Annotated in this window: 50 protein-coding genes and 2 pseudogenes (1 of these 52 running past the window's edge); 40 read left to right on the plus strand and 12 right to left on the minus strand. The window is 70.6% G+C overall.

Going from position 1 to position 57,671, the window contains the following annotated elements; genetic code table 11:
* Window positions 1-196 precede the first annotated feature (196 nt).
* The gene (locus AB0367_RS34215) at window positions 197-961 is read left to right on the plus strand and encodes a hypothetical protein (RefSeq protein WP_366230692.1); all 765 of its coding nucleotides are present in this window, start codon (window positions 197-199) and stop codon (window positions 959-961) included.
* Window positions 962-1,051: 90 nt separating this feature from the next.
* On the opposite strand, the pseudogene AB0367_RS34220 reads toward AB0367_RS34215, so the two are convergent.
* Window positions 1,052-1,120, minus strand: a pseudogene (locus AB0367_RS34220) (hypothetical protein); the annotation flags it as partial.
* Between the two features lie 179 nt (window positions 1,121-1,299).
* Between AB0367_RS34220 and AB0367_RS34225 the strand changes: the two are divergent.
* Complete coding sequence (locus tag AB0367_RS34225) at window positions 1,300-2,643, plus strand: PQQ-binding-like beta-propeller repeat protein (protein WP_366230640.1); 1,344 nt, start codon at window positions 1,300-1,302, stop codon at window positions 2,641-2,643.
* A 265-nt stretch (window positions 2,644-2,908) separates the two neighbouring features.
* Here AB0367_RS34225 and AB0367_RS34230 read toward each other — a convergent pair whose 3' ends face one another.
* The 3 genes from AB0367_RS34230 to AB0367_RS34240 form a co-directional block, all read right to left on the minus strand.
* Window positions 2,909-3,925: a DUF916 domain-containing protein gene (locus AB0367_RS34230; RefSeq protein ID WP_366230641.1), complete on the minus strand. Its 1,017-nt coding sequence runs from the start codon at window positions 3,923-3,925 to the stop codon at window positions 2,909-2,911.
* Window positions 3,926-4,004: 79 nt separating this feature from the next.
* A complete protein-coding gene (locus AB0367_RS34235) occupies window positions 4,005-5,579 on the minus strand; it encodes a glycosyl hydrolase family 18 protein (RefSeq protein WP_366230642.1) in 1,575 nt (524 codons plus the stop codon).
* Window positions 5,580-5,823: 244 nt separating this feature from the next.
* Window positions 5,824-7,086, minus strand: coding sequence for an ROK family protein (locus tag AB0367_RS34240; RefSeq protein ID WP_366230643.1), 1,263 nt, complete (start codon window positions 7,084-7,086; stop codon window positions 5,824-5,826).
* A 220-nt stretch (window positions 7,087-7,306) separates the two neighbouring features.
* Here AB0367_RS34240 and AB0367_RS34245 point away from each other — a divergent pair, with 220 nt between their 5' ends.
* Window positions 7,307-9,349, plus strand: coding sequence for a glycosyl hydrolase family 18 protein (locus tag AB0367_RS34245; RefSeq protein WP_366230644.1), 2,043 nt, complete (start codon window positions 7,307-7,309; stop codon window positions 9,347-9,349).
* A gap of 530 nt (window positions 9,350-9,879) precedes the next feature.
* Here the strand turns inward: AB0367_RS34245 and AB0367_RS34250 are convergent.
* Window positions 9,880-10,641, minus strand: coding sequence for an SDR family oxidoreductase (locus AB0367_RS34250; protein ID WP_366230645.1), 762 nt, complete (start codon window positions 10,639-10,641; stop codon window positions 9,880-9,882).
* Between the two features lie 144 nt (window positions 10,642-10,785).
* Between AB0367_RS34250 and AB0367_RS34255 the strand changes: the two genes are divergently transcribed.
* The 14 genes from AB0367_RS34255 (at window position 10,786) to AB0367_RS34320 (ending at window position 28,124) form a co-directional block, all read left to right on the plus strand.
* Window positions 10,786-11,373 carry a hypothetical protein gene (locus AB0367_RS34255; protein WP_366230646.1) on the plus strand — a complete coding sequence of 196 codons (588 nt, stop codon included), beginning with the start codon at window positions 10,786-10,788 and terminating at the stop codon, window positions 11,371-11,373.
* 178 nt (window positions 11,374-11,551) lie between these two features.
* Complete coding sequence (locus AB0367_RS34260) at window positions 11,552-12,994, plus strand: MFS transporter (protein ID WP_366230647.1); 1,443 nt, start codon at window positions 11,552-11,554, stop codon at window positions 12,992-12,994.
* A 106-nt stretch (window positions 12,995-13,100) separates the two neighbouring features.
* Entirely contained in the window at window positions 13,101-13,307 is a 207-nt protein-coding gene (locus AB0367_RS34265; protein WP_366230648.1) for a cation transporter, read from the plus strand.
* Between the two features lie 2 nt (window positions 13,308-13,309).
* The gene (locus AB0367_RS34270; protein WP_366230649.1) at window positions 13,310-14,284 is read left to right on the plus strand and encodes a hypothetical protein; all 975 of its coding nucleotides are present in this window, start codon (window positions 13,310-13,312) and stop codon (window positions 14,282-14,284) included.
* Between the two features lie 11 nt (window positions 14,285-14,295).
* Window positions 14,296-16,584: a heavy metal translocating P-type ATPase gene (locus AB0367_RS34275; RefSeq protein WP_366230650.1), complete on the plus strand. Its 2,289-nt coding sequence runs from the start codon at window positions 14,296-14,298 to the stop codon at window positions 16,582-16,584.
* A gap of 217 nt (window positions 16,585-16,801) precedes the next feature.
* Window positions 16,802-18,763, plus strand: a complete 1,962-nt coding sequence (locus AB0367_RS34280) for a heavy metal translocating P-type ATPase (RefSeq protein ID WP_366230690.1) — start codon at window positions 16,802-16,804, stop codon at window positions 18,761-18,763.
* On the plus strand, window positions 18,760-19,032 hold the full coding sequence (locus tag AB0367_RS34285) for a hypothetical protein (protein ID WP_366230651.1): 273 nt from the start codon (window positions 18,760-18,762) through the stop codon (window positions 19,030-19,032). Before AB0367_RS34280 ends, AB0367_RS34285 begins: the two co-directional genes overlap by 4 nt.
* Window positions 19,033-19,397: 365 nt before the next feature.
* A complete protein-coding gene (locus tag AB0367_RS34290; RefSeq protein ID WP_366230652.1) occupies window positions 19,398-20,942 on the plus strand; it encodes an APC family permease in 1,545 nt (514 codons plus the stop codon).
* 106 nt (window positions 20,943-21,048) lie between these two features.
* A complete protein-coding gene (locus AB0367_RS34295) occupies window positions 21,049-21,852 on the plus strand; it encodes an alpha/beta fold hydrolase (RefSeq protein WP_366230653.1) in 804 nt (267 codons plus the stop codon).
* Between the two features lie 3 nt (window positions 21,853-21,855).
* The gene (locus AB0367_RS34300) at window positions 21,856-22,989 is read left to right on the plus strand and encodes an LLM class flavin-dependent oxidoreductase (RefSeq protein WP_366230654.1); all 1,134 of its coding nucleotides are present in this window, start codon (window positions 21,856-21,858) and stop codon (window positions 22,987-22,989) included.
* Window positions 22,986-24,188, plus strand: a complete 1,203-nt coding sequence (locus AB0367_RS34305; RefSeq protein ID WP_366230655.1) for an acyl-CoA dehydrogenase family protein — start codon at window positions 22,986-22,988, stop codon at window positions 24,186-24,188. Before AB0367_RS34300 ends, AB0367_RS34305 begins: the two co-directional genes overlap by 4 nt.
* A 26-nt stretch (window positions 24,189-24,214) precedes the next feature.
* Window positions 24,215-25,414, plus strand: a complete 1,200-nt coding sequence (locus tag AB0367_RS34310) for a GNAT family N-acetyltransferase (protein ID WP_366230656.1) — start codon at window positions 24,215-24,217, stop codon at window positions 25,412-25,414.
* 8 nt (window positions 25,415-25,422) lie between these two features.
* Complete coding sequence (locus AB0367_RS34315; RefSeq protein ID WP_366230657.1) at window positions 25,423-26,820, plus strand: LLM class flavin-dependent oxidoreductase; 1,398 nt, start codon at window positions 25,423-25,425, stop codon at window positions 26,818-26,820.
* The gene (locus AB0367_RS34320; RefSeq protein WP_366230658.1) at window positions 26,817-28,124 is read left to right on the plus strand and encodes an NtaA/DmoA family FMN-dependent monooxygenase; all 1,308 of its coding nucleotides are present in this window, start codon (window positions 26,817-26,819) and stop codon (window positions 28,122-28,124) included. Before AB0367_RS34315 ends, AB0367_RS34320 begins: the two co-directional genes overlap by 4 nt.
* On the opposite strand, the gene AB0367_RS34325 is transcribed toward AB0367_RS34320, so the two are convergent.
* A complete protein-coding gene (locus AB0367_RS34325) occupies window positions 28,102-28,647 on the minus strand; it encodes an OsmC family protein (protein WP_366230659.1) in 546 nt (181 codons plus the stop codon). The genes AB0367_RS34320 and AB0367_RS34325 overlap by 23 nt on opposite strands.
* Window positions 28,648-28,704: 57 nt before the next feature.
* On the opposite strand from AB0367_RS34325, the gene AB0367_RS34330 reads away from it, so the two are divergent.
* The 14 genes from AB0367_RS34330 to AB0367_RS34395 all read left to right on the plus strand — a co-directional run bounded on the left by AB0367_RS34330 (window position 28,705) and on the right by AB0367_RS34395 (window position 43,906).
* Window positions 28,705-29,811 carry a helix-turn-helix transcriptional regulator gene (locus AB0367_RS34330; protein WP_366230660.1) on the plus strand — a complete coding sequence of 369 codons (1,107 nt, stop codon included), beginning with the start codon at window positions 28,705-28,707 and terminating at the stop codon, window positions 29,809-29,811.
* A 243-nt stretch (window positions 29,812-30,054) separates the two neighbouring features.
* A complete protein-coding gene (locus AB0367_RS34335) occupies window positions 30,055-31,674 on the plus strand; it encodes an ABC transporter substrate-binding protein (protein WP_366230661.1) in 1,620 nt (539 codons plus the stop codon).
* 2 nt (window positions 31,675-31,676) lie between these two features.
* A complete protein-coding gene (locus AB0367_RS34340; RefSeq protein ID WP_366230662.1) occupies window positions 31,677-32,633 on the plus strand; it encodes an ABC transporter permease in 957 nt (318 codons plus the stop codon).
* Complete coding sequence (locus tag AB0367_RS34345; protein WP_366230663.1) at window positions 32,630-33,502, plus strand: ABC transporter permease; 873 nt, start codon at window positions 32,630-32,632, stop codon at window positions 33,500-33,502. The genes AB0367_RS34340 and AB0367_RS34345 overlap by 4 nt, the downstream gene beginning before the upstream one ends.
* Window positions 33,503-33,511: 9 nt before the next feature.
* Window positions 33,512-35,239, plus strand: coding sequence for an ABC transporter ATP-binding protein (locus tag AB0367_RS34350; protein ID WP_366230664.1), 1,728 nt, complete (start codon window positions 33,512-33,514; stop codon window positions 35,237-35,239).
* Window positions 35,240-35,241: 2 nt separating this feature from the next.
* Window positions 35,242-36,492, plus strand: coding sequence for an acyl-CoA dehydrogenase family protein (locus tag AB0367_RS34355; protein ID WP_366230665.1), 1,251 nt, complete (start codon window positions 35,242-35,244; stop codon window positions 36,490-36,492).
* Window positions 36,493-36,515: 23 nt separating this feature from the next.
* Window positions 36,516-37,559 (plus strand): LLM class flavin-dependent oxidoreductase, encoded by a 1,044-nt coding sequence (locus AB0367_RS34360; RefSeq protein WP_366230666.1) that lies wholly within the window; start codon window positions 36,516-36,518, stop codon window positions 37,557-37,559.
* A gap of 32 nt (window positions 37,560-37,591) precedes the next feature.
* Entirely contained in the window at window positions 37,592-38,506 is a 915-nt protein-coding gene (locus tag AB0367_RS34365; protein WP_366230667.1) for an LLM class flavin-dependent oxidoreductase, read from the plus strand.
* A gap of 16 nt (window positions 38,507-38,522) precedes the next feature.
* Window positions 38,523-39,815, plus strand: a complete 1,293-nt coding sequence (locus AB0367_RS34370) for an NtaA/DmoA family FMN-dependent monooxygenase (RefSeq protein WP_366230668.1) — start codon at window positions 38,523-38,525, stop codon at window positions 39,813-39,815.
* A gap of 20 nt (window positions 39,816-39,835) precedes the next feature.
* Window positions 39,836-40,348 carry a flavin reductase family protein gene (locus AB0367_RS34375; protein WP_366230669.1) on the plus strand — a complete coding sequence of 171 codons (513 nt, stop codon included), beginning with the start codon at window positions 39,836-39,838 and terminating at the stop codon, window positions 40,346-40,348.
* Between the two features lie 178 nt (window positions 40,349-40,526).
* The gene (locus AB0367_RS34380; protein ID WP_366230670.1) at window positions 40,527-41,042 is read left to right on the plus strand and encodes a SigE family RNA polymerase sigma factor; all 516 of its coding nucleotides are present in this window, start codon (window positions 40,527-40,529) and stop codon (window positions 41,040-41,042) included.
* A complete protein-coding gene (locus tag AB0367_RS34385; protein ID WP_366230671.1) occupies window positions 41,039-42,283 on the plus strand; it encodes a hypothetical protein in 1,245 nt (414 codons plus the stop codon). Before AB0367_RS34380 ends, AB0367_RS34385 begins: the two co-directional genes overlap by 4 nt.
* A gap of 130 nt (window positions 42,284-42,413) precedes the next feature.
* Window positions 42,414-42,938, plus strand: a complete 525-nt coding sequence (locus AB0367_RS34390) for a sigma-70 family RNA polymerase sigma factor (protein ID WP_366230672.1) — start codon at window positions 42,414-42,416, stop codon at window positions 42,936-42,938.
* Window positions 42,935-43,906, plus strand: coding sequence for a hypothetical protein (locus tag AB0367_RS34395; protein WP_366230673.1), 972 nt, complete (start codon window positions 42,935-42,937; stop codon window positions 43,904-43,906). The genes AB0367_RS34390 and AB0367_RS34395 overlap by 4 nt, the downstream gene beginning before the upstream one ends.
* Before the next feature lie 161 nt (window positions 43,907-44,067).
* Here AB0367_RS34395 and AB0367_RS34400 read toward each other — a convergent pair whose 3' ends face one another.
* Together AB0367_RS34400 and AB0367_RS34405 are read right to left on the minus strand one after the other, a co-directional pair.
* Entirely contained in the window at window positions 44,068-44,733 is a 666-nt protein-coding gene (locus tag AB0367_RS34400) for a hypothetical protein (protein ID WP_366230674.1), read from the minus strand.
* Between the two features lie 38 nt (window positions 44,734-44,771).
* Window positions 44,772-46,376, minus strand: coding sequence for an MFS transporter (locus tag AB0367_RS34405; protein ID WP_366230675.1), 1,605 nt, complete (start codon window positions 46,374-46,376; stop codon window positions 44,772-44,774).
* A 128-nt stretch (window positions 46,377-46,504) separates the two neighbouring features.
* Here AB0367_RS34405 and AB0367_RS34410 point away from each other — a divergent pair, with 128 nt between their 5' ends.
* Window positions 46,505-47,323 (plus strand): alpha/beta hydrolase, encoded by an 819-nt coding sequence (locus AB0367_RS34410; RefSeq protein WP_366230676.1) that lies wholly within the window; start codon window positions 46,505-46,507, stop codon window positions 47,321-47,323.
* 26 nt (window positions 47,324-47,349) lie between these two features.
* Here AB0367_RS34410 and AB0367_RS34415 read toward each other — a convergent pair whose 3' ends face one another.
* Window positions 47,350-47,994, minus strand: coding sequence for a LysE family translocator (locus AB0367_RS34415; RefSeq protein ID WP_366230677.1), 645 nt, complete (start codon window positions 47,992-47,994; stop codon window positions 47,350-47,352).
* A 311-nt stretch (window positions 47,995-48,305) separates the two neighbouring features.
* Between AB0367_RS34415 and AB0367_RS34420 the strand changes: the two genes are divergently transcribed.
* The gene (locus tag AB0367_RS34420) at window positions 48,306-48,746 is read left to right on the plus strand and encodes a transposase (protein ID WP_366230691.1); all 441 of its coding nucleotides are present in this window, start codon (window positions 48,306-48,308) and stop codon (window positions 48,744-48,746) included.
* A gap of 402 nt (window positions 48,747-49,148) precedes the next feature.
* On the opposite strand, the gene AB0367_RS34425 is transcribed toward AB0367_RS34420, so the two are convergent.
* Window positions 49,149-49,673: a pyridoxamine 5'-phosphate oxidase family protein gene (locus AB0367_RS34425; protein ID WP_366230678.1), complete on the minus strand. Its 525-nt coding sequence runs from the start codon at window positions 49,671-49,673 to the stop codon at window positions 49,149-49,151.
* A gap of 461 nt (window positions 49,674-50,134) precedes the next feature.
* Here AB0367_RS34425 and AB0367_RS34430 point away from each other — a divergent pair, with 461 nt between their 5' ends.
* Window positions 50,135-50,809 carry a hypothetical protein gene (locus tag AB0367_RS34430; RefSeq protein WP_366230679.1) on the plus strand — a complete coding sequence of 225 codons (675 nt, stop codon included), beginning with the start codon at window positions 50,135-50,137 and terminating at the stop codon, window positions 50,807-50,809.
* A 256-nt stretch (window positions 50,810-51,065) separates the two neighbouring features.
* Here AB0367_RS34430 and AB0367_RS34435 read toward each other — a convergent pair whose 3' ends face one another.
* Together AB0367_RS34435 and AB0367_RS34440 are read right to left on the minus strand one after the other, a co-directional pair.
* Window positions 51,066-51,479 (minus strand): GNAT family N-acetyltransferase, encoded by a 414-nt coding sequence (locus AB0367_RS34435; protein ID WP_366230680.1) that lies wholly within the window; start codon window positions 51,477-51,479, stop codon window positions 51,066-51,068.
* 179 nt (window positions 51,480-51,658) lie between these two features.
* Window positions 51,659-52,855, minus strand: a pseudogene (locus tag AB0367_RS34440) (bifunctional 3,4-dihydroxy-2-butanone-4-phosphate synthase/GTP cyclohydrolase II); the annotation flags it as partial.
* A gap of 151 nt (window positions 52,856-53,006) precedes the next feature.
* On the opposite strand from AB0367_RS34440, the gene AB0367_RS34445 reads away from it, so the two are divergent.
* The 6 genes from AB0367_RS34445 to AB0367_RS34470 form a co-directional block, all read left to right on the plus strand.
* Window positions 53,007-53,345 (plus strand): hypothetical protein, encoded by a 339-nt coding sequence (locus AB0367_RS34445; RefSeq protein WP_366230681.1) that lies wholly within the window; start codon window positions 53,007-53,009, stop codon window positions 53,343-53,345.
* 81 nt (window positions 53,346-53,426) lie between these two features.
* Window positions 53,427-53,882, plus strand: a complete 456-nt coding sequence (locus AB0367_RS34450) for a nuclear transport factor 2 family protein (protein ID WP_366230683.1) — start codon at window positions 53,427-53,429, stop codon at window positions 53,880-53,882.
* Between the two features lie 122 nt (window positions 53,883-54,004).
* Window positions 54,005-55,147: a 3-hydroxy-9,10-secoandrosta-1,3,5(10)-triene-9,17-dione monooxygenase oxygenase subunit gene (hsaA, locus tag AB0367_RS34455; RefSeq protein ID WP_366230684.1), complete on the plus strand. Its 1,143-nt coding sequence runs from the start codon at window positions 54,005-54,007 to the stop codon at window positions 55,145-55,147.
* A 140-nt stretch (window positions 55,148-55,287) separates the two neighbouring features.
* Window positions 55,288-55,476: a flavin reductase family protein gene (locus AB0367_RS34460; RefSeq protein WP_366230685.1), complete on the plus strand. Its 189-nt coding sequence runs from the start codon at window positions 55,288-55,290 to the stop codon at window positions 55,474-55,476.
* Window positions 55,477-55,516: 40 nt separating this feature from the next.
* Complete coding sequence (locus tag AB0367_RS34465) at window positions 55,517-57,163, plus strand: FAD-dependent oxidoreductase (RefSeq protein ID WP_366230686.1); 1,647 nt, start codon at window positions 55,517-55,519, stop codon at window positions 57,161-57,163.
* Between the two features lie 2 nt (window positions 57,164-57,165).
* On the plus strand, window positions 57,166-57,671 hold the 5' portion of the coding sequence (locus AB0367_RS34470) for an SDR family oxidoreductase (protein WP_366230687.1). 250 nt of this gene lie beyond the right edge of the window; only the first 506 of its 756 coding nucleotides appear in the window; its start codon is at window positions 57,166-57,168; its stop codon lies beyond the right edge, outside the window.

The following is a 57,671-nucleotide window of genomic DNA, read 5'->3' on the forward strand; positions in this document are numbered from 1 at the left end:
ATCCTCGCCAAGGTCCGCTGGGTCCAGACCAGCATCAAGCAACTCGTCGACAACAACTCGAAGTAACGACAGCAGGATCACGAGACACTAGGCGGGCGTTTGCGGTAGTGCTCCATTCGCGGTGGCGAGCGCCCCGGCCGTCGTGTCACTCGCCGAGCCCGTATGCTGCACCGGCTCGACGACACGGGGAGAGATCATGACGAGGTACATTGCCGGGCCGCTGCTGGCCGGATTCCTGACTGCAGGGCTGCTGGCCGGATGCGGCGGTGGGAACTCCGGGGAGGCGGCCGCCCCGCCTGCGGCCAGTGCCCCGGCGTCGGACACGGCCGCTGCGTCGCCGTCGGCGTCGCCGCTTCCAACGGCGTCCGACGAGTTGGCGACGGTGTTGGCAGCGCTCAAGCAGACGACGTCCGAGGGCTTCGCGTTCACCTTCGGTAACCCGACGTACAGCATTGCGGGCGTCTATGACCCGCGCAACGGCGGGATGCGGCTTGGTCAGGTGCCGGAGGAGATCACCGTCATCGGCACCGACGTCTGGGCGCGCGTCGAGCCCACCGTCTCCCTGCACTACAGCGTGCTGAAGTTCGCGCCTGGCCAGCACGAGATCGGCGTGGCGCTCCCGTCGGCGCTGCTGTCGTTCCTGGCGACGATGCCCCACTGTATGGGCCCGGCGGTGGGCGCGTCCTGCACCGGCGAGCTCGACCTCACCAAGGTCGGGCCGGCCGTGCCGCCGGCCGCGGCGAAGCTCGCCCAGGTGCTGGTCGCGATGGCGCCGGCGGCCGTGGCGCGGGTGCCTGTGACCGTCCGGCTCGACGCCGCCGGGCGCCTCGCCTCGGTCAAGGTCGTCATGGACGTTGACGCCGGGCCGGACGAAGTGGAGCTGACGATCACCGGGCCGAGCAGCGCGTCGGTGGCCAAGCCGGCCGGGCGGATCGTCGAGGCCCCGATGGACGCGTACTGACGGCGCAATCGTCGGTATTCGCGCGCCGCAGCTTCCGCAGAGGCAGTCGGCGAGGGCGTCGAGGTTCCAGCGGAAGTAGCCGCCTGGGCCGTTGATCGCCTCGCCGATCGCGCAGTAGAACCCCTCGATGTCGGTCACGAACCGGCCGTCGAGGGTCATACGTGATGCCGGCTGGCCGGTCCGTGGCGGGCGAGCGGTTGGCGAGCGCCACTCCGGCCCAGTGGTGGCGAAGGTCGCGGTCGTAGCCGGCCCACAGGTTCTTCGCACCCGCCAACCTCAACGGGCCGTCCAGCGCGGCCGCGACAGACAACGCGTGCGGTTCATGGGACGCTGAACGGATGGTGGACGATCATGACGTACCGCCGGTCGTGGTAATCGACCTCGATGCGTACCCCAGCCGGGAACCGCTCGGCGGGGCGGCCCGGCGCCTGCCGGGGGAGCGCTGGTGGCCGTTCGGGTTGCTGCTCGTGGGAGTGCTCGTGCTGGTCGTCGGCGCCCGGCCGGTCACGCCGTTGGCCCCGTCGGTGGTGCTGCGCGCTGACGGGCTCAGCGACATCCGCAGCGCCGACCACGCGATCTACCTGATGACGAGAACCTCCCTGGCGTCGTACCGGTTGCCGGACGGCGCCCGGCGGTGGGCCGTCCCGGTCCCGGCCGGTGCGCAGCTCGTGGCCGTGGACGGTGAGCGGGTGGTGTTCGCCCAGGAGCCGGAAATTGGGCCGGCGTCGACGCTGGTGGGGCTCGATGCCGCCACCGGTGCGCAGGTGTGGCGGCAGATCGGGTACGCGCCGTCGTTCTATGGCTCCGCCGGTGCGCCCGGTGTCGTGGTCGCCGATGCGTATCCGCCGGGCGCCGACCCGGTACAGGAACGGCAGCGGCCCAGCCGGCACCTGGCCGGTATCAACATCCGTACCGGCGGTGTGCGCTGGTCGCTCGACACGCCGCTGGGTGGCACGCGAGCGATCGTGCCGGTGGAGTCCGGCGAGGGGAGCATCCGCATCGAGCTCGCGGAACTCGACCCCGGCGGCACGCTTCGCGTGCGCAGCGCCGAATCGGCCGAGATCGTGCGGTCGGTCCAGCTGGACCAGCCCGGCCAAGTCGACGGCTTCGAGATCTCCGGCGACCGGCTGCTCACCTACCAGTCCGGCCGGGACACCATATTGAGCAGCGCCGTGTTCGACCTGGCCACCGGACGGCGGCTGTGGCAGCGAACGGACGAGCCGAGCGGCCTGGCCCTGTGGTGGTGTGGACTGGCGCTGTGTAGCAGCACCACAAACACAACTGTCGTGCTGGACCCCGGCACCGGCCGCGAGCTGTGGCGCCTGGACGGACGATGGAACGGCTTCGGCCGGCTCGGCGACCAGTATCTGCTGGCGACGCGGTCCACGCCGGACTTCGACGAGTCGTCGGTCGGCGGACTCGTCCTCGATGCGCCGACCGGCAGGATCGTCCGGCGGATCGACGGCTGGAACGTGATCCGGGGCCTGGGGCGGTCCGACTTGCTGGTCGCGCGCCGGACCGCCGCCGGCGGTTCGTTGGTCGCGCGGCTCAACGTCGAGACCGGCGGGGTGACGGTGCTCGGCCGGACGGAGCACGGGTCCTTCCCGTCGCAGTGCATAACCACGACGAGGCTGCTGGCCTGCCAACTCGACCAGGTCTCGATTTGGCCCCTGCCCGCCTGACCTGCCCCGTCGGTCGTGACCGATGACGGAGGTAGGGGTGCGATCGCGGCATTCGCCGGGTTGGCTCACCGGGCGGGGCCACGGCGGGTCGCGCATGGCGGCCGGGCGGGGAAGCCCGGCCGCCGTGCGCTGTCAGGCAGCGCGACGAACCGCGACAGGAAGGCTGCGCAGGCAGCCGTGGCAGGAAGGCTGCGCAGGACGCGGATTCGGAGGGCGTGGCGACGCTGGCGTACACCCACGACCCCGAAGACGGCGCGCTGCCAGGTCAGCGGTTGCGGCGAACGATGCGCGCGTAGCCGGTGCGTAGCATGCGGCGACCGGGCCAGACCAGCAGGATGACGACCACGACGGCGGCGAGCAGCCACGGTACCGCCCATGTCGTGGTGCTCTGGCGCTGGTGCGGGGTGTCCAGTGGTACCACGCCGGGCGGGTTCACACCGTCGAGGTCCATCCGGGCCGTTACTCGGCCGGCCGGGAACGCGCCGCCGACGCTGATGGTGCCCGTGAAGGATTCGTTGGGGAGCAGCGGCGGAATCGACAACGGCTGGGACTTGGCCATTCGGGCTCCGAACGGTGCGAGCAACGAGATGGTTCCGGTGCCGCCGAGCCGGATGTTGCCGCCGTTGTGCACCGTGTATTTGACCGTGGCATCCCGGTTGCGGAACGGGTACATGGCTGCGCCGTAGTCGACCGACAGCTTGGTGATGGACAGGGCAGGGTTCAGGGTGCCGTTGACGCGCACGTAGACGCGCGTGCCCACGCGCTGGTCGACAGCGAGGCGGGTGTTGCCGTCGGCGGAGCCGGAAACCTGGCGGCTGGCGACGATGCCGGCCGCGTGATCTCCGGGTGTGGCGTCCTTGGGCAGCGTCATGCGGAACGGTATTTGGACCGTGGTGGCCGGCGCGATGGTGACGGTGGGCGATTCGAAGCTGATCCAGCTGCCCAGGTCGACGGGCTTTTGGTCGGCCGTCAGCAACGTGAAGCTGCCCTCCGGCGTGGTGAACGCGTCGGTGGCGTACACGGCGAGGGTCAGTGGCTCGTTGCCGAGGTTGCTGATGGCGACCCGGTCGTTGATTTCGGTCTCCGGCGGGAGGGTGTAGTCGATGGTGGAGCGGGCTTCGCCGCTGGCGGAGGGGGCAGGGCCGACGGCCCATTGAATGGCGTCCTCGGCGGGTGCGGCCGTGGCCGGTATGGCGGGCCATAGGCTGGACAGGGCCAGGAGGAGGCCGGCCGCGACCATCGCACGGCCGGATCGGATGCGGGGACGGGCAAGCTCGGTCACGGTCGCTCCTGTTGTGCACGGGACCGGGCGTCAGGGTGGTGGATCACCACCCTGACGCCCGGTGTTGGGATTCGGCGGGTCAGATGAGTGTCAGAGTCAGCACCCCGGTGTAGGTGCCCAGTGCTGCGTTGTAAGGCACGCCCAGGTTCAGGGTGGCCCCGCAGTCAAACGTCCCGGTGCTCGCGCCGTTCGCGGACGAGCACAGTGGCTGCGGCGTGGACAGGCCCGAGCCGGGTGCCTTCGCCGGCCCTGCCGTGACCACCGAGTCGTTGATGGTGCGGACCAGGTTCATGCCGCCCGGCACCAGCTTGGCGGTCGGTGCCCAGCCGAGGTTCGCCGCGGCGATGGTCTGGTTCGCCGGTGACCGGAAGTCGCTGACCTGCCCGGTCAGGCTCCATCCGACATTGGTACCCCGCGCGTCGACCACCGTGACGCGGCCGAGGGGCCCGGTCGCCACCTGGTCCTGGCCGTTGAGTGCGACGGCCGGAAGTGCCACCGGCGACATGTCGCCGACGGCGAGGCTGAGCGGCCCGCCCGTCACAGTGGCGGTGATGGCCGTCTGGGCCGCGTTGTCGCCATGCGTGAACGGCGCGAAGGTCCGCGTGAACTGGTACGGCTTCCAGTTGTACGTCCGGCTGGTAGCTCGTTGATCCCGTTGCAGTGACCAGAACGAGATGCCGTGGATGTTCTTCTGGATGGCCCAGTTGAGCACCTTCACGGCGTCCTCGGTGGTGAACGTCTCGCACTCGCCGAAGTCGGACGGGCCCGGCATCGCGATGATGCCGATCATGCCCCACAACTGGGCCGGGGTCTTCTGCGGGTACAACCCTTGGAGGATGTTGTAGGTCGCGGTGGCGGCCTTGAACGTCTCCGCGGCCATGTCGTGCGGGGGGCCGGTCTTCGCCTTGCACGCCTCGGAGACGTCGTCGTAGAAGTTGAACGTCATGAGGTGTACGGCGTCGATGCGGGTGCCGTTGTTGACCGCGTTCTGCAGCAGGAACCTGCTGCCGTTGTTCAGGCCGTCGGTGAAGGTCGGCTGGGTGTAGACGAACTCGACCGTGCGGCCGGTGTCCCTCGCCCAGTCCTGAACGATCTTGATGGCCTTGTTGCGCCGGTCGATGCCCGGCCAGTTGACGGGGTTGGCCAGCGACTCCTCTTCGATGTCCAGGTCGATGCGGGTGAAGTTGTACGCGGTGATGACGCGCTTGAACTCGTCCGCGATCGCGTTGACGTCTTGGCAGCTGTCGGCCAGTTCGGTGAGCGAACCGGAGGTGGCGGCGGCTCCGCCGAAGGAGGGGTAGACGTCACCGCCGGCGGCACGGATGGCCGCGATGCCGGCGGCGTAGGTCGGCCCGATCGGGGAGTCGGCGCGGCCGTTCCAGTAGACAGTGCAGTCCCCGTTCTTGCGGGTCTGCAGGAAGGCAAGGGTCAGGTACTTGGCGCCGGATTCCTGGCTGGCCTGGTACAGCGTGTCGGCGTTGGAGCCGCTGTAGAAGTACGGGGCGAACACGTGCGGGGGGATCGGCGTGCCCGGTGCGGTCGGTGCCGCCTGGGCCGGCGTGGCAAGGACGGCGGTGGTCCCGGCGCCGATCGTGCAAGCGAGCAGTGCGGCCGCGCCGAGCGCGCGTAACCGCTGGGGCAAGGGTGTCGTCATAGCTAGGCTTCTTTCTATTATTCGAAAGCTCCCTTTCTATTGGGCGAGAACTTAGCGCACCCGTGCTCGACCGTCCAGGGTGAGGGCGCGATTGCATCCACACAGCTAGGCCGTTGCCTCGTCCGCTTGGCCAGCGTTGCGCGCACGAACACCCGGCAGTGCTCGCCGTTGACCCGGCCAGGTTTCGTCAAGGTCGCTGTGAATCCGGGGCCGGGTCTGGTCCGGGCGGCCGGTCCCAGGTTTGCTACCAGGCGAGTTCCGCGCCGTTGTTGGCCACTGTGCGCTCGGGGTACTCCGACAGCTCCAGCTTCTGTTTGGCGGCGGTCAGGCGCCGATCCCAGGTGTGCTGCCTGGCTAGCTCCACGCTGCCGATGACCACCGTGTGCTCCGCGTACTCCGACAGCTCCAGTTCGGGCACCCAATACGTGCGGGCCTGCAGATGCCGCCTGAGGTGCTCCAGCAGGACGTCGCCGGCATGGGCGATGCCACCGCTGATGACGAGGATGTCGGGGTTGAGCGCGAGGATGACCGGACTGAGGGCACGGGCGAGGACGCGCGTGGTGTAGTCCAGCACGGCGATGGCCCGCTCGTCGCCCTCGGCCGCGGCGCTGAACACGTCCATCGCGGTGAGTTTGCGGTCTGAGCGCAGTCGCGTGGTGGGTAAGCCGGAGAACTCGTGACGGGCGAGGTTGATCATTCCCGTGCTGCCGATCTGGGCCTCCAGCGGACCGCTGCCGTCCCGGTCGAAGGCCAGGTTGTCGTCGAAGCTGATCAGACCGACCTCACCGGCGGCGTTGTCCTTGCCGCGATGAAGCATTCCATTGATCACGATGCCCGCGCCGAGCCGCGCACCCCACTGGATCGCGATGATCGTGCGGCCGGGCAGCCGGCTCGCCGCGGCGACCGCCGCCAGGTTGGCGTCGTTCTCCAGGTGGACCCGGCACCGGAACTCTTTCTCCAGGTGGCTGGTGATGTTGAAGGTTTCCCATCCCCGCATGCTCGGGGCGAGCCGCAGCCGGCCGGCGACCGGGTCCACCACTCCCGGGGAACCGACCACCACGTCGGCGATCTGTGCACTGTCAAGGTTCGCGTCGCGCAGGCAGGAGTCGATGACCCGGCGCACCCCGGCCAGCACCGCCACCGCGTCGTGCGGGCTGGACACCGCCCGAGCCGAAGTGGCGAGCGTATTGCCGCCCAGGTCGCTCACCCGGGCCTTCACGGCGTGTGGCCCGAGGTCGATGCCAAGCACGGGATCGACTCCAGGGCGCAGCTCGAAGACGGCGGCCGGCCGGCCCTGGCGGACCCCGTCCGGACTGTCCGTGGACTCGGCGACGAGGCCACCCGTCTTGAGCTCTTCGATGGCCTGCGCGACCGTCGGCCGAGTTAGTCGAGTGACGCTAATTATCTCGCTGATGCGCAGCGGGCGCCGTGCCTGGCGCACCGCGGCGAGAACCAGCGAAGTGTTGAACTGCCGCAGCACCGCAGTACCGGCGGGTATGTCGGCCACCAACCCAGCCTGCCTTCCGTGTGTATGTCCGGAAATGACGATACCCGGGTTGCTCAATCTAGGCATGTACCCGGATGGGCCGGCAGTGGGCGCCCCGGTTCATGCCTCCCCGGCCTCTTGACGTGATCATGGACGTGCCGTAGGAATAGGAAAGAACGTTTCGTTTTCCTCCCCTACCCCCATTGAGTACCGCGGTCCTCGGATCGCAGGAGGGAAGAGTATGAAGCCACCCAGCACTCGCAGACCCGGCGGGCGGATGGGCAAGCTGGCCCGCGCCGGCCTGGTCGGCCTGTTGGCGGCTGGCACGGCGATCGCCGCCGCCGGCTCCGCGGCCGCTGAGCCGGCGGTGTCCGGCGAGACGGTGCCGGCGCCGACCAGTCCGATGGTGGGCGGGTATCTTCTGCAAGGCACGCCGAACTTCAGCTCCATCCGGATGGAGCTCGTGACCCACTTCTACTGGGCGTTCTCCACCATCAACAACGGCAAGTGCACCACCGCCTCCCAGGCCGGCATCGACGCCGTGAAGGCTCAGCGGCTGAAGCAGCCGAGCCTCAAGGTGCTCCGCTCGCTCGGCGGCTGGGGTGGCCGTGGCTTCTCGGACGCCGCCGCCACCGACGCCGGCCGCAAGACGCTCGTCACCTCGTGCATCGACGCCTTCATCGCCAACGGGGTGGCCGACGGCATCGACCTCGACTGGGAGTTCCCCGTCAGCGGCGGCCTGAACAACATCGGCTACCGCGCCGAGGACCGGGAGAACATGAACCTCCTGGTCGACGAGTTCCGCACCCAGCTCAACGCCTACGCGGACTCGAAGGGCAAGAGCCGCCGCGACTTCCTCGTCACCGCCGCGCTTCCGGCCGGCCGCTGGCAGGACTCCGGCGACAACGTGACCGGCGCGCCGTATGACGTGCTGAAGAGCTTCGACCTGGCGACCCTGGGCCGGACGCTCGACACCATCAACATCATGACCTACGACATGGGCACCGGCTACTCGCCGATCTCCATGTTCAACCAGCCGCTCTACAAGCACCCCCTGGACACCACCGGCGACCCCTACAACAGCATCGACGCGGCGGTGAAGCTCTACCAGGCGCAGGGCGTGCCGGCCAACAAGCTCACCCTGGGCGCGGAGTTCACGCTCAGCCGCGGCTTCCAGACCGTCGATGACCTGAACAACGGTCTCTTCCGGAAGTGGACGGCCACCGGCTGCGGCACGGCCACGATGGCGAACGCGCTCAGGCCGGGCACCACCGCCCTGGTCAACTGGGACCCGTACGTGCTGTCTCCGTACGTGTGGGACCCGGCGGCGCGGCGCTTCTGCAGCCAGGAGAACGCGCAGTCGCTCGGCATCCGGGCGCAGTACGCGAAGGACAACGGCCTCAACGGCATGTTCACCTGGGAGCTGACCGGCGACGCGCAGGGCAGCCAGCTGCGCGCCATCGCTCTGCCCTTCACGCCGGAGAAGGTCGTGGCCGCGCCGGCCCCGACCGTCAAGGGCGCCTCCATCATGGCCGGCCAGGGCACCGCGTTCAGCGGCGAGGTCGCCCGGGTCACCGGCAGCTCGGCCGCGTCCCTCACCGCCGAGATCAACTGGGGCGACAACACGCACAGCGCGGCGGTCGTGGTGCCGCTGGGCAACGGGACCTACTCGGTCACCGGCACCCACACGTACGCCAAGGCGGGCTCGTACACCCTGACGGTCGCCACCATCGACCCCGACCCGATCAACAGCCGCATGGTCAACGCCGTCGCCAACGTGGGCAGCGTCGACCCGGGTCAGCAGACGATCATCACCGAGGTCACCGGCGGCGCGCTGAGCCTGAGCGTTTCGGACAACACGCCCATCGACCTGGGCAAGGTCCAGCTCAACGGTCAGGACCAGATCGTCTCGGGTGCCCTCAAGGCGATCACCGTCGTGGACCCGCGGGGTAACAACGCCGGGTGGAGCCTCACCGGCCAGGTGAGCGACTTCCGCGGTACCGGCACGGCGACCATCCCGGCCGCCAACCTCGCCTGGGCGCCGACCGCGGCCGTCGTACCGGGCTCGCTGAACCTCGAACACAGCACCACGACCACCCCGAAGGTGGTTGCCGGTCCGGCACTGATCCCGGGCAAGGGCCTCTCGACGGCACACACGCTGTGCTCGTCCAACCTGGGCGCCAGCACCGGCAAGTTCACCTGCGGCGGCGGCCTGAACCTCGGTGTTCCGTTCGACACTCCTGTCGGCGCCTACACCGCGGTCCTCACCGTCACGCTGATCTAGCCATACCCGTTCCGCTCCAGACGTTGGGGTGGGATACGGCTGCCGCCGCATCCCACCCCAGCTCCATGTCCGGGGGCGCGCTGCCGCACTTATTGATCAATACTGCGTGGCCCTCCAGCGCCCCGACGTGTGGGCGTCCTTGCCAGACCGAGTAAGAGTGACCGTCATTGGGCGCTTGGCATCGCGAGCCGAGTTCGGGTGGCGCTGGCTGCGCCTGCGATCCGCGTCGACCGGACATCATGTTCGCCATGATCACGGAGTGAAAATGCACCAGAAGCAGCACGTTCACTCCGTGACAATGGAGAACCTCGCGCATTTCTGGACGCCAGGCGCCCCCGCAAGGCGGTTGAGGTGCTGCGCGAGCGCGGGCTGGTGTTCACGGTGCACGGCAAGGGCACTTACGCGGCCGAGACGATCCCGCCGCTGGCCTGAGACGGGCAGCCGGGCGGAGTCAGCGCAGGCGACTGGACGACATACGCCGCCGACGTCGCCCGTCGCGAGCGCTCGTGAGCCCTGCCTCCGCCGGCCGACTATCCAAGACCGCCGTTGCTCTGAAGAAGCTGGGCGTTGACCCACCCGCCCTCCGCCGAGCAGAGGAACGTGACCAGATTCGCGCAGTCCTGTGGCACGCCGAGCCGTCCCAACGGCGTGACGCGGATCAGGTCCGCCTTCTGGTCCTCGGTCATCCACCCGGTGTTGGTCGGCCCGGGGTTGATCGCGTTACAGGTCACTCCCAGATGGGCCAGCTCGCGGGCGGCGGCCAGCGTGATCCGGTCCATCGCCCCCTTACTCGCGCCATAAGGAAGGTTCCCGGCGGTGTGGTCACTGGTCAGGCTCACGATCCGCCCGCTCCCGTGCCGGCCGCGGAACCGCAGCCCGTACTCTCGAATCAACAGCCACGTCGCCCGCGCATTGACCGCGAAGTGCCGGTCGAAGCTTTCCACCGTTGTGTCCAACAGGCCGGAGTCGACCGACTCGCAGTGGCACAGCACCAACGCAGTGATGTCTCCCAGCTCGCGCTCGAGGTCGTCGAAGAGCTGCGTCGGCACCGCCGGGTCGCTCAGGTCCGCCTCAACCGCAAATGTTCTCGCCCCGAACGACGCCACCATCTTCTGCCACTCTCCGGGCGCCCCCGGCTCCACGCCCCACCGCATCCGCGCGTCATAAGCGGTCCAGTACGTGAAGGCCACGTCCCAGCCAGCCCGGGCCAGACTCAGCACCACTGACGCCGCGATTCCCGCCGAGCGTCCCGCCCCCGTGACCAAGGCAACCGGACGCTCCGGCTCTGCCACGTCCTGCCGACTCCCCGCCCGCGTCTCTGCACTCATGACACTCATCCTGGCGGGCCGCCAATCGCACAGCACCCGACTTTCCGGACCACGCCCACACACTCCCAACCACGAGCGCACGGGCCGAGCCATCACCAGACACTGAGGATGCAGACCAGCCCCGTCCAGGTGGCGGACAGGTGGCACCTGATCCACAACCTGTCCGACGCCGTTACCGGCCACCGCCGCTACGCCGACGCCGAAGACCCGCAGCAGCTGATCGGCCCGCGCGGTACCGGCCGCGACAGCATCCTCGACGCGTTCAAGCCCTACCTGCTGCACCGCTGCGCCGAGCAGGTCACCGGCACCAACCTGCTCCTCGCCGAGATCCGTCAACGCGGCTACACCGGCGGTGAACGCACGCTGCGCCGCTGGCTGATCAGCGTGCATGGCAGCAACGCCGTCACCCCATCCCCGCCGAAGACCCGCGACATCGTCGGCTGGATCATGCGCCCAACCGGCCAGCTCAGCCAGGACGAGACGGCCGAACTGGAACAGCAGTGCGGCCTGTGCCCCGACCTAGCCGTCATCCGGGACCTGGCCCGCGGGTTCGCCGTACATGGCGTCGTTGAGCATGTCCCGCCGGTACTAGGGGCCCGTCACCGGCGGCGGTTCAGCCGACGCAACCCCGGAGTGCTGGTCCGGCACGCGCATTTTCAACGTCCGCTAGCAATCGCCATGCCCGACGACCCGTAGCGAACGGCCACGCCGGGACGTCGGCCCCGGATCCGCCGGCTTCCGTAGGTCGGCACTCGCGGTCGGTCGGCAGCGCGAACACATCACGAAGCCCACCGGTTGACACTTATACCCCCCGGGGGTAATCATGACGCATGCTGATACCCATACCCCCTAGAGGTATAAAGGAGTGGCGAGGATGGCATCCAAGTCTCGGAGGTGGTGGGCCCTGGGGCTCATCGCCCTGGCCCAGTTCATGGTCATTATGGACACGTCGATCATCGGCGTGGCACTGCCGCGGATGCGGCAGGATCTCGGGTTCTCGGCGGAGGACCTGTCCTGGGTGTTCAACGCCTACGTGGTGGCGTTCGGCGGGCTGTTGCTGCTCGGCGGTCGGCTGGCGGACCTGTTCGGCGCCCGGCGCGTGTTCGGCATCGGCTGGGTCGTCCTGCTCGCCGGCTCGGCCGCCGCCGGCCTGGCCGGCAACGCCGCGGTCGAGTTGGCCGCCCGGGCGGTGCAGGGCGCCGGCGCGGCGCTCATCGCCCCGGCGGCGCTGACGCTGCTGATGATGCTGTTCGGCGCCGAGCCGAAGGAGCTGACCCGGGCACTGGCGTGGTACGGGGCGGCGGCGCCGGCGGGTGGCACGGCCGGGGTGTTCCTCGGCGGGGTCATCACCGAGTACGCCAGCTGGCCGTGGGTGTTCTACCTCAACATCCCGATCGCCCTGCTCGTCCTGATCGTGACGCCGGCGGTGATGCCGGCCGGTGGCGCCCGCCGCGGCTCGCTGGACCTGCTCGGCGCGCTCACCGTCACCGTCGGGCTGGGCGCGGCCGTCTTCGCCGTCGTCCGCGCGCCGCAGGCCGGGTGGGGCTCGGCGCGGACGTGGCTGGTCCTGGCCGGGGCGGTGGCGGTGCTGGTGGCGTTCGTGGTGATCCAGGCCACTCGCCGGGAGCCGTTGGTCCGGCTGTCCATCTTCCGGGCGCCGCAGCTCGCCGCGGCGAACACCGCGCAGCTGCTGCTCGGGGCGGCGTGGATCCCGATGTGGTTCTACCTCAACCTGTACCTGCAGCAGGTCCTCGGATACAGCGCCTTCCCCAGCGGCGCCGCGCTGCTGCCCATGACCGTCCTGATCATGGCCGGCATGATCGCCATCGCGCCGCGGGCGATGGCCAGGTTCGGCCCGAAGCCGATGGTCGTCGCCGGCCTCGCGCTGCTGGCCGCCGGCCTCGGCTGGCTGGCGTTCGTCCGCCCGTCCGGCAACTTCACCGCCGACGTCCTGCCCGCCTCCCTCGTCGCCGCGCTGGGCATGTCACTGGCGTTCATCCCGTCGCTGGGTACCGCGATCGGGGCCGCCCGGCCCGAGGAGGGCGGCCTCGCCTCGGGCATCGTGAACACGAGCTACCAGGTCGGCTCCGCACTCGGCCTGGCCGCGATGACCGCGGTCGCCTCCGCCGCCGGCGCCGACCGCCTCGGCGACCTGCCCGCCCTCACCGACGGCTACTCGGCGGCCTTCACCGGTGCCGCCCTCATCGCCGCGGCCGGCGCGGTCGTGGCCGCGGTCACCCTGCGCACCCGGCCGCTGCCGCCGGCCGAGACGCCCGAGCCGGCGCGGGCCGAGCCGGGGGTTGCCGCCCGGCCCTGAAGTTGGTACCCCTGGGGGGTACCGGTATATTGGCTGTCGAAGGCGACGCCGAACCACCCGAACCGCAGGCTCCGGCAGCGGGGCCGACAACAAAAAGGAGATCGTCATGACGACGCAGACCTACACCGTGACCGGCATGACCTGCGGTCACTGCGTGCAGTCCGTCAGTAGCGAGCTCGGTAAGCTCGACGGCGTCCAGAACGTCCAGGTCGACCTGGCCAGCGGTGCCGTCACCGTCACCAGCCAGGCGCCTCTCGACGACGCGGCGGTCCGCGCCGCGGTCGATGAGGCCGGATACCAGGTGGCGGTTTAGCCGTGCGTACCCCGCTCAAGCTCGGCGCCTACGCGCTCGGGCTGGCGGCCGTGTTCATCGCCGCGGTCGGGGTCGGCAGCATCGCCGGCCCCGCCCCGGCCCCGGCCGCGCACACCGACACCCACCACCCCGCAGGCACGCGCACCGCCACAGATCACGGCGATCACCAGGACGGCGCGTCCATGAGCCTGCCCGGTGGGCTACAGGTCGCCGAGGACGGCTACCGCCTCCAGCCGCTCACCACCACGCTGAGCACGACGAGCGCGGCGCCGTTCCGCTTCCGCGTCATCGGGCCCGACGCCCAGCCGGTCACGGGCTACGCAGTCAGCCACGACAAGGAGTTGCACCTCATCGTGGTGCGCCGGGACCTGACCGGGTTCCAGCACCTGCATCCGCAGCGCGACTCGGAGGGCACCTGGAGCGTGCCCATCGCCGTGACCGAGGCGGGGCAGTACCGCGTCTTCGCCGACTTCCAGCCCGCCGGGCGCGGGCGCGGACTGACCCTCGGCGTCGACGTGCCCGCCCCCGGCGGCTACCAACCCGTCGCGCTGCCGGCGCCGCAACAGACCGCGACCGTGGATGGCTACACCGTCAGCCTCGACGGCGTGCTCACTCCCGGCGCGGCGTCGAAGCTCACCCTGACCGTGACCCGCGACGGCGCACCGGTCACCGACCTGCAGCCCTACCTCGGCGCCTACGGGCACCTCGTCGCGCTGCGCGAAGGCGACCTCGCCTACCTGCACGTCCACCCCGACGGTGCCCCCGGCGACGGCCACACCGCGGCCGGCCCGCGGGTCACCTTCTTCGCCGAGGTACCCAGCGCCGGCACATATCGGCTGTTCCTGGACTTCCAGCACGCCGGGACGGTCCGCACCGCCGAGTTCACCGCCGTCGCCGCCCCCGTCCCGGCGCCGCCCACGCCGGCCGCGTCGACGTCGGCGGCGGAGCGCGGCGAGCCCGGCCACACGCACAGCTGAAGGAGGCACCGATGGCATCCCCGACCCGGCCGCTGATCGCGGTACCGAACCATATCGAACTGGCGATCGGCGGCATGACCTGCGCCTCCTGCGCGGCGCGGATCGAGAAGAAGCTCAACCGGCTGGACGGGGTCAGCGCGAGCGTCAACTACGCCACCGAGAAGGCCACGGTCACCTACACCGGCGATCTCACCCCGCAGGACCTGATCACGGTGGTGGAGCAGACCGGCTACACCGCCGCCCTGCCCGCACCGCCCGACACCGACGGCGCGGCGGCGGAGCCGGTCGACGAGTTCCGTGGCCTTCGCACCCGGCTGTGGGTGTCGCTGGCGCTCAGCGTCCCGGTGATCGTGCTGGCGATGGTTCCGGCGTGGCAGTTCACCTTCTGGCAGTGGGCGTCACTCACCCTCGCCGCGCCGGTCGTCGTCTACGGCGGGTGGCCGTTTCACCGGGCCGCGTGGACCAACCTGCGTCACGGCGCGGCCACCATGGACACCCTCGTCTCGCTGGGCACGATCGCCGCGTTCGGCTGGTCGCTGTGGGCGCTGTTCCTGGGCACCGCCGGCACGCCCGGCATGACGCACGCGTTCGAGCTGTCGATCGAGCGCACCGACGGTGCCGGGAACATCTACCTCGAGGCCGCCGCCGGCGTGACCCTGTTCATCCTCGCCGGGCGTTACTTCGAGGCCCGCGCCAAGCGTCGCGCTGGCGCGGCCCTGCGTGCCCTGCTCGAACTCGGTGCCAAGGACGTCGCGGTGCTGCGCGACGGCGCCGAGATCCGCGTCCCGGTCGAGCGGCTGGCGGTCGGTGACCGGTTCGTCGTGCGGCCCGGCGAGAAGATCGCCACCGACGGGATCGTCGAGGACGGCACCTCCGCCGTCGACGCGAGCATGCTCACCGGCGAGTCCGTCCCGGTCGAGGTCGGCCCTGGCACCCCGGTGGTCGGCGCCACCGTCAACGCCGGCGGCCGGCTCGTCGTCCGCGCGACCCGGGTCGGCGCCGACACCCAGCTGGCCCAGATGGCCCGGCTCGTCGAGGACGCCCAGGCGGGCAAGGCCGCCGTGCAGCGCCTGGCCGACCGCATCTCCGGCGTGTTCGTCCCGATCGTCATCGCGCTCGCCGTCGCCACCCTCGGCTACTGGATCGGTACCGGCACCGGGCTCACCGCCGCGTTCACCGCCGCGGTCGCGGTGCTCATCATCGCCTGCCCCTGCGCGCTGGGCCTGGCCACGCCCACCGCGCTGCTGGTCGGCACCGGCCGCGGCGCCCAGCTCGGCATCCTCATCAAGGGCCCCGAGGCCCTCGAGTCCACCCGGCGGGTCGACACCGTCGTGCTGGACAAGACCGGCACCGTCACCACCGGCCAGATGACCCTCCACGACGTCATCGCCACCGAGGGCGCCGATCCCGCCGAGGTCCTGCGCGTCGCCGGCGCGCTCGAGGCCGCCTCCGAGCATCCGATCGCCCGCGCGATCGCGACCGCGGCCGCCGATCGGCACGGTGTCCTGCCCGACGTCGCCGAATTCGGCAACGTCGAGGGACTCGGCGTCCGCGGTACCGTCGAGGACCGCGCGGTGACCGTCGGCCGGGCCGCGCTGCTGCTGACGGAGGGCCTGCGCATCCCCACCGATCTCCGCGACGCCCAGTCCGCGGCCGAACGGGCCGGGCAGACGGCGATCCTCGCCGGGTGGGACGGGCAGGCCCGCGGCCTGCTCACCGTCGCTGACACGGTCAAGCCCACCAGCGCCCTGGCGGTCGTGGATCTGCGCCGGCTCGGGCTGACGCCGATCCTGCTCACCGGCGACAACTCCACCGTCGCCCGCACCGTCGCCGACCACGTCGGCATCACCGAGGTCATCGCCGACGTCCTGCCCGCCGACAAGGTCGACGTCATCAAACGCCTCCAGGCCGACGGCAAGGTCGTCGCGATGATCGGCGACGGCGTCAACGACGCCGCGGCACTCGCGCAGGCCGATCTCGGCCTGGCCATGGGCACCGGCACCGACGTCGCCATCGAGGCGTCCGACCTGACCCTCGTCCGCGGCGACCTGCTGGCCGCCGTCGACGCGATCCGCCTGTCGCGGCGGACGCTGCGCACCATCCAGGGCAACCTGTTCTGGGCGTTCGCCTACAACGTCGCCGCCCTGCCACTCGCTGCCGCCGGGCTGCTCAACCCGATGCTCGCCGGCGCCGCGATGGCGTTGTCCTCCGTGTTCGTCGTCACCAACAGCCTGCGCCTGCGGCGGTTCAAGCCGGCGCACCAGAGCGGCGCCGGCGATCCCGCGCCCGCCGGTATGTGACGAGCGGCCCCACTTGCCGAGGATACCCCCAGGGGGTATCCTCGGAACGGTCGAGGAGGTTGCCATGTCCGATGCGGCGAGCAAGACGGATGCGGGAATGCACAGCGGCCACCACAACCACGAGTCCGGCACGACGACGCCGGATGCCCATGCCGGCCACGCGTCCCATCACGGGCACGGTGGCGGCCATGACAAGCACGCCGGGCACGACCCGGAGATGTTCCGGCGCAAGTTCTGGCTGAGCCTGATCCTGACGGTGCCGGTCGTGCTGACCAGCGAGATGGTGATGGACTGGTTCGGCTACCGGCTGGACTTCCCCGGCATCTCCTGGGTCGGCCCGGTCCTCGGCACCGTCGTGTTCCTCTACGGCGGCTGGCCGTTCCTGGTCGGCGGCGTCCGGGAAGTCCGCGACCGGGCCCCGGGCATGATGCTGCTCATCTCGATGGCGATCACCGTCGCCTACGTCGCGTCGGTGGCCACCAGCGCCGGCCTGTTCGACCTGGACTTCTGGTGGGAACTGGCCGCGCTGGTGACCATCATGCTGCTGGGGCACTGGCAGGAGATGAAGGCGATCGGGCAGGCGCATGGCGCGCTGGCCGCGCTCGCGGCGCTGCTGCCCGACGAGGCCGAGCGAGTGCTGCCCGGCGGTGCCGTCGAGGCGGTGCCGGTGGCGCACCTGCGGGTCGGGGACGTGGTCCTCGTGCGCTCCGGGGGCCGGGTCCCGGCGGACGGCCGGGTCGTGGACGGCGAGGCCGAGCTCGACGAGTCGATGATCACGGGCGAGTCCAAGCCGGTTCGCCGGGGGATCGGGGACCGGGTCGTGGCCGGCACGGTGGCCACCGACTCGGCGCTGCGGGTGCGCGTGGACGCCGTCGGCGAGGACACCGCGCTGGCCGGTATCGGGCGGCTGGTCGCGCAGGCGCAGGCGTCCAGCGGGCGTGCGCAGGTGCTTGCCGACCGGTTCGCGGCGGTGCTGTTCTACGTCGCCACCGCCGCCGCGGCGCTCACGTTCGGCGTCTGGTGGGCGCTCGGCGACGTCGACCAGTCCGTGGTACGCACCGTCACGGTGCTCGTGATCGCCTGCCCGCACGCGCTCGGCCTGGCCATCCCGCTGGTGATCGCGCTGTCCACGGCGGTGTCCGCGAAGGCGGGCATCCTGGTCAAGGACCGCCTGGCCCTGGAGCGCATGCGCACCGTCGACGCGGTGCTGTTCGACAAGACCGGCACCCTGACCCGTGGCGCGCACGTGGTCACCGGCATCGCCGCCACCGGCGGCACGACCGAGGACGACGTGCTGCGGCTGGCCGGTGGCGTGGAGGCCGACAGTGAGCACCCGCTGGCCAGGGCGATCGTCGCGGCCGCCGCCGCCGCCGGCAGGCAGGCGAAGGCGAGCGACTTCCGGTCGCTGACCGGCCGGGGCGTGCAGGCCACCATCGACGGCATCCGCTACGCCGTCGGCGGCCCGGCACTGCTGCGCGAACACGCGGTGACCGTGCCCGCCGACCTCGCGGAGTGGACCGCCGGGTGGTCGGGCCGTGGCGCCGCGGTGCTGCACCTGCTGCGGCTCGGCGAAGCCGGGGCCGAGGTGCTCGGCGCCCTGGCGCTCGAGGACGAGGTGCGGCCCGAGGCCCGGCAGGCCATCGCCGAGCTGCGCGCCGCGGGCGTCCGGAGGATTGTCATGATCACCGGAGATGCCCGCCCGGTCGCCGAGGCAGTCGCCGCGGATCTCGGCCTGGACGAGGTGTTCGCCGAGGTGCTGCCCGTCGACAAGGACCAGGCCGTCGCCGAGCTGCAGGCCCGGGGGCTCACCGTCGCGATGGTCGGTGACGGGGTGAACGACGCACCGGCCCTGGCCCGCGCCGATGTCGGCATCGCCATCGGCGCCGGCACCGACGTCGCCATCGAGTCCGCCGGGGTCGTCCTCGCCTCCTCCGACCCCCGCGGCGTCACCGGCGTGATCCGCCTGTCCCGTGCCTCCTACCGCAAGATGATCCAGAACCTGGCATGGGCCGCCGGATACAACGTCATCGCCATTCCCCTCGCCGCCGGCGTGCTCGCCTGGGCCGGCGTCACGCTCAGCCCCGCCGTCGGCGCTGTGCTCATGTCCGCCTCCACCATCGTGGTCGCCCTCAACGCCCAACTCCTGCGCCGGGTCCGGCTGAGTCCAGAATCGGCGTGAGGCCGCTCGCCCGCGGCGATGGGTCCGCCGATGACGGGCTCGGCGCCCTGACGAAGGTCGGCCACCCCTCGGGATTGAGCTCGGCGGACGACGCCTCGGCGTCGTCCGCCGCGAAGCCGGTCGCCGTGCGGATCGGTGGCTGCGTCGCGGTGACGGTTCCGGTCCAGGTCAAGGCGGCGGATGCGGGTGCCGGGCGGGATGCGCTCGCCGTCCGGCGCGGTCTGCCGGCTATCGCCGGTCGACCCGTCGTGACCTCGGCGAAATCATGATCGTCTCAGCTGTGATCTCTTCGACTAATCCCTAGTAAACACATAGGCTTTGCGCTATCGTGACCTCGTGTCCCCCCAGGCAGCTCACCTCTTCGGCCAGCGATACCTCGACCTGTGTCGCCACGCCGGCTCCCGTGGTCACTGTCGGTCCTGAGGCTGCCACCAGCACCGCGTGTCACTGCGCGTCGCGGCCGCGACGCCGGGCAGACCGCCGGTCCTGATCTCATCCCGGCCCCGCACGTGCTGCGGGGGCCGTGTTCGTCGCGCACCGCTCCCTCCGGCCGGTACATCGCCGTACCCGACGAAGCCCCCGCCATGGGCTTGCCCTGTCTTCCCCCAGCACCGCGCCGAAAGGTCCCCCACCCGTGACCACACATGCATCGACATTGACCGACGGCAGCAGACCGTCCACCGCCGGCGAGGGCGACGAGCTTCCGGCGGGCGCCGTCTCCGGCCTGGGCATCTTCGGCCAGGGCCTGGCGGCCGCCGCTCCGAGCGTCGCGATCGCGAGCGTTCCCGGCTCGCTGTTCCTGGTCTCCGGCAAGGGCGCCTTCTGGGCGGCGATCATCGGCGGCGCCCTCGTCTACCTCATCGCCGCCCTGATCGCGTTCCAGGCCCGGCGGACGGTCTCGTCCGGCTCGCTGGGCACGTACGCCGGCAACGGGCTCGGTCCGGTGGCCGCGTTCGTCACCGGCTGGGCCCTGATCCTCGGGTACATCGGCTTCGCTGCCGCCGGTGTGCTCGGGGCCGTGTTGTACTTCAACTCGTTCCTCCAGGAGATCGGCCTGCACACCGACCACGTGGCGGTCAAGGTGCTGCTGCTGGTCCTCGCCTCGGCGGCGGCGTTCTACATCCCGTTCCGCGGCGTCAGCGTGTCGGTCAAGCTGGGGCTCGGATTCGAGATCGTGTCGCTGGTGGCGATCTTCGTCATCCTGATCGCCTCCTACATCCACTACGGGCCGCATCTCGACACCGAGCAGTTCAGCCTGCACCACCTGGGCGCCAGCACCACCCTCATCGCCGCGGTCACCGCCGTCGGGTCGTACGCCGGCTTCGAGAGCATCGCCTCCCTCGGGCACGAGGCGCGCGACGCCCACCGCAACGTTCCCCGGGCGATCCTGCGACTGGTCATCATCCTGTCCGCTCTCTACCTGCTCGCCACGTATCCGGAGATCCTCGGCTTCCAGGGCCTGAGGAAGCTCGACGCCGACAGCACACCGCTGCCGGTCGTGGCGGAGAACGTGGGCGTCAACTGGGTCACCTACATCGTCACGCTCTCGCTCGGCACGGCGATGATCGTGTTCTCGGCCGCCGTGATCAACTCCGGCGCGCGCAGCCTCTTCACGCTGGCCCGCGAGCAGGCCCTGCCCCGTTCGCTCGGCCGGGTGCACTCCGCATTCCGTACGCCGCACGTCGCGATCGCGTTCGTCAGCGTCGTCGGCTTCGTCATCGGCCTGATCGGAACGGTGAACTCGGTCGGCCGGTTCCAGTGGGACGTCTATGTCGGCATCGTCTCCAGCTACGCATACCTGTTCGCCTACCTCCTGGTCGCCATCGCCACGCCGCTGTGGCTGCGCAAGATCAAGGCACTGACTCCGGGAGCCGTCGTGGTGGCGGTACTCGCCGTGCTCGGCATCCTCTACGTGATCTACAAGAACCTCGTCCCGGTCCCGGACGGCGCCTACCGGTACCTGCCGTACGTATTCCTCGCGCTGCTGCTGGTCGGCCTGCTCCGCTTCCTGCAGCTGCGTGTCACCCGCCCGCAGATCGCCGCCCGGGTGGGCTCCATCCAGACGCTGTCGGAGGCCGAGCAGGAGCGACTCGCCGAGCTCGGCATCCTCGACACCGTGACCGGCGGCCATCGCGCCGACCGCGCGGTGGACGACCTCGGCGGCGGCTCCTCGCGCTGACCCCGGGCGGGCGCGGGGACACCGCGCCCGCCCGCGACCACCCTGACCACCAGGCCACCTGGCACTGCAACCGATCCACGGATCCACCGAGTTCGAGGACCACGACATGCCGTTCTTCACCAGCTCCGACACACGCCTCTACTACCGCGCATGGGAGGTGGACCAGCCGGTCGCCGCGTTCGTCTTCCTGCACGGCGGTGGCGAACACTCCGGTCAGTTCAGCCGGCTCGCCTCGCGTCTCAACGCCGCCGGCATCGACGTCCACGCCATCGACCACCGAGGCCACGGCATCTCCGAGGGGGAGCGCGGGGTGGTCCGATCGCTCGACGCGCTCGCGCGGGACGCGTCCGCCCTGGTCGACATCGTCCGCGAGCGCCGGCCCGGGCTGCCGCTCGTGATCGGCGGTCACTCGCTGGGCGGCTGGGTCACGGCCGCCGTCATCACCGGCGATCCGGCGCCCTTCGCGGGCGCGGTATTCACCGGGGCCAGCCTTCGCGGGCGTACGGCGCTCGACGGCCCGGCGCCGGGGGAGAGCTTCGCGTTCGACACGTCGGTGCTGGCCGCCGACCCGCACTATCTTGAGGAGCTCACCAAGGATCCCCTGGTCCAGCTGGTGCTTCCCGAGCCGGAGGTCACCGCGGCGGCCCTCGCCGTCGCGGCGGAGGAGCTCGCCACGACCTTCGTCAACGTGACGCTGCCCGTGCTGTTCGTCAACGGCACCAGGGACGCGCTGGCCTCGATCGAGGACGCGCGGCACTGGCACGGCACGCTCGCGAACGCCCGCCTGGTGGAGATCCCCGACGGCCTGCACAACGTGCTCAACGACGTCGACCACGTGCGGGCGATCGACGCGGTACGCGACTTCGTCCTCGATGTCGCCGCCGCGCGCCCGGCCGTGGCGGGTGCCTGAGCCGTGCCGATCCACCTGCACTGGTACCTGCCCACCAACGGCGACAACCGCGACATCGTCGGCTCCGGTGACGGCTCGCAGAAGACGCTGTCCGCCGTGCGGTCCGGATTCCGGCCACCGTCGATCGAATACCTCGGCGGCATCGCGCGAGCCGCCGAACAGCTCGGCTTCGAAGCGGTCCTCACCCCGACGGGCACGTGGTGCGAGGACGCCTGGATCACCACGGCGGCGCTGGCCGGCGTCACCACCCGGCTGAAGTTCCTGGTCGCGTTCCGCCCCGGCCTCATCTCACCGACCCTGGCCGCCCACCAGGCGGCGACCTTCCAGCGGATCTCGGGCGGGCGGCTGCTGCTCAACGTCGTCACCGGCGGCGACTCCGCGGAGCAGCGCCGCTTCGGCGACCATCTGGATCATGACCAGCGGTATGCCCGGACCGAGGAGTTCCTCACCGTCCTGCGCGGCGTGAGCGCCGCCGCCGAGCCGTTCGACTTCCACGGCACGCACTTCGACATCGAGCAGGCCTCGATCCCTTTCGCGCCGTTCGCGCCGCCGGCGATCTTCTTCGGCGGTGCCAGCCCGGCGGCGGAAACGGTCGCGGCGCGGACGGTCGACACCTATCTCGCCTGGGGTGAGACACCCCCGCAGATCGCGGAACGGCTCGCCCGCATGCGCAAGCTCGCCGAGGAGGCCGGGCGGACCCTGTCGTTCGGCATCCGCTTCCACGTGCTCAGCCGCGACACCTCGGCGCAGGCATGGGCCGAGGCGGACCGGCTGCTGGAGCGCATCGACAGCTCCCGCATCGAGCAGACCCAGCGGACCCTGGCGGCCAGCGAGTCCGTCGGACAGCGGCGGATGCTCGCGCTGCACGGCGGCGACCGGCGCAACCTCGAGATCTACCCCAATGTCTGGGCCGGCTACGGCCTGGTCCGCGGCGGGGCCGGCACGGCGATCGTCGGCAGCCACGAGGAGGTCGCCGATCGGATCGCCGAATACCACGACCTCGGCATCGACCACTTCATCCTCTCCGGGCAACCGCATCTGGAGGAGGCCTACTACTTCGCTGAGGGCGCCGCCGCCGAGCTTCGCAGCCGCGGCCTGGTCGCCCCCCACCCCAACCAGAATGGAGCACGAGCATGACCAAGGCCACGATCGCGAGCTCTACCTCGCCGTTGTTCGAGAAGGCCGAGCCCTCGGCGTACTTCAGCGACGAGGACTACCAGCGCTTCCACGACCGCGCGGCGGGCTACGACCGGGAGAACCGGTTCTTCGCCGAGGACTTCGAGGACCTGCGCGCGCGGGGGTATCTGCGGGCGGCGGTCCCGGCCGAGCTCGGTGGCGGCGGGCTCAGCCTCACCGCCGTGTCGCGCGAGCAGCGGCGGCTCGCCTACTGGGCGCCGGCGACCGCGCTCGCGGTCAACATGCACCTCTACTGGACCGGTCCGGCCACGGCGCTGACCGGCACGGGGGTCGAGGACCTGGGCTGGCTGCTGCGCGCCGTCGCGGACGGCCAGGTGCTGGCCGCCGGGCACGGCGAGCGGGGCAACGACCTGGGCCTCGACGACTCCGTCACCGCGGCGGTCCCGCAGCCTGACGGGTCCTACGTGGTGACCGGCCGCAAGACGTTCACCTCGCTCTCCCCGGTGTGGGACAAGCTCGGCATCCACGCCCGCGACGACTCCGATCCCGAGCACCCGCGCATCGTGCACCTGTTCCTCGATCGCGACGCGGCCGGCGTCTCGACCGAGAAGACCTGGGACGCGCTCGGCGTCCGGGCCACCGCCAGCGACGACACGCTGCTCGACGGCGTCCGCGTCCCGGCCGACCAGGTCGTCGGGGTGCATGAGATCGGGCAGGCCTACCCGCCGTACGTCGCCGGGATCTTCCAGTGGTACCTGCCGCTGGTCGCCAACGTGTACTTCGGGATCGCCCGCCGGGCCCTGGACCTCGCCGAGCTGACGGCACAGGAGCGCAAGTCGCTGGCCCTGCCGGGCAAGACGCACGCCGACAAGCCGGCCGTGCAGCGGCAGCTGGCCCAGGGCGAGATCCTGCTGGACGCCGCGTGGTCGCTGCTGGAGCGGGCCACCGCCGACCTCGACGCCGGCGTCGATCACGGCGAATGGTGGACCCCGCGGCTGTTCGCCGTCAAGGAGTTCGCCGTCACGACCGCCCGCCAGGTGGTGGACATCGCCGTCCAGGTCGTGGGCGCGTCGTCGGTGAGCCGGACCAACGAGCTCGAGCGGCTCTACCGCGACGTGCGCACCGGGAGCCTGCACCCGCCGAACACCGACCTCGTCCTCGACATCGTCGGCCGGACCGCCGTCCGCCGCTTCCCCTGATCCGCGCCGTCCGAGAGGCGATAGTCATGAGCATCGACATCCGGTCGCTGACCACGCCGGAGGAGGTCAACGCCGGCTTCCGGGTCTTTCTGCGCGCCATGGTCGGCCTGCCGTTGCGCGACCTCGACGCCACCGAGCTGACCGAGCCCGGCCGCTACCTCGGCGCGCTGGACGGTGACGTCGTCGTCGGCAGCGCCGACTCGTACACCAGCTGGCTGGTCGTCCCCGGCGGCGCGCGAGTTTCGCACGCGGCCGTCACCCACGTCGGGGTTCTGCCCACCCACCGGCGCCGGGGCATCGTCAGCGACCTCATCGCCCGGCAGCTGCGTGACGCGGCGGCCCGCGGGGAGGTGCTCGCCTCGCTGCGCGCGTCGGAGGCCGGCATCTACGAGCGCTTCGGCTACGGCGTCGCCTCGTCGGCCCAGTCCGCCCGGGTGAGTCTGCAGCGGGCGGCGCTGCGCGCGGAGGTCCCGGCCGGTGGCTCGATCCGGCTGGCCGACCGGTCGGTCACCACGCAGCTGCTCGACGGCATCTACACGCGGGCCGCCTGGACCGGCGCCATCCACCGGCCCGAGGGCTGGTGGCGGCTCCAGCAGATCCAGCGCGACGCCGACTCGGTGATTCACTACGTGGCTGTGCACAGCACGGACGGCGCCGACGACGGATACGCGATCTACCGACCGGAGAACACCGGCGCCTGGTTCACCAGCCCCGAGAAGACCGTGACGGTCACCGACTTCGTGGCGCTGAACGACAACGCCCGGGCCGGCCTGTGGCGCCACCTGCTCTCGCTCGACCTCGTGGACGTCGTGGCATTCGACGCGCTGGCGCTGGACGACGTGCTGCCGCTCGCGGTCGTCGACCGCCGATCGGTCGCCCTGGGTCCGGCGCACGACGAGACGTGGCTGCGGCTGATCGACGTCGAGTCGGCGTTGCGTGCCCGTGGGTATGAGGGCGAGGACACCGTCGTGCTTGAGGTGCGCGACGCGCTGCTGCCCGCCAACGACGGCGGCTACGAGATCGGCGCGAAGTCCGTGTCGCGCACGAGTGCCCCACCCGACCTCACCGTCGATGTGGCCGCCCTGGCCGCCGCCTACCTCGGTGGCACGGGGTGGCGCCACCTGGCCTCGGCCGGGCGGGTCACCGTCCACTCGCCGGAGGCGGTACGCCGCATCGACGCGCTGTTCGCGGTCGACTCGCTGCCGTTCGCCGGCACCATCTTCTAGGACCAGCCATGAACCATGATCCGTTGATCCTGTCGGCGTTCACCATGTCCACGGTGTCGCACGGCAACACCGGCCTCTGGCGTCATCCGGACGACCGGACCGCCGGCTACACCACGCTGCCGTACTGGGTCGACCTGGCGCGGCGGCTCGACGCCGGCGGCTTCGACCTGCTGTTCATCGCCGATGCCGTCGGGCAGCTGGACGTCTACGGCGGCAACGCCCGCGCGGCGCTGGCGCACGGCGTCCAGACGCCGGTGACCGACCCGCTGCTGGCCGTTTCGGCGATGGCAGCCGCCACCGAGCGGCTCGGCTTCGGGGTCACCGTCTCGACGACGTACGAGCACCCGTACCTGCTGGCCCGCAAGTTCAGCACGCTGGACCACCTGACCGGCGGCCGGATCGGCTGGAACATCGTCACGTCGCTGCTGGACAGCGCGGCACGCAACATCATCGCCCGCGACCGGCAGATCAGCCACGACGAGCGGTACGCGATCGCGCAGGAGTTCCTCGAGGTCACCTACAAGCTGTGGGAAGGCTCGTGGGAGGACGGCGCGGTGCTGCGCGACCGGGAGCGGGGTATCTTCACCGACCCGGACAAGGTGCACGAGATCGGCCACGCCGGCAAGTACTTCTCGGTCCCCGGCGCCCACCTCGTCGAGCCGTCACCGCAGCGCACCCCGTTGCTGCTCCAGGCCGGGACCTCGACGGCGGGCCGGGTCTTCGCCGCCCGCAACGCCGAGCTGGTCTTCGTCGCCGACCCCCGGCCCGAGGTGCTCCGGCGCAACATCGCCGACATCCGCGCCCAGGCGGCCGGTTTCGGGCGCCGGCCCGAGCACATCAAGTTCATCACCTCGGTGACCGTCGTCGTCGACAGCACCGACCAGGCGGCGCAGGCCAAGGCGAACGACCTGCGCCGCTTCCGCGACACCCGTGGCGGCCTGGTGCTGCTCTCCGCGCTCAGCGGCGTCGACTGGTCCGAACACGACCTCGACCGGCCGATCGAGCAGTTCGAGACCGACGCCAGCCGTTCCGTGCTGGCCGCCGTCAACGATCCCACCGTGCGGCAGCGGCTCACCCTGCGCGACTACGTCGACGGGCTCAGCGGCTTCGGCGGCGAGGTCCTGGTGGGCAGCGCCACGACCGTCGCGGACGAGCTGGAGGCGTACGCTGCGAAGACCGGCGTGGACGGCTTCAACTTCGTCTACCTCACCACGCCCGGCAGCTTCGACGACCTGGCCGAGCACCTGATCCCCGAGCTGCGCCGCCGCGGCCGGGCTCGTGACCAGACCGACGCCCGCACGATCCGCGAGGCGATCTTCGCCGGCGGTCCGCGGCTTCCCCACGACCACCCGGGCGCGGGCTACCGCCGGCTGCCCGTGAACAGTGCTTCAGGAGATTCCCGATGACCCGTCAGCTGCACCTTCTGGTGCTCGGCAACCCAAGGTTCGGCAGTTCGTGGCGCTACCCGGGCGTCGTCAACGGACCCGCCGCCGTTCTCGAGTCGGTGATCGAGACGGCCAGGACCGCCGAGCGCGGCACCTTCGACGCCATCTTCTTCGCCGACGCCCTGAACTACGGGCCTGAGGCCGCGTGGCCGCACAAGGCGACCGAGGACTTTGAGCCGTTCACCACCACGGCGGCGCTGTCGCGGGAGACCGAGCGGCTGGGCCTGGTCGTCACCGGCTCGGCGACGTTTCAGGCGCCGTACCACCTGGCGCGTCAACTGATCTCGCTGGACCACCTCAGCGGCGGCCGAGCCGGCTGGAACGTGGTGACCAGCTTCGCCGAGGCGGCGGCGGCCAACTTCGGGGACGCGGGGGTGATCGACCACGACGAGCGCTACCGGGTCGCGGCCGAGACCCTCGAGGTCGTCCAGAAGCTCTGGGAGTCGTGGGGCCCGGACACTGTGGTGGAGGACCGCGCGGCCGGGGTCTACAACGACCACCGGAAGATCCGCGTGCCCGCGCACAAGGGAGAGTTCTTCGCCGTCAAGGGTCCGCTCGGCGCCGCGCCCTCCCGGCAGGGCCAGCCGGTGATCTTCCAGGCCGGGTCGTCGAGCGCCGGACGCGCGTTCGCCGCACGCAATGCGGAGGTCATCTTCACCGGGCAGGGCGACTTCGATCGCGGGCGCACCTTCGTCGAACAGATCCACCGCGAGGCGAGCTCGGCCGGGCGGGAGACGCCGCCGCTGGTGACCCCGTCGCTGGGCTTCATCGTCGGCTCCACCGAGCAGGAGGCGGCAGCCCTGGAGCGCACGCTCTTCGAGCACTTCATCCCCGAGTACCAGATCGGCTGGCTTCAGGAGGTCGACATCGACCTGACCGGCGCCGACCTGGACGGTCCGGTGCCGCTGTCGGCCTTCGCCGCGTCGACGCAGACCCACCAGACCGCGCTCGCCGGTTATCGGGCGCTGGCCACCGAGGGCAACCCGACCGTGCGCGAGTTCCTGTTCCGCACGGTCACGGCCTTCGGCGCCCGCGTCGTCGGTTCGCCCGAGCGGATCGCCGACGAGATCGAGCGCTGGTACGCCGGCCGGGCCGCCGACGGCTTCATCCTCGCGCCGTCGGGGCTGCCGGGGCAGCTGGAGGCGTTCGTGGACCACGTCGTGCCGATCCTGCGCGCCCGTGGCCTGTTCCGGCACGAGTACCACGGCGACACGCTCCGCGACCACCTTGGGGTGCAAGCGGTCAGGACAGCTCGACGATCGTGATGACCGGGGTCTCGCGGTTGATGGTCTGCGCCACCGGCGAGCCGGCCAGCGCGCGGTCCCAGATGTCGCGCAGCGTGTCGTCGTCCGCCTCACCGGACATGGTGGCGCGCAGCTCGATGCCGCGATAGCCCGGATTGCCGGCGGACTCGATGCCCGCCCACCGCAGGACGTTGTCGAACGTGCCGGACACGTGCACCACCAGCGAGGTGAGCCGGACGTTCTGCACCGTGGCGTGCATGACGACGCCGGCGATGAGGCAGCCGGCGATGGAGGCGAGCAGGTACTCGTGCGGGGTCGGCGCGGTGTCGTCGGCGGCGACGTCCCCGGGCTGGTCGAACGCGATCTCGTGCCCGCGGACGGTCGCCTTGCTCTGGAACCCGGTCAGCCAGCTCGCCTCGATGTCCCACGGCCCGCTGAACTCCCGCACCCGCCGGGCGTCGCTGAGCTGCTCCATGATCAGCGCGCGGTTCTCCGCGCGGATGCCGTTGACGTCGCGTCCCAGGGCCGGCTGGCGTGCTGTCATGACAGCAACGTTAGTGTGCAACTGTTAGCCGATTGCGAACAGAAGGCTGCGGGTGGCGTGGGCGGCGAGGACGGCGGGCGGGTCGCCCTGTTCGGCATCCCGCAGCTCGACCAGCTCTTGCAGGGGCTTTTCTGGGGCGAGAACGTCTTCTGGGCACTCGACGGCGACGACGACGGCATGGCCCGGTTCGCCGAGGGCGTGCTCAGATGCATCGCCCGGGTGCCGTCGTTCACCCGGCGCATCGTCGTCGACACGCAGCCGCCCCGGTGGAGGGCGCCGGACGGCTTCGAGCATTACCCGGCCGGCATGGGCCTGCACGATCTCGTCACGGACCTGAAATCCGCGACGGACCGTCCCGGCGGGCCGGGCGTCGTGCTGGCGATCAATCTGCGCGCCCTCGCCCGGGACGATCGAGCGGCGGCGCGGGCGACGGCGCAGCTTGGCCACTTCGCGCTCCAGCACGGCGTGGTGACGCACTGGTTCGATGCCGCATCGGACCAGACCTCGGGGGTGCAGACGCTGGCCCAGTGCGTGATCGAGGCGCGGGCCGGTCATCTGCGCATCGAGCGGGCGGACGGCCGGCGCTCCCAGGTCCGCGGTGCCATGCTGCCCTACCGGCTGGGGGAGGAGGGCCTGACGGTCGAGGCCACCAGCGCGGCGTCGCTGCTGGGCCGCGGCCTGCGCTCGATCCGCCACCAGCGCGGCTGGACCCAGGCCCACCTCGCCGAGCTGGTCGGGGTGTCGGCCAGTGCGATCTCGCAGGCCGAGCGCGGCCAGCACGCGCTGTCGCTGGAGACGGTGCTCGAGCTCTCCGACAAGCTGGGCATGTCGGTGGACCACCTGCTGCGTGGCCGGCCGCCCTCGTACGAGCTGGCCCGGGCCGACGGGCGGGTGGGCGGCACGCCCTACCTCATCGACAGCGAGTCGCTGGGCCTGCGCACGACCGTCGTGCGGATCCCGCCGCGTGGTGCCGCCGCGCCGGCGTTCCGGGCCGACAAGGCGCAGGTGCTGCTCGTCGCCGTCGGGCTGGTCCAGGTGGTGCTGCCGGCGGCGCGGCCCATCCTCCGGCAGGGCGATGCGCTGACCGTGCATCAGGCGGGCGTGAGCAGCTGCCGCAACCTGGGCGACGACGAGGCGATCGTGTTCTGGCAGGAGCACGACTGACTTCAGTTCTACTTTAGTTGCTCTCGGAATGACCGAGATCTCAAGAGGTTGACTTAAGTTTGAGCGGCGTGCCATCCTCGGTTGGTATTCCTACTTCTCCGGTATGCATAACAGGTAATGCGACCTCGGACAACGCCGATCTCGCGGCTTGATCTCCCTGGCCTGCGTGGCCACCCCCAGGCGCCCGTAACGCAGAGAAGCGACGACGCGTGTGCCCATGCACCACGAAAGGATCGACCAGCCATGGCCATATTCCAGCGCTCACTGCTCGCCTGGACCGCTGTGACCGCCGGCGCCGCCCTGCTGCTGGCCGGCTGCGGTTCCGGCTCCGGCTCCGGCTCGGCAGGCTCGGCGGCCGCGGACTCGAAGCCCCGCGACGGCGGCACGCTCATCGTCGGCCAGTACCAGGAGGTCACGCAGTTCGACCCCAACCGCCAGTACTCGTGGGAGACCTGGCGCATCGACCGCAACATCTACGAGACCCTCGTCACCGAGGATCTGTCCTCGCCGACCGGCGTCCCGAAGATCGTGCCCGGACTGGCCACCTCGTGGACGGTCAGCCCCGACGCCACCACCTACACCTTCAAGCTGCGCCAGGGCGTCAAGTTCACCGACGGGACGCCGTTCGACGCGCAGGCCGTGCAGTTCAACGTGCGCCGCTTCACCGACCCCACCTTCCAGTACTACGACAAGGTCAGCGCCGCGACGATGGGGCTGGTCTACGCGGATCTCGCGTCGTTCAAGGTGATCGACGACTACACCGTGGAGTACGTCTTCAAGCACCCCTTCCTGGACTACCTGCGGCAGATCCCCAACAGTGGCAACGCGGCGTCGGGCATCTTCAGCCCGGCCGCCCTGCAGAAGTACGGCCAGGACGGGCTCGCCGACCACCCGGTCGGCACGGGGCCGTTCAAGTTCCAGGAGCGGGTGCGCGGCGACCACACCACGCTGGTGCGCAACCCCGACTACTGGGGCGCCCGGCCGCACCTGGACAAGGTGATCTTCAAGCCGATCGGTGACGACCAGAGCCGCGTCGCCGCGCTGCGTAGTGGCGCCGTCGACCTGATCAGCCGCGTCCCACCGGACTCGGTCGCGACGCTGGAGAAGGCCGGCTTCGCGGTGCCGGAGAACAAGAACGTTCCGCAGATCATCTACTACAACTTCAACTTCGCGAACCAGTATCTGCAGGACAAGCGGGTGCGGCAGGCGATCATCCACGCCGTGGACCGCAAGACCCTGGCCGAGAAGATCTACAAGGGCTACGCGGAGCCGGCGACCTCGATCATCAACCAGGGCAACGAGGCGTACGACGCATCCGCGGTCGACTACCAGTTCGACCCCGAGGCGGCCAAGAAGCTGCTCGCCGACGCCGGCTACCAGCCCGGCGAGGTGAAGTTCACGATCCTGACCGACACCACCGGACAGCCCACGGCGGAGTTCATCCAGCAGCAGCTCAAGGCGGTCGGCATCGAGGCCTCGGTGGAGTCGTTCGAGTGGATCACCTACGGGACCCGCGCGGCCAACCTCAAGCCGGCCGACGGCATCAACCTCGGCGAGTGGGGCTACATCGCCCCCAACTGGGTCAAGATCTCGCACAACTACAGCGTGGTCAACCGCGGCGGGGACAAGTACTCCGACACCAGCGCGGCGACGGTCAGCGCGATCGAAGCGGCCGCAAACAACTCTGACCCGGCCAAGTCGAAGGAGCTGTGGCAGGCGGCGGCGCAGACCTGGGCCAAGGACGCCACGATCTTCCCGCTGATCTCCTTCAACCGGTACTACGCGGTCGCGCCGCGCGTCGGCGGGTTCGTCTGGCCGCAGCAGGACCACTACGACCTGTCGCAGATCTGGGTGGCGAACTAACAATGGCGCGCCGGATCCTGTGGCGGCTGGCGAACCTGGTACCGCTGCTGTTCGTGATCAGCCTGCTGGTGTTCTTCATCTCCAAGGCCGGTCCGGCGGACCCCGTCAAGAACGTGCTGAGCGAGAAGATGTCGCCCGAGCAGATCGAGCAGATCCGCCAGGCGTACGGGCTCGACCAGCCCGCCTGGAAGCAGTACCTGCTCTGGCTGCGGGACATGTTCGCCCATGGCGGCGGCATCTCGCTGAGCGTGCGCAGCCCCGTGTCGGGCATCGTGTTCCCGGCCTTCCTGAACACGCTCATCCTCGGGGCGGCGACGACCGTGGTCGCCGTCGCCCTCGGGGTGCTGATCGGGTTCGTCTCGGGGATCCGGCACGGCCGGCTCATCGACCGGGCGGCGATGCTGCTGGTCCAGATCGGCAGCAACCTGCCGATCTACTGGTTCGGCCTGATCGTCATCTGGCTGACCGCGGTCCAGTGGAACTGGCTGCCCCCGGGCGGCATGCACGACCTGCGTGGCGACGGCGGCTTCGGCGATCTGCTGCTGCACCTGATCGCCCCCGCCTTCGCGGCCTCCCTGGTGTCGATGCTGATCATCGCCCGGTTCGTCCGGGCGGCGGTCATCGAGAGCGCGGGATCGGACTACATCCGCACCTACCGGTCGCAGGGTTTCGGGCGTGCGGCGATCCTGGGCAAGCACATCGGCCGCAACATCCTGCCGCCCATCGTCAACACGACCGGGCTCACCATCGGCTCGGTCATCACCGGCGTGGTGTTCGTCGAGACGATCTTCTCCTGGCCCGGTCTCGGCAGCGTGCTGCTCAACGCGATCGCGGGCAGTGACTACCCGGTGATCCAGTCCGGCATCCTGCTGGTCGCCGTCACGTTCGTGGTCGTCAACCTGATCACCGACGTGCTGCTCGACCTGCTTAACCCGCGGCTCAGGCACGGTGGCGCATGACCACGACAACAACCGAGGTCCGCGCCGCAGCGCCGCCACGACTGAGGCGCTCCGCCGCCGCCCGCTTCGTCCGCAACCGCGAGGCGATGCTCGGGCTGGTCGTCCTGATCGTCGTGATCGGCATCTCCGTGCTGGCGCCGTGGCTGGCCACGTACGACCCGAACGCCGGCGATCCAGAGAACGTGCTGGCCCCCGTCGGCTCGGCCGGCCACCTGCTGGGCACCGACGACCAGGGCCGTGACGTGCTCAGCCGGCTGCTCCACGGCGGCCGGGGCGCGCTGGTCGTCTCGATCGTGTCGGTCGCGGTGGCGCTGCTGATCGGGACGGTGCTGGGACTGTACGGGGCGTTCGCCGGCCGGCGTACCTCCGGGGTGCTGATGCGGATCATCGACCTGATGTTCGCCTTCCCGGTGATCCTGGTCGCGCTCTCGCTCGCCGCGGTCATCCACCCCGGACCGTGGGTCCTGATCGGCACGGTGGTCTTCGGCGCCGTGCCGTACGTGACCCGCATCGTGTTCGCGGAGGCGAGGATCGAGCGGGAGAAGGACTACGTGGAGGCGGCGCGCTCGCTGGGCGCCTCCGAGGCGGCCATCCTGCGCACCGAGGTCCTGCCCAACCTCCTCTCCTCGGTCGTGATCTACGGGACCAGCCTCGTCGGCGTCAACATCGTCTTCACCGCGAGCCTGAGCGCGCTGGGCCTCGGCATCCAGCCGCCCAGCCCGGACTGGGGCCGGATGATCTCCGAGGGCGCCAAGGTCCTGGTGACCGGCAACCCCGGCGTCGCCACGTTCCCCGCCCTCGCCATCCTGCTGGTCGCCCTGGCCTTCAACTGGCTCGGCGACGGCCTGCGCGACGTCCTCAACCCGTGAGGTGATCCGATGACAGCCGTGCTCACCGTCGATGGCCTGCACATCGACTTCCAGCTACCCGGGGCGGTCGTGCACGCCGTTCGCGGCGTCGACCTCGAGGTCGCTCCCGGAGAGGTACTGGCCCTGGTCGGCGAGTCCGGATCCGGCAAGAGCGTCACCGCGGCCGGCATTCTCGGCCTGCTGCCGCGAAACGCCCGGGTGACCGCGGGCAGCGTCCGCTTCCAGGGCACCGAACTGGTGGGCCTGGGGGAGCGGCAGCTCAACGTCTTCCGCGGTGCCGGCATCGGAATGATCTTCCAGGACCCGGTGACCTCGCTCGACCCGTCGTTCACGATCGGCAGCCAGCTGGGTGACACCGCCCGCCTGCACCTGCGGGTGTCCCGCAACGAGGCACTCGAGGTGAGCCGGACCTGGCTCGACCGGGTCGGGATCGGCGACCCGGACCGAGTGCTGCGGTCCTATCCGCACGAGCTCAGCGGCGGCATGCGGCAGCGGGTCATGATCGCCCTCGCCGGGCTGTCGGGCCCGAAGCTGCTCATCGCGGACGAGCCGACCACCGCGCTCGACGCCACGGTCCAGAAGCAGATCCTGGACCTGCTCCTCGGCCTCGCCGGCGAGGCCGGCACCGCGGTACTGCTGATCACCCACGACTTCGGCGTCGTCTCGCACACCAGCACCCGCGTCGCGGTGATGAGCGAGGGGACGATCGTCGAGATCGGGCAGACCGGGCAGGTCCTCGGCGCGCCGTCGCATGCGTACACCCGCACCCTGATCGACTCGGTGCCCGAGATCGGGCAGCGCCACCTCCAGGACGGCCACCAGCGGCGGCTGCTCGGCGCACCGGCGGCCACGGCCCGCGTACGCCTCAGCGAACGCGGCGAAGCCCCCCGGCCGCCGGCCGACCGCCCGATCCTGGAGCTGCACGAGGTCACCAAGGAGTTCTCGATCGGCGGGCTCGGCACCGGACGGCACCGCACGACCGTCCGCGCGGTCAGCGAGGTCTCGCTCAGCGTGCGCCGCGGCGAGATCTTCGGACTCATCGGCGAATCCGGCTCCGGCAAGTCCACGCTGGCGCGGCTGTCCGGCGCGCTGCTGCCGCTCACCGCGGGCTCGGTCACCTTCGACGGCGCCGACGTCGGCACGGCCGGCAAACAGGGCCTGCGGGACCTGCGGCGCCGGTTCCAGTACGTCTTCCAGGACGCCGCCACCGCGCTGAACCCGCGGATCAGGGTCGGCGACCAGATCGCGCGGCCGCTGCTGCGGCTGGGCAAGGCGACCGGCCGCCGGGAGGCCACCGAGCTGACCCATCGGGCACTGGAGCTCGTCGGCCTGAACGCCGGCTACGCGGACCGGTATCCGCGCGAGTTCTCCGGTGGGCAGCGGCAGCGGGTGGGCATCGCCCGCGCCATCGCTCTGGAACCCGACCTGCTGATCCTCGACGAGCCGACCTCGGCGCTGGACGTCTCCACCCAGGCGGCCATCATCAACCTCCTGCTCGACCTCAAGGACGAGCTCGACCTGACCTACCTGTTCATCGGCCACAACCTGGCGATCATCGACTTCGTCTGCGATCGCATCGGCGTCATGCGCCAGGGCTCGCTCGTCGAGACGTTCCCCGCCGGTGAGCTGTTCTCCGCCGACCGGCAGCCGGCCACCCGCGCCCTGCTCGACGCGGTCCTGCCCGTCCGGGCTCGCCGCCGCGAAGACCTCCTCGCTCCCTCCACCATCAAGGACTGATCATGACCACGACTGACGCCCCGGCCGGGCTGACCTACCTGCGTCCCGCCACCGCTACCGCCGCCGAGCTCTCCGAGCGCTTCCAGCCGATCTTCGACCGGATCGCCGAGGGCACCGTCGCCCGGGAGAAGGACCGGATCTTCCCCCACGACCAGGTGCAGTGGCTCAAGGACGCCGGATTCGGCCGGGTCCGCATTCCGGTCGAGCTCGGCGGTTTCGGCGCCTCACTGGAGCAGACCTTCGCCTTGCTCGCGGACCTCGCCGAGGCCGACGCCAACGTCTCGCACATCTGGCGCAACCACCTCGCCTTCGTCGAGGACCGGCTCAACGCGGCGCCCTCGCAGACCAACGACCGGTGGATCCAGCGCTTCCTCGCCGGTGAGTTCGTCGGCGGCGGGTGGACCGAGGCCAACAACGGCACGTTCGCCAACCTCAAGACGACGGTGCGCGGCAACGGCGACGGGTGGCTGGTCAGCGGCGCCAAGTTCTACGCCACCGGCAGCCTCTACGCCGACTGGCTCGACGTGCTCGGCAAGGGCGACGGCGACACCGTGCTCACCGCCCTCGTGCGCCGCGACGACCCCGGGGTGCGACTGGTCGACGACTGGAACGGCTTCGGCCAGCGGACCACCGCCAGCGGGAGCGCCACGTACACCGACGTTCCCGCGGCCGAGGGCGACGTCTTCCCGGCCGGGGAGCGCTTCGTCTACCAGGGGCACTTCTACCAGACTGCGGTGCTGGCCGTGCTGACCGGCATCACCCGGGCGGCGCTGCGCGACGGGACCAGCGCGCTGAAGGCCCGCGGCCGCAACTACCCCCAGGCGCTCGACCCCGACCCGACCCGCGACGCTCAGCTGCTGCAGGTCATCGGCCAGGTCTCCGTGTACGCCTTCGCGGCCGGAGCGGCGCTGCGGGCGGCGGGGCACGCCATCGACCTGGTCGCGGCGGCCCACGCGAGCGGCGACGAAGTGCTCCGCAAGCAGCGGGTCCTCGAGGCCGAGGTGGCCACGGTGCACGCGCAGCTGGCCATCATCGACGCCGCGCTGCAGGCCACGACGACCGTCTTCGACGCCCTCGGCGCGTCCGGCGTCTCGGAGACGCTGCTGCTCGACCGGCACTGGCGCAACGCCCGCACCCTCGCCTCCCACAACCCGCGGGTCTACAAGGCGCGCATCCTCGGCGACTGGATCGTCAACGGCGCCGACCCGGTGCCCGACCTGACCTTCACCCACCGCGGCGGCCAGGGCAACTGACCCGGATCGCAGGAGCAGCACACATGGCACACCGGCCGCTTCGCCTCGGCTTCGCGCTCAACTTCCGCACGACCTCGCGCGTCATCGACGACGTCGCGCGGGTCTACGACGAGGTCATCGACACCATCGCGTACGCCGAACAGCTCGGCATCGACAGCGTTTGGGTGGGCCAGCACCACTTCGACAACACCGACGGCCCGTTCGCGTCGCCGCTGCCGTTCCTGGTCGCGGCGGCCACCCGGACCTCGCGCATCACACTCGGCACCGGTATCACCACCCTGCCGCTGGAGGACCCGCTGCGGCTCGCCGAGGACGCGGCGGTCGTCGACGCGCTCACCGGCGGCCGGCTGCACCTCGGGCTGGGCACCGGCGGCGCCAACCTCGAGGGGTTCGCGGCATTCGGACAGTCGGCCGACCAGCGACACGCCCTGTTCGACTGGAAGGTCACGGCGCTGCACGCGGCGCTCGAAGGCCGGCCGCTGGTGCCCGGCGCCGACGCGCCGCGGCTGTATCCGGACGGCACACGGGTGCGACGACACCTGTGGCAGGCCGCGACCAGCATCGAGCAGGCGGTCGCCGCCGGCCTGGCCGGCGACGGGCTTCAGCAGGGCGCCTTCTTCGACCCGGCGGACACCGGTCAGGCGCCGAAGGTCGCGGCCTACCTGGAGGCGCACGAGCGAGCCCACCCGGACGACGTGCCACGGGTCGCAGTCTTCCGGTTCGTGTACGCCGGACGCGACAAGCAGACGGTACTGCGCGAGGTGGAGCCGGTGCTCGGGCCGCGGCTGCAGGCGCTGGCGGACCGGGCGGCGTTGAGCGGCAACCCGCGGCTGCGCGGCCTGAGCGTGCGTGAGTACCTCGACCTCGTGCCGTTCTACGGCTCCGCCGACGACATCGCCGAGCGGGTCGGCTCCGACCCGGCGATCGCGGCCGGTGCCACCGACTTCGTCGCCAACTTCTCCTACCGCGACGACTTTGACGCGGCCAACGCCCGAGCCCGGCTGGACGTCCTGGCCACGCGGATCGGGCCGGCGATCGGCTGGCAGCCGGCCGGAGCGCTGCGATGACCCGTGCCGCCCCACCAGCGAAGGGACAACCGATGCCCGCCCCGTACCTCGCACTAGGCCTCGCCGGTCCGCACCTCATCGAGCTGGCCGGCAGCGCCGACCTGCTCGCCCGATGGGACGCGCTGCCGGTAGCGTTCACCGTCCTGGGGATCGACCGGATCGACGGGCGCGGCCCGGCGCCCTCGACGCTGGACGGCAGCGCCGTCGGCGCGATCCTCGCCGGCCGCACGAGCCGGGCGCGCTTCCTCATCGCCGCCAGCCCGCAGCGCGACCACCCCTACAACCTGGCACGCCGGGTGGCATCGCTCGGGCACCTCTCCCGGGGGCGCAGCGGCGTCCTCTTCGGGGTGGCGGACGCATACGCCGCACCCGGCCCGGACGACACCGGCGCCTGGGGCGGCGCCGGGCTGGGCGTCGGCGCACCGCTCACCGCGGCGACGGCGCTCGACACGGCTCGCGCCGTCCGGGCGCTGGAGCAGAGCTGGCCGTACGACTCCATCATCGGCGACCGCGAAGCCGGCATCCTGGTGCAGTCCGATCAGATCGTCCACATCGATCACGACGGCGCCTTCCACATCGCCGGCCCGCTGAACGCTCCGGAGCCCGCCACCGGCCCCTCGCCCATCGCCTGGTACGCGACCACGCCGGACGACGTCGTCGCCGACTCGGCGCCGGTCGACCTGGTCATCGGCGCCGGCGGGTCCGTCCGCGTCGCGCCCCTGGGCCTGCGGCCGGCGGACGGCGACGGCGACGGTGTTCTGCTGCGACCGACCGCCGACCAGAGCCTGGACGAGGTGCTGACCGAGGCCGAGCGGTTGCTCGCCGACGGCTTCACGCCGGTGACGCCGGGCGGACCGCTGCGCGCGGCCCTCGGTCTGGCGGCCCCAGCGCGCCCGGCCGGCGCTCGCGCCGCGTTCCCCGCGCCCGAACCCCAGCCCTCCCTGTAACCCCGGAGAAGAGACTATGACCGATCGCCGTACGGGACACGTCATCCTCGGCATCAACGTGCTCGTCCTCGGCTATCTGCCGGCTGCGTGGCAGTCGCCGCTGCTGAAGAAGGACTCCTTCGTCGACCCGGACTACTGGGCGGGCATCGGCCGCACGGCCGAGCGGGGAACACTCGACGCGATCTTCCTTGCCGACGGACCGGTGCTCGGCGATCCCGCGTACGACGCCAACCCGATCCGGCTCGAACCCACCGTGAACTGGGGCTACGTCGCCGCCGCGACGGAGCGCGTCGGCCTGGTGTCCACGGCGTCGACGACCTTCAACGACCCCTTCGAGCTCGCCGAACGGCTGCTCTCGTGGGACACCCTGTCGGGCGGCCGCGCGGGCTGGAACATCGTCACCACCCGCGGCGCGCAGGCCGCCCGCAACTTCGGCCTGGCGGACGTGCCGCTGCGCGACGACCGGTACGAACGGGCCGCCGAGTTCGTCGACGTCGTCACGGCGCTGTGGGACTCGGCCGCGACCGGCCACGACGTCCACCACCACGGCGACTTCTTCGACATCGACGGCCGGCTCCGCGTGCCGCCGTCCGCGCAGGGCCGCCCAGTGCTGCTGCAGGCGGGCGGATCGCCCAAGGGTCGGGCCCTGGCCGGCCGGGTCGCCGAAGGCGTGTTCGCGGCCGAGCTGACCAAGCAGAAGGCGATCGAGCACTACCGACTCGTCAAGCGCCTCGCCAGCGACAACGGCCGCTCGCCCGACGACGTGAAGATCCTTCCCGGTCTGCTGCTTAGCCTCGGCAGCACCGAGGAGGAGGCTAAGCGGCGCAGCGACGAGCTGCACGACGCCGGCCCGGCCTCCTACTCGATCCAGTGGCCCTCTCAATCGATCGGGTTCGATGCCTCGAAGCTCGAGCTCGACGAGCCGTTCCCCGAGGAGGTCTTGGCCGCGCCCGCGGACACGCAGACCTTCCAGGGGAGCATGGGGTTCCGCGAGTCGATCGTCACCCAGATCCGGCGCACGAACCCGACCGTGCGTGAGTACCTGAAGCAGACCCGCTACACCGGCTCCGGCCACGCCGGCTTCGTCGGCACGCCCGAGCAGCTCGCCGACCACATCGAGGACTGGTTCCACTCGGGCGCGATCGACGGCTTCAACCTCCAGCCCGATGCGCTGATCGACGGCCTCGACGTGATCGCCGACGAGCTCGTGCCGATCCTGCGCAAGCGCGGCCTCTACCGGCACGAGTACGAGACCAGCACCCTTCGCGCGCATTTCCAGGCGGCCTCGCCCACACCCCACCTTGGCTGAACACCTGAGAGGTGATCGACATGACCCAGCTTTCCCAGCCGTTCCCCACCAACCAGGATCTCGACCCGGTGCGCCTGCGCCAGGCGTTCGGCATCTTCCCCAGCGGCGTCGTCGCGGTCGCCGCCCAGGTCGACGATGCCCTCGTCGGCCTCGCGGCCAGCTCCTTCACATCGGTCAGCCTTGACCCGCCACTCGTGTCGTTCTCGGTCGCCAACGCGTCCAAGACATGGCCCGACCTGCGGCGCGCGGCGCACCTGGGCGTGACGATCCTGGCCGACCGGCACGGCGGCCTCGCCCGCCAGCTCGCCGGCCCGCCCGAGTCCCGCTTCAACGACGTGGAGGTCGCGCTGAGCGAGCACGGCGCGGTGACGCTGCCCGACGGGCTCGCGCAGTTCGACACCACGATCTACCGCGAGGTCGAGGCGGGCGACCACACGATCGTGCTGCTCCGGCTGCACGCGGTGCAGCACGCCGACCACTCGTTGCCCCTGGTCTTCCACCGCAGCGGCTTCGGTTTCCGCAGCGAACGGTGACCCGAGGGCCGCACGGCCCCCTCCCGGCCGGCACCGTGCATGACATCCCATGACCGCGTTCATTCTCGAGAACCGAACGCCGCAGCCGTGTGATCGTGCGTGAGAGACGTGGCAACCTTCTGCTGTCCGTGGCGGGTATGGAGACCGACTACGTTTCGGCAGTCGATCGGGGGCACGGGTGGATCGCGACAGCGAGCGCGACTTCCGGGACTTCGTGCTGGTCGCCTATCAGCGGCTTACGCGTACCGCGTATCTGTTGTGCGGCGACCGGCACGAGGCTGAGGACCTTGTCCAGACCGCGCTCGCCCGCGCCGCGCTGGCCTGGCACCGGCTCGACGCGGGACCGGATGCGTATGTGCGCAAGATCCTCGTCAACGTGTTTCGCAGCAGCCGGAGACGCCACTGGCGGCAGGAAATCCCGGTCCAAGCAGTCCCCGACCGTGGCCTGGCCGATGCCGCCTCGACGACGGACGACCGAGACTTCCTACGACGGGCCCTCGCCGAACTGCCGCCCCGGCAGCGCGCGGCCGTCGTGCTGCGGTTTTACGAGGACTTGTCCGAGCAGCAAACCGCCGCCGTGCTCGGCTGCTCGGTCGGCACCGTCAAAAGCCTGACCTCACGCGGGCTGCAGCGGCTGCGCCGCGACCTGCCCGCCGAGAAAAGCCATGCGCAGCCCGCGGAGGTGGACCGGTGACCGACAGCATCGAGTTGCTGCAGCAGCGGCTGCATGATCTGGCCGATGAGCTCGGTCCGTTGCCGGTGCCGCACGAGGAGATCCGCCACCGTACCCGGCGGCTCCGCCGTTGGCGTCGGGCCGGCAGCCTGGCCGCGGTCGCCGTCGTGGTCGTGGTCGCGGTCGTGACCGTCAGCGTGGCGCTGGTGGTTCGACCGGCGCCGATGCCCGTCACCGCCCCCGACGGGCCGTTCCTCGGCTGGCCGGTCACCGGCAACGCCACGGGCACCGGCCTGCTGGCCGAGGCGGTACAGGTCTGGGACTCCACCCGCGCCTCGGGCCCGCACACCGACATACATGCCCTGCTCGTCGACCGCGATCCGGTCCTCCTCGGCCCCGTCGTGGTGCTCGAAGGCCGCGACGCGCAGGGCGAGCCCCGGCTGGCCATCCTGACCGGCAGCGCCGAGGACCGCGACGCGCTGCGCCTGCGTGCCGACCGGCCGGCGCCCAACCCGGTCGCCACCCGAGTGGTGAGCATGGTGAGCGGACGATTGGGCACCGCGACGGGCATCGAGCCGCTCGACTCCCGCCCCTCCGCCTGGCTGTTCGCGCTTGGCGCGCCAGGGGTGACCGGCTTCGGCTACCACTCGACGGCCGTGGACCAGGAACTGGTCGAGGGCGGCGGCCCGGACCTGGGCCGGCGGCTGCTCGTGTCGCTACCGCCCGGCGCGACGCCGATCAACACCACCGTCATCGCGAGGCATGCCGGCACCGTGGTCTTCCGCGGCCCGGCCGACGGCGGCGCCATCGGCGACGCGGTCGCCGTGCCGGCCACGGTCCTCACCCGATCACCCGACCACGCCCGAATCCAGGGCTCGCCGCGCGCCCTCCTCCCGGGCCGGCTCGTCGCGACGCCGGACGGCCTGCTCGGCCGAATCACCACGGCGCGCGGCGAAGAGGCTGACGTGGAACTGGTGACCGCCGCCTCGTTCAGCATCGACGCGCTGACCGACATCACGTACCGGCCGCTGCGACTGGTCGGCACCGGCGGCAACGCCCGGCTGGACCAAGTGCCCGCCGACGCGCACGTGGTCGCCACGAACCGGATCGTGACCGTCGACCCGGCCCAGCACTCCGACCGGCTGGGCACGCTGACGATCGGCCGCGTCGGCGCCACCGGCCACGACCTGGTCCCGGCAACGGAGATAAGCGACCTATCCCGGGTGTACGTCATGGTGGAGTACGAAGCCGAGCCGCGGTGAGTCGATGAGCCACCGCCTCCATGCCGCCCGGACGAGGGGCGTCGAGCTGCGTCCGGCCCTCGGGCTGACCAACTGGTCCACGCACATCTGCGCCGGTAACCTTTCGTCGCCAGCGCACACAGAGTAGGACATGGACGTCGTCAACGATCGCGACGCTGACTGGTTCCGCGGCATCTACGGCCGGCACTACCCGGACGTCGTGCGCTACGGCTTGCGAAGGCTCGGCGGCACTGCGGCGGCGGAGGAACTCGCTCAGGAGGTCTTCCTGGTCGCTTGGCGGCGGCGGTGGGAGGTGCCGGCACGGACGCTGCCGTGGCTGTACGGCGTCGGGCGGCGCCTGCTGGCCAACCACTGGCGCGCCGAACGGGCCACGCCGCCGGCGCTCGAGCTTCGGGAGGTGCCCTCGGCCGACCGGCACGACGGCGTCACACGGCTGGTCGACGTGCGCGCCGCGCTGGCCCGGCTGTCCGATGACGACCAGGAGATCCTGCGGCTCGTCGGCTGGGAGCAGCTGTCCGTGAGCGAGGCTGCACTGGTCCTCGGCTGCGGCGCCGCGACCGCGAAGGTCCGGCTGCATCGCGCCCGCCGGCGGCTCACCGACCTGCTGCGCGAACAGCCCGCACCCGCACCCGTCCGGATTGGAGGATCACGATGAACAAGCAGATCCGTGTGCTGCTGGAGCACGCCGACCCGGCCCGAGGTGTCGTCGTCGGTCCCGGCGACGCCGAAGCGGTCCTGGGTCGCGCCGCCACCGACATCACCGCCTACGAGGAGGTCCCACCCCGCCGCCCGACCCGGCGCGCCCTGCTCGCCGCGGCGGTCGCGGTCGCCGTCGTTGTTGGCGCTGTCACGATCGCACTGTCCGGTCGTCGCCCCGTTCCCGGGCCGATGCCGGGAGCGCCGGCGGTCCAGGGTTCGTCCGCCGCGAGCTGCCTGGCTGTACTCGCCGACCAGATTGCGCCGGCACCCTACGACGGCGTGGCGGGCCGGTACGAGTACCTGCACACCCGCAGCATGGGCGGCTTCACCAGCGAGGTTCCCGGCAAGACCACGTTCGCTACGGCGAGCTGGGAGCTCGAGGTGCGGCTGTGGAGCGCTGCCGACGGTTCGGGGCGGCGGGTCGCCGACCGGGGGCCGGTGCGGTACCCGGACGAGGCGTCGCGGACGTTTTTCGCGGCGCATCCCGACGGGCTTGGCCCCGCGCACGAGGATCGCACCTTCGCGGCCGACGAACACACGCCTCGGCCGCTGCCTGCGGCGGAGCCTGCGGCGATGGCCGAGCAGCTGTACCAGCCGCGCGGGAACGGGCCTTCGGCCGCGCTCGTCGGCGTAGCGGACCTCAACGCGGCGCGGGTCCTCGACAGGGCGCACCGGGCCGCGGTGCTGCGTTTCCTCGCCGCCACTGACGGCGTCACCTGCGCCGGCCAGACGCAGACCGAGGCGGGTGCCGGGTTGCTGGTGACCGCGCCGATCGGCCAGGGGCAACACCCGAGCCTCGGCGACGACGGCTCCCAGGTACTGCTGTTCGACGCACGCACCGGCGAGCTGATGGCTGCCGGCACTGAACCCGGCCGTTGGACCACCGTCTACGTCGACCGCGGCTACACCGACCAACCCGGCTGAACGAGCGGCCGGTCGGCTCGGAAACCTACACACCGAGCCGGCCGGCAGCAGCGCACTGCCACCGCACCACCCGAAGCCGCCCCGATTGACTGATGTGACAGCGACGAGCGGTATCAGCGGCATGGCGCAGTGACTGAAGCGGCGGTGCCGGGCTGCAACAGTCATGCCGTATTTCGGCTGGGCTGTAGCAAGACTTCGGCGCCGATGGGGGTGAAGCCGGCGGCGAGGAAGGCGCGCAGTGAGCGTGCGTTTCCGGGGGCGACCGCGGCAAAGAGGGGTTCGCCGTGCGGTACGAGTGAGAGCGCGTCTGTGATGAGCGATCGTCCGTGCCGGTGGCTGCCGTCCTGCGGGTGGTGGAGTTCGATGCTGAGCTCGCGTCGTCCGGCGAGCCCGTCGGCCAGCGTGATCAGTCCGCGTTCGTCACCGAAGACGCGGACGTTGGCACGCAGTTGTTGGGCGTAACGCACGCGGGGGTGGTCGGCGGCGTCGGTGAGTGCTGCCAGGCGCGGTGTTCCGCCGGTACCGCGGGCTGCGAGCGTGGCATCGATGACGCCGATCCAGCCGGTGGGGCCGGCAAGATAGCGCAGGAAGTCCGGGGCCAGGGATGCGCCGAAGCCGCCCGGCCTGTGGACGTGGATGTCCGCGGCGGACAGTGCGGTGGCGATGATGGCATGGCCGGTGAAGGCCACCGAGCACTCCAGCTGTCGGGGCAGGGCCGGTAGCAGCGTGACGCGCCCGTCGGCGGGTGGGAAGCGCCCGTCGACGGCGTTGAGGAAGCAGGCGAGGAGCGGATGCGGCCGCTGAGCCGCGGCGGGATGGTCGCCCAACGCCCGCGTGGGCGGTCCGTCGTGGTGGCTTTGATCCGTCATCGGATATCTCCGTGGATACTCCGGCCTTCAGGCCGGAGAGGAAACGGATCTCCTGCGGAGCAGGGCAGAGAAGGGCCGCCGGGGTGCTCCTGCTGCGGCAGCTCGGGACTGGCAGGTGCGGCTCGGATCTCGTGGGCGCCGTCCGGGCTCGCGCCGTGGGTTTGCACGGCGGCCCGCAGGGCCGGACTGAAGGACAGGACGCAGGCGGCCAGGACGAGGACGAAGCAGATCAGTACGCCGTGCTGCAGGCCGTCGGCGGTGACCGTGCGTAGGTCCGCGGTGAGCATGACACCCGTCACGAGGGCGACGCAGAAGGTCGCCGACAGTCGTTGGGTCAGCTGGAGGAAGGCGGCCGCGACGCCGTGGTGGGCGACGGACGCGAAGCCCAGCGTGATCGCCCGCATCGAAGGTTCGAAGACGGCCGAGGCCGTGCTGAGGATGATCTCGATCGCCACCATCGCGGCGACGAACGGCGCGTCGATGAGTGTGGTACAGACTACGACCAGCGCCGCCAAGCCGGCCGCCTGGACGGCGAGCGCGATCGACAGGGTCCGCGCGCCGAGGCGGGCGTAGACGCGCGAGCTGAGCGAGGACGCGGCGACCCGGACCAGGGCGCCCGGAATCAGGGCGGCCGCGACCAGCAGCGGGCTCCAGCCGAGGCCCTGCAGCAGGTAGATGGTCAGCACCGTGGAGTGCGCCAGCATACCGCCGAACCACATCAACGCGATCAGATTGCCGAGCACGAACCCGCGCGACGTCATGAGCGCGGGTACGAACAGCGGGGTCCGGCCGCGGGCGGCGTAACTGCGCTCCCAGACGCCGGTCGCCACCACCAGGACGCCGCACACGCCGACGATGCCCCACAGCCGGCCGCCCTCGATGCCAGGGTCGACCACGGGCACGGTGACCAGCAGCACGAATGCGGCGACCAGGGCGATCGCCGGCAAGTCGAGATCCGGCCGCTGTGCCGGGCGGGCCCGGTCGGGAATGAACCGCATCGTGAGCAGGAGCGTGGCGAGGATGAACGGCAGGTTCAGGGCCAGCACCACCCGCCAGGCCAGGCCGCCCGGGACCACCGCGAGCACGAGCGCGGCGCTGAGCGGACCGACCACCGCGGCGGCCGCCCCGGCGGCGGTGTAGGCGGCCAGCGCACGCACCCGCCGCAGCCCGGTGAACCTGTCCTGGATGATCGCGAGCACCTGCGCGCTGATCAGCCCGGCACCCGAACCCTGCAGGGCCCGCGCGGCGACCGCCCACCAGATGCCCGGTGCGGTCGCCGACCCGAGCGCACCGGCGGCGAACAGCACGAGCCCGAGGATGAACAGCCTGCGGCGCCCGAGCGCGTCGCCCAGCCGCCCGCCGGGAACCAGCCCGAGTCCGAACGTCAGCGAGTAGATGGACAGGAACCACTGCACCCCGCTGGTCGGTGCGGCCAACTCGGTACCGAGCAACGGCACCGCGTAGGTGACCACCGCCGAATCCAACAGCGTCGCGAACCCGGCGCCGACGCAGCAGGCCAGCAGTCCCAGCTCGGCCCGGCCCGACCGCGGGCCGGTGTCCACCGGCCGAGTCCGGGCCGGTGGGTTCGCGTGCGCCGACACGAGCCAAGCGTAGGCACCCGCGACTTTCTCGTCAAAGTCTATGGGTTAGATAGAGATTCACACATCGCGAGTCCCTACGGCGGTTGCTGCTCGATCATGGGGGTGTCCAAGCGCGATACGCTCGGCGGATGGTGGTCGAGCGGGACATTCGGGTGGCTGGCGAGCGGACGCTGCGGGCGTACGACAGCGGGGGCGACGGGTCGGCGGTCTTCTGGCACCACGGCACCCCGCACACCGGGGCGATCCTCGCGCCACAGCTCGCCGGCGCGGTCGAGCGGGGCCTGCGCCTGGTGACGTACGCGCGGCCGGGCTACGGCGGATCGACACCGGTGCCGGGGCGGGACGTCGCCTCCGCCGCTGACGATGCCGCGGCCGTCGCCGACGCGTTCGGCGTGGGCCGGTTCGCGGTCATTGGCGCCTCGGGTGGCGCGCCGCACGCCCTCGCCTGCGCGGCCCTGCTGCCCGACCGGGTGAGCGCGGCGGCCACGTTCGCCGGGCTCGCGCCGTACGCGGAAGAGGGTTTCTGGTTCGAAGGCATGACCGACGACGGTGCGCTGCGCGCGGCGATCGAGGGGCGCGACGCCCGGCTGCGATACGCGCAGAGCGCGCAATTCGATCCGGCGGTGTTCACCGACGCGGACTGGGCGGCGCTGAACGGGCCGTGGGCGGCGCTCGGCGAGGATGCCGGCCGGGCCAGCGAGACGGGTGTGGTCGGTCAGGTCGACGACGACCTCGCGTACGTGTCGCCGTGGGGCTTCGACCCGGCGGACATCGCGGTGCCGGTGCTGGTCGTCCACGGCGACAAGGACCGGATGGTGCCCGTCCGGCACAGCGAGCGGCTCATGACAGTGCTGCCCGACGCGACCCGCTGGCCGCGACCCGGCGACGGGCACGTGTCGGTCATGACGGCGTACGGCGACGCGCTGGACTGGCTCATATCCCGCTGACACGGATCGTGAAAGGATTCGGCGGGTCAGTGGCTACTGATGGCGAGTCGGATGCCGAAGCCGGTGATCACGGTCCCGGTGATTCGGTCCAGCAGTCGGCGAGCCGCGGGACGCTGCAGCACCGTCCGGAGCCGATGCGCCAGCAGGACCAGCACGGCCGACCAAGCGGTGCCCAGAAGGATATGTACGCAGGTCAAGAGCACGCCGAAGGCGAAAGCGGAAGCGCCGGAGGGAATGAACTGGGGCAGGAACGCGACGTAGAACGCGCCCATCTTCGGGTTCAGTAGGTTCGTCAGCGTGCCGCGACGCCACCCGGGGACGAAGTCATTGCCGGCAGCCGGGGATTCGTCGATCGGCTGGATCGATTGGTTTGATCGACGGTGACGAGCGGCCCACAGCATGCTCAGTCCCATCCAGATCAGATAGCAGGCGCCGGCCCAACGCAGCGCTTCGTAGGCCAGGTGCGAGGCCGTCAGCAACGCGGTGACACCGGCGGAGGTGAGAACACCCCAGGTCAAGGTTCCGCTCTGGATCCCGATAACGACCCCCCAGGCGCGGCGCGGCGCCCCGACAGCCGCAGTGCGCAAGATGAGGGCGGTGTCCATCCCTGGAGTCATCGTCAGCAGTCCCACGACGACGACAAAGGCCCATAGGTTGCCAAGGGTTGTCACGGCGATCAATCTATCGCGGGGTGGCCCCTACTCGAAGCGCTTGCCGCCGAGGTGATTTCGCTCGGTGACCAGGTGTGGTGGGCGAGTTGGAGCGCAGTGACCTGTGGCTCGTGCGCATCCAACTGACGGGCGCGGAGGACGAACGCGTACTACGAGGTGCGCGGCCTCGGTGAGGCGGCGTCAAGCCGCTGAGCCCGCCGCCGCGCCGGCAGCTGGCCTCGGAACTGATCACCGAGGTCGCGGTCATCGACAAGAAGATCAAGACCGCCAACCAGCAACTGACCGAGCTCATCGCTTCCACCGGCAGCACACTGCAACAGCTCAACGGCATCGGCCCGTCCGGCGCCGCCCGGCTCCTCGGCGACATCGGCGACGTCAGCCGGTTCGCCAGCCGGGACCACTTCGCATCCTGGAACGGCACCGCGCCCATCGACGCGTCCTCCGGCGACCACCGCCGCCACCGGCTGTCGAGGGCCGGGAACCGGCGCATCAACTGGGTCCTGCACATCATGGCCATCGTCCAGCTGCGCAACGACACCGAAGGCCGGGCCTACTACCGCCGCAAACTCGCCGCGGGCAAGAGCCCGATGGAAGCCATACGCGCCCTCAAACGCCGCCTGTCCAACGTCGTCTACCAACGCATGATCACCGACGCCGAACGCGTCCGGACAGGCCCGGGAGGGCAGACGGGAGCGACTCTGCAATCCAGCGCGGCCAGCTCAATCCCGACAGCCAGCAGAGGGGTGCCATGACCGTAAAAATCACGATGATCACCGCCATGAGCGCGAGCACCAGTAGGTGCCGGTTGGTGATTTGCCATTGCTCGGCGGTGCGGAATCGGGGACTGCGTCGCCAGGACGGCGGTGAAACACGCGACCACCCACGGTCCCATGAGCAGCAGCAACAGCAGCCCGGTGACTACTGGATGCCGCTCAATGAAGTCTCCGGAGCGAACCCTCGCAGCCACGAGCCGAGTTATGCGCATCGAGGTCAAGACTGATGGAGCGAGCGAGAACGAACGTCGCCAAGGAGGCCACGCGCTTCCGCAGGGGCGCGTCCAGCGCGATGAGTCATAGCACGGCCGCACCCGGCCAGTTCCTTATCGTGGCCCCTTGGCGCAGAAGGGTGCCAGAAGAGTACGCCCGCTGAGTCTTCTACTCCTCCGGTCGCGCGTCGCGCCAGAACTGTCGGGGTGCGTATCCCTCCCGGCGCAGCCAGTGCTCGGTATAGACGATCCGCTCGGCGGTGACCACGCCAAGTGGTCCAAAGGGCGGCTCGTCGACGGATCGGGACCGCTCGACGTGGTCGGACTGCCATCGGACCACGGACCAGTACCGCTCAAAGTCGCAATCATCCGGTTCGAGGATGCGGGCGGTGCCGAACAGCTGCGCTCCGCGACTGCTCGCCTGCCCGACCAGGGGCGCAAATACGCCGATGGAGACTCGCGGGTCCGCGCGGATGTTACGCATCTTCGGGGAGGTTCCCATGGCGGTGAAGACGACGGTGAAGTCGAGATGGAAGTAGCGCACGGGGGTCGCCAGCGGCCCATCAGGGCCGGCCGTGGCCAGGACGCACATATTTTGCGAGGACAGCAGATTGAGGATGCGTTCCTCCAGCCGTTCGCGGTCCAGCCGCTTCGTCGGGCTCGGGCCGGCGAGCCACGGGTTGGTCACCACCATGAGCACACTCTGTCAGATCCCGGATCCCTGGGCCCACGCACGGCCAGATGAGTGAATCTCCCACCGTCAGGCAGCAACCCGCCGTAGTCGTCTTGTCTCGGCGGATCCGACGTGGGCGAGACTCGGCATTTGGTGTTTGTGGGGATCTGAGCCAGCTGATCAGCAGGGAAGTTACGGACTGCGTCGGACGCACCGCGCCGTTCACGGACTTTTCGTTGCTATGTTTGAAATTGAGCGAGTTGATCGTCCACTTCGGACTTTCAGGTTCGCGGCTCGATATGCACACGGATGATGCTCCACCGCACAGGACAAGCGCCGCATGTGGGGGGTTGGTTGGTGAGCGGGTTTCCGGTCGCGGTACATTGCGTTCTTGGCATCCGTGGCGGCCAAACCATAAATGGCTCGATGCCCGGCCGGGTAGCGCCTCCATGGTCGTGACGGTCAAGACTCGAAGGAAACCAATGCAGTCGTACACCATCACCATCGCGCCGAACGATGGCAGTGGCACCACCACCACGCTGGTCGTGGACACGTCCGGGGACCAGGTCCGCATCACCGACGTGCATCTGCACGCCGATGCCGGTCTGGCCGGCGGGCAGATGCCGACCGTGGACTTCGCGCTGCTGCTGCGGGCGATCGCCACGTCGACGACCACGTCGGCGTCGATCGAGGCCACGCCCACCGCGGCGCTGGTCGACACCGAACCCGTAGCACACAACGATGAGCCGGCTGAACCCCCGCTACCGGCCGCCGCCGACGTGAGTGTTGTCGCGGCGGTGGTGCCCACGCCGCGCACCCGCCGACGCACCCAGCCGCCGGCCGTCGCACCGGCCAAGCCTGCACGCACTCGCCGAGCGGCGACCGCGAAGGCGAACGCCACCACGGCAACCAAGAAGCGCACCACCGCACCCGCGAAAGCGGCCAAGACCACCCCGGCGAAGGAGACCGCTGAATCCGTCGACGGCGGTGGCGAGCGGGCGTATCGGCGCATGCCCGACGACTTCGCCGCGGTGTACCAGCAGGCCAGCACGTCGGCGGCGATCGCCGACCACTACGGGGTGCCCCGCTACACGGCGCAGGGATGGATTCGCCGCATCCGCGCCACCGTCGCGACCTCGTTGCCGGCTGACGAGTGACCGGCGCTGGTAAGTCGCAGCATCGCGCCCGACACTCATAGATGAATTTCATCATATAAAGAGTGGACCTGGCGGCGTCACCGACCGCGCCATCCCGACTCGGGGCGGCGCGGTCATCAGCATTCCATACACCCGACCGAGCGTCCGGCGGGGAAGCACCGCAGAGCGCGCCTACGGAGTATGACGCAGCCGAGACGGGGAGGTCCTCATGGAGGTCACAGGTCTTTGGCCATGTTGCGGCCGGTCTCGGTGAAGCCTAGCTGTTCGTAGAGGCCCGGGCGCCGGTGTTGTGGGCGAAGACGTGCAGACCGATTCTGGTCAGCGCGTTGTCGTGGCACCAGCGCTCGGCGGCCAGCATGATCGCGCGGCCGTAGCCCTGGCGGCGTACGTCGGGTTCGACGGCGACGTTGTAGACGAACGCGGTGTCGTGGGTGACTTTGACCCAGAGGAAACCGACCCGGCGGTCGCCGTCGTAGGCGTACCAGAAATGGTGGTCAGGGGTGGCGGACTCGTCGGGAAGCAGCTGCGCGTAGGTGTCGGCTGCGGTGCGGGCCGCGTCCTGCGCCGACCGGCCCGACGCGGCGACGCTCTGCGCGTAGTGCGCCTCGGCCTCGGCCCGCCATGGCTTGTACTGATCCTCGGTCATCGGCTCCAGCCGTACGCCCGTCATGACGACAATGTACCGAGTTGGCCCGGAGCACACGCCGGGGTTCAGACCGGGTCGTTGTCCTCGGAGGCAAGGCCGAACATGCTCACCCGGCCGCGATGATCGGCGGGGGTGGCGCCGCGGCCGCCGCGGTATGCCAGAGCGGCCCACGACACATCGTCGTCGTGCCAGGGCAATCCCGACAGATCGTGGCCCATCCGGTCACGCTTGCTGCGCAGGTAGCGGAGATTGTGCGGATTGGACCGGACCGGCATCCCGACCCGTCCGAGGATCTCGAGTCCGTAGCCTTCCAGACCGGCGCGTTTGGTGGGGTTGTTGGTCAGCAGCCGCATGCTGCGCACCCCCAGGTCGACGAGGATCTGGGCGCCGATCCCATAGTCCCGGGCGTCGGCCGGCAGGCCCAGCCGAACGTTGGCATCGACGGTGTCCGCGCCGGCGTCCTGCAACTCGTAGGCGCGCAGCTTGTGCAGCAGGCCGATGCCGCGACCCTCGTGCCCACGCAGGTAGATCACCACGCCTCGCCCCTCCCGGGCGACCGCTGCGAGTGCGGCGCTGAGCTGGGCGCCGCAGTCACAGCGTTGCGAGCCCAGCACGTCGCCGGTCAGGCATTCCGAGTGCACTCGGACGAGCACATCCGCGCCGTCCCCGACCTCACCGGTGACCAGCGCCAGGTGCTCGGTACCGTCGAGCAGGCTGCGGTAGCCGAGCGCGCGGAACTTGCCCGCGTCGAGGGGAAGTTCCGCGGTGGCCACCCGCTCGACCTGCTGCTCGCAGCGTCGCCGGTAGCTGATCAGGTCGGCGATCGAGATCAGCAGCAGGTGATGGCGCTCGCAGAACGCGGACAGTTCGGGCAGCCGTGCCATGCTGCCGTCGGCGTTGACGATCTCGCAGATGGCGCCGGCCGGACGTAGCCCGGCCAGCCGCGCCAGGTCCACCGCGGCTTCGGTGTGACCGGCGCGGCGCAGCACCCCGCCCGGCCGGGCCTGCAGCGGAAACACGTGACCGGGACGTGCGATCGCGGTGGCTTCGGTGCTCGGATCGGCCAGCAGCCGGATGGTGCGGGACCGGTCGGCGGCCGAGATTCCGGTGCTGATGCCCTCCCGGGCATCGACGGACACGGTGAACGCGGTCCCCATGCATTCGGTGTTCCGCGCCACCATCGGACCGAGTTCGAGCCGTTCGAGGGCGTCGGACTCCATCGGCACGCAGATCAGGCCGCGGCAATGGGTCATCATGAGCGCCACCAGCTCAGGGGTCGCCAGCTCGGCGGCGAACACCAGGTCGCCCTCGTTCTCGCGGTCCTCGTCGTCGACGACGACCACCGGCCGGCCGGCGGCGATCTCCGCCAAGGCAGCGTCGATAGAAGCGAAGGTGACCATCCAGCCACGGTAGACCTGATGCACCGGGTCGCGTGGCGAACGGTGCCACTGAATGAGATACCAGAGTTGACCCGGGGTACCTCGGCGTGAACAGTGGCCGCAGGGCAGCACGGTCGAGCCCGTCGCCGAACCAGCGTTGTCGAGGAGAGCTATGAGCGTCGATGTTCAACCAGGCACCCGTGCCGATGCCTTCCGGGAGCGGATCGCGGAGATGAAACTGCCGGCGCCGGCACCGGGCCGGGACCGGGTGCTGGCCCGGCTGGGCATGCTGCTCGCGCTGCTGGGCATCGTGCTCGGCGTGGTCGGTTACTTCCTGTCCCACAACACCGACAACCCGCTGAACCAGAACGATGCGCAGATCGTCGCGATGCTGGGTATCGCGTGCGCGGTGACGGGGTCCGGGGTGTTCCTGCGCTACTCCTTCGCGCAGTTCCTGCGGGTGTGGCTGCTCCGCCTGATCGTCGAGCAGCGGGAGCAGCAGGAGAAGTAACTCGCCGTCCCGCCTTCGACGGGTCCCGCCTGGTGGCACAAGGCCACCCGAGGCGGCGGTGACCGGCCGTACGGTCGGCCGATGGAATCCACCTACGCGGCGATCGCCAGGCTCGTGTACACCTACGCCGAACGGCTGGACAGCGGCGACCTCGCGGGCATGTCCGGCCTGTTCAGCCAGGCGACCCTGCGCATCTCCAGCCCCAGCGGCATCGTCACCTTCACCGGCTCGGACGAGGTGCACGACGCGTTCGCGAACTCGGTTCGCCGCTTCGAGGACGGTACTCCGTCGACGAAGCATGTGACGACCAACCTGATCGTCGACGAGGACCGGGAGGCCGGTACCGCCACCGGGCGGGCCTACTTCACCGTGCTGCAGGCACGGCCGGAGCTGGCGCTGCAGGTGGTGGCGGCGGGCAGCTACCGGGACACGTTCGTCCTGGACGCCGACGGCTGGCGGTTCGCCGATCGGCTGATCCGCATTGAGTTGTCCGGCGACATGAGCTGGCATCTATCGGTCGCGCCGACGGCGTCCTGACCTCGGCCGGTCGCCGTGCCGCTCATTGGGATGTGTTGGTGGACAAGAACACTTCTTGATCGCAGAGTGTCCTGGAGCACCGCGCTGTCGGAGCTCGTCGCGAGGATCCAAGGAGGTCGGGCATGAGCCCGGACGACATGCTGGACAAGGCCCGTGCGTTGGCACCTGTGCTTCGCGAGCGGGCCTTCGACACCGAGAACGCCAGGCGTGTTTCCGACGAGACGATCAACGATCTCAAGTCAGCCGGGTTGTTCCGTGTGCTGCAACCGGCCGTGTACGGCGGCTTCGAGTACGACCCGAAGGTGTTCATGGAGGCGGCGATGATCATCGGCGCTGCCTGCCCCTCCACCGGCTGGGTGTACGCCGTCGTGGGGGTGCACAGCTGGCAGCTGGGGCTCATGCCGCGGCAGGCGCAGGAAGACGTCTGGGGCGCCGACCACGACGTGCTGATCAGCTCCTCGTACACGCCGCGGGGCAAGGTCGAGATCGTCGACGGCGGGTATCGGCTGAGCGGCCGGTGGTCGTTTTCGTCCGGATCCGACCACGCAGAATGGGTGATTCTGGGCGGTGCCGCGACGGAAGCGGACGGCACGGTGCGCCGGCTGTGTTTCCTGGTGCCACGCACCGACTACGTCGTCGACGACGTGTGGCACGTGGTGGGTCTGCGTGGAACGGGCAGCAACGACGTCGTCGTGGACAACGCCTTCGTCCCGCAGCACCGCACCCACCCGTTCACCTCCGGCAGTGTCACCAGCGACTCGCCGATCTACCAGTTGCCGTTCGGGTCGGTGTTCAGCTTCGGGATCACCGCGCCGCTGCTCGGTGCCGCGCAGGGTGCGCTGGACGAGCACATCGCCTGGACCGCCGACCGGGTCCGGATCTCCAAGGGCTCCCGCGTGGCTGAGGAGCCGTTCTCGCAGGCACGGGTGGCCGAAGCCGCCAGCGAGCTCGACGGCGCCCGGCTGCAGATGATGCGCGATCTCGACGAGATGATGGCGTTCGCCCGGGACGGCAAGGAGATCCCGATCGAGTTGCGCGCGCGCAGCCGTCTCGACCAGGTGCGCGCCACCCAACTGGCGGGCTCCGCCGTGGACCGGGTGTTCACCAACTCCGGCGGCCGGGTGCTACACGAACTGAATCCGATCCAGCGGGCCTGGCGCGACATCCACGCCGGAAGCCTGCACAACAGCAATGTCGCCGAACCGATCCTGATGGCCTACGGTGCCATGCAGTTCGGGCTGTCCATCGCCGATCAGGGCATTTGAGCTAGTCGTTCAGCTAGTCGTTCATAGATCACGTGGCCACGCATCCGTGCGGCCGGTACACGTGAACATCCTCGCGGCCGGATAGGGCCGCTCAGCCGGGCCTTCGCGGTATCCCGCGCGGACAAGTCCGCCGGAGTTGCGTGGGTGCCGGGCCGCACCGGATCCCCGGTGCTCACGGGGCGATCGCGCACCTGGAGTGCGAGCTCGAAGCCGTCCACCCGGGCGGAGACCACGACATCGTGATCTGCGGCCCGGTCATCGCCGGCGAGGACTCTTCGCCGGCACCACCGCTCTCATTCCGCAGCACCTACGGAACCTTCGAGGGCTGAAGACGCGAAAGGAACCTGACCGATGGCAGGCATACAGAGTATGCGCCCCCCGCGGAGCTGGAGTGCCGAGACCGACGTGGTCGTGGTCGGGTCGGGGTTCGCGGCGTTCGTCGCGGCCTCGATCGCACGCGGGCGCGGCTGCGAGGTGGTGATGCTGGAGGCCGACGATGAGGTCGGCGGCATGATGCGGATCTCGTCGGGGGAGTACTGGGTTCCCAACAACCCGAAGATGCGCGAGGCCGGCATCGCCGACCCCAAGGAGGACTGTCTGCGGCTGATGGCCCGGCTGTCCTACCCGTCCCGTTACGACCCGAACTCCAGCACCCTCGGCATCCCGGCGCGGGCGTACCGGATGTTCGAGACGTACTACGACATCGCGTCCGTCGCCACCGAAGAGCTCGACAAGATCGGCGCGATGGGTTCGGTGTTCAGCGACGGCGTGACCCCGGATGCGGTGTTCAACCCGCAGGGTCACATCGAGTACCACAGCGAACTGCCGGAGAACAAGGTGGAGTACGGCCGCGCCATGATGGCCGACACCGGCGGGATCCACGGTCCCGGGCAGGGGCAGGCCACCGTCGACCTGCTCTACGCGCACAGCCAGCGTGCCGGTATCGAGGTGCGCACCGGACACCGGGTGGAGCGGGCCTTCGTCAACGACGCCGGTGAGGTTGTCGGGGTCGCCGCGAGCACCGCACTGGGCACTGTCACGGTGCGCGCCCGCAAGGCGGTGATCTTCGCGAGCGGTGGCTTCTTCCACGACGAGCAGCTGCGCACGGAGAAGCTGCGCGGCACGGTGTGGGGCGCGACCGCACCGAAGACCAACACCGGTGTGTTCCTGCGCATCGCGCAGCAGCTCGGCGCCATGACCGAGAACATCGACAGCGTCTGGTGGGGCCAGATGGCGATCGAGGAGGTGCGCGAGACCCAGCGGTCAGACTCGATGGCATTCTGGTTGTACGGCGACAGCATGGTGCTGGTGAACCGGCACGGCGTACGCGTCGTCAACGAGAAGGCGCACTACAACGAGCGCGGGCGGATCCACACCGTCTACAACGCGACCACCAAGGCGTACGAGAACAACGTGCTGTTCCAGGTGTACGACGACGCGCTGGCGAAGAACCCCGAGATGGGCGTGAAGTACCCCGTGCCGTACCCGGGTCAGCCTTGGGACCTGGTGGTCTCCGGCGACACCTGGGAGGAGCTGGCCGAGGCGATCGACGAGCGGCTGGCCAAGCTCGCCAGCGAAACCGGTGGCCTGCGGCTGGCGCCGGGCTTCGCGGCGAGCCTCGCCGAGACGGTGGCGCGGTTCAACACCTTCGCGGAGAGCGGGCACGACGAGGACTTCGGTCGCGGCGACGCGCCGGGCGAGCGCGGGTACAGCGTGCTCGGACTGACCCGTGGCGTCAACCGGACCATGTACCCGTTCGCGTCGACCGGGCCGTACCACGCGATCCTGATCGGCGCGGCGGCTTTCGACACCAACGGCGGACCGTCGATCAACGAACGGGCGCAGGTCATCGACACCGACGCCGAACCGATTCCCGGCCTGTACGGCACCGGGAACTGCGTCGGATCACCAGCGCACGGCGCGTATTGGTCCGGCGGCGCGACGCTGGGCAACGCCCTGGTGTGGGCATACCAGGCCGGCGTGTACGCCGCCGCCGAACCGGTCAAGGAGGCATGAGCATGGCTGACGGACGTTTCGCGGGGAAGGTGGTCCTGGTCACCGGGGCCGCTCGGGGGCAGGGCGCGGCTGAGGCGCGCCGGTTCGCCGCCGAGGGCGCCACGGTGATCGGCTGCGACGTGCACGACAGCGCGGAGATCGGTGACGGTGTCGGCTACGTCCGGCTCGACGTGACCTCGCGAGCGGCCTGGGCGGGTGTGGTCGCCGACCTCGTCGCGGAGCACGGCCGCCTCGACGTCCTGGTCAACAACGCCGGCATCGGTGTGATGGAAACGCTGGCCACCGTCACGCCCGAGGACTGGTCCCGGGTGATGGCGGTGAACCTCGACGGTGCCATGTACGGGATGCAGGTGTGCGCACCGGCGATGCGGGACTCCGGCGGGGGCGCGATCGTGAACACCATTTCGGCGGCGGCCTTCTACGGCTTCGCGCTGCCGGCGTACAACGCCAGCAAATGGGCGCTGCGGGGGCTGACCAAGACGGCCGCGCTGGAGTTCGTCGGCTGGGG

It is taken from the genome of Dactylosporangium sp. NPDC051484 (genome assembly GCF_040689395.1).
Lineage (GTDB): Bacteria > Actinomycetota > Actinomycetes > Mycobacteriales > Micromonosporaceae > Dactylosporangium.

What these genes read in the sequence shown, in the direction of transcription:
- AB0367_RS34215 (WP_366230692.1), top strand. Translation starts at nt 197, where the DNA reads ATGACGAGGTACATTGCCGGGCCGCTGCTGGCCGGATTCCTGACTGCA.
- AB0367_RS34225 (WP_366230640.1), top strand. Translation starts at nt 1,300, where the DNA reads ATGGTGGACGATCATGACGTACCGCCGGTCGTGGTAATCGACCTCGAT.
- AB0367_RS34235 (WP_366230642.1), bottom strand. Translation starts at nt 5,579, where the DNA reads ATGACGACACCCTTGCCCCAGCGGTTACGCGCGCTCGGCGCGGCCGCA.
- AB0367_RS34245 (WP_366230644.1), top strand. Translation starts at nt 7,307, where the DNA reads ATGAAGCCACCCAGCACTCGCAGACCCGGCGGGCGGATGGGCAAGCTG.
- AB0367_RS34255 (WP_366230646.1), top strand. Translation starts at nt 10,786, where the DNA reads ATGCAGACCAGCCCCGTCCAGGTGGCGGACAGGTGGCACCTGATCCAC.
- AB0367_RS34260 (WP_366230647.1), top strand. Translation starts at nt 11,552, where the DNA reads ATGGCATCCAAGTCTCGGAGGTGGTGGGCCCTGGGGCTCATCGCCCTG.
- AB0367_RS34265 (WP_366230648.1), top strand. Translation starts at nt 13,101, where the DNA reads ATGACGACGCAGACCTACACCGTGACCGGCATGACCTGCGGTCACTGC.
- AB0367_RS34275 (WP_366230650.1), top strand. Translation starts at nt 14,296, where the DNA reads ATGGCATCCCCGACCCGGCCGCTGATCGCGGTACCGAACCATATCGAA.
- AB0367_RS34280 (WP_366230690.1), top strand. Translation starts at nt 16,802, where the DNA reads ATGTTCCGGCGCAAGTTCTGGCTGAGCCTGATCCTGACGGTGCCGGTC.
- AB0367_RS34295 (WP_366230653.1), top strand. Translation starts at nt 21,049, where the DNA reads ATGCCGTTCTTCACCAGCTCCGACACACGCCTCTACTACCGCGCATGG.
- AB0367_RS34305 (WP_366230655.1), top strand. Translation starts at nt 22,986, where the DNA reads ATGACCAAGGCCACGATCGCGAGCTCTACCTCGCCGTTGTTCGAGAAG.
- AB0367_RS34310 (WP_366230656.1), top strand. Translation starts at nt 24,215, where the DNA reads ATGAGCATCGACATCCGGTCGCTGACCACGCCGGAGGAGGTCAACGCC.
- AB0367_RS34315 (WP_366230657.1), top strand. Translation starts at nt 25,423, where the DNA reads ATGAACCATGATCCGTTGATCCTGTCGGCGTTCACCATGTCCACGGTG.
- AB0367_RS34320 (WP_366230658.1), top strand. Translation starts at nt 26,817, where the DNA reads ATGACCCGTCAGCTGCACCTTCTGGTGCTCGGCAACCCAAGGTTCGGC.
- AB0367_RS34325 (WP_366230659.1), bottom strand. Translation starts at nt 28,647, where the DNA reads ATGACAGCACGCCAGCCGGCCCTGGGACGCGACGTCAACGGCATCCGC.
- AB0367_RS34335 (WP_366230661.1), top strand. Translation starts at nt 30,055, where the DNA reads ATGGCCATATTCCAGCGCTCACTGCTCGCCTGGACCGCTGTGACCGCC.
- AB0367_RS34340 (WP_366230662.1), top strand. Translation starts at nt 31,677, where the DNA reads ATGGCGCGCCGGATCCTGTGGCGGCTGGCGAACCTGGTACCGCTGCTG.
- AB0367_RS34345 (WP_366230663.1), top strand. Translation starts at nt 32,630, where the DNA reads ATGACCACGACAACAACCGAGGTCCGCGCCGCAGCGCCGCCACGACTG.
- AB0367_RS34350 (WP_366230664.1), top strand. Translation starts at nt 33,512, where the DNA reads ATGACAGCCGTGCTCACCGTCGATGGCCTGCACATCGACTTCCAGCTA.
- AB0367_RS34355 (WP_366230665.1), top strand. Translation starts at nt 35,242, where the DNA reads ATGACCACGACTGACGCCCCGGCCGGGCTGACCTACCTGCGTCCCGCC.
- AB0367_RS34360 (WP_366230666.1), top strand. Translation starts at nt 36,516, where the DNA reads ATGGCACACCGGCCGCTTCGCCTCGGCTTCGCGCTCAACTTCCGCACG.
- AB0367_RS34365 (WP_366230667.1), top strand. Translation starts at nt 37,592, where the DNA reads ATGCCCGCCCCGTACCTCGCACTAGGCCTCGCCGGTCCGCACCTCATC.
- AB0367_RS34370 (WP_366230668.1), top strand. Translation starts at nt 38,523, where the DNA reads ATGACCGATCGCCGTACGGGACACGTCATCCTCGGCATCAACGTGCTC.
- AB0367_RS34375 (WP_366230669.1), top strand. Translation starts at nt 39,836, where the DNA reads ATGACCCAGCTTTCCCAGCCGTTCCCCACCAACCAGGATCTCGACCCG.
- AB0367_RS34390 (WP_366230672.1), top strand. Translation starts at nt 42,414, where the DNA reads ATGGACGTCGTCAACGATCGCGACGCTGACTGGTTCCGCGGCATCTAC.
- AB0367_RS34395 (WP_366230673.1), top strand. Translation starts at nt 42,935, where the DNA reads ATGAACAAGCAGATCCGTGTGCTGCTGGAGCACGCCGACCCGGCCCGA.
- AB0367_RS34410 (WP_366230676.1), top strand. Translation starts at nt 46,505, where the DNA reads ATGGTGGTCGAGCGGGACATTCGGGTGGCTGGCGAGCGGACGCTGCGG.
- AB0367_RS34425 (WP_366230678.1), bottom strand. Translation starts at nt 49,673, where the DNA reads ATGGTGGTGACCAACCCGTGGCTCGCCGGCCCGAGCCCGACGAAGCGG.
- AB0367_RS34430 (WP_366230679.1), top strand. Translation starts at nt 50,135, where the DNA reads ATGCAGTCGTACACCATCACCATCGCGCCGAACGATGGCAGTGGCACC.
- AB0367_RS34435 (WP_366230680.1), bottom strand. Translation starts at nt 51,479, where the DNA reads ATGACGGGCGTACGGCTGGAGCCGATGACCGAGGATCAGTACAAGCCA.
- AB0367_RS34445 (WP_366230681.1), top strand. Translation starts at nt 53,007, where the DNA reads ATGAGCGTCGATGTTCAACCAGGCACCCGTGCCGATGCCTTCCGGGAG.
- AB0367_RS34450 (WP_366230683.1), top strand. Translation starts at nt 53,427, where the DNA reads ATGGAATCCACCTACGCGGCGATCGCCAGGCTCGTGTACACCTACGCC.
- hsaA (WP_366230684.1), top strand. Translation starts at nt 54,005, where the DNA reads ATGAGCCCGGACGACATGCTGGACAAGGCCCGTGCGTTGGCACCTGTG.
- AB0367_RS34465 (WP_366230686.1), top strand. Translation starts at nt 55,517, where the DNA reads ATGCGCCCCCCGCGGAGCTGGAGTGCCGAGACCGACGTGGTCGTGGTC.